At 38.0% G+C, this 57,671-nt stretch carries 43 protein-coding genes (2 of these 43 cut by a window edge); 34 read left to right on the forward strand and 9 right to left on the reverse strand.

What is annotated here, in order from left to right; translation table 11 throughout:
- From tilS to Q1K34_RS03760, 5 genes are all read left to right on the forward strand, one after another.
- Nucleotides 1–603 carry the 3' portion of a tRNA lysidine(34) synthetase TilS gene (gene tilS / locus Q1K34_RS03740; protein WP_300434686.1) on the forward strand. The gene continues 711 nt to the left of window position 1, outside the view, so the window shows 603 of its 1,314 coding nt (coding positions 712–1,314); the start codon falls outside the window, past its left edge; it ends in the stop codon at nt 601–603.
- A 489-nt stretch (nt 604–1,092) separates the two neighbouring features.
- Nucleotides 1,093–2,946, forward strand: a complete 1,854-nt coding sequence (locus Q1K34_RS03745) for a CocE/NonD family hydrolase (RefSeq protein ID WP_300434689.1) — start codon at nt 1,093–1,095, stop codon at nt 2,944–2,946.
- A 4-nt stretch (nt 2,947–2,950) separates the two neighbouring features.
- A complete protein-coding gene (locus Q1K34_RS03750) occupies nt 2,951–4,771 on the forward strand; it encodes a DUF885 domain-containing protein (protein WP_300434692.1) in 1,821 nt (606 codons plus the stop codon).
- Nucleotides 4,772–4,775: 4 nt separating this feature from the next.
- Nucleotides 4,776–5,771 carry an aldose epimerase family protein gene (locus Q1K34_RS03755; protein ID WP_300434695.1) on the forward strand — a complete coding sequence of 332 codons (996 nt, stop codon included), beginning with the start codon at nt 4,776–4,778 and terminating at the stop codon, nt 5,769–5,771.
- Between the two features lie 36 nt (nt 5,772–5,807).
- On the forward strand, nt 5,808–7,457 hold the full coding sequence (locus Q1K34_RS03760) for a solute:sodium symporter family transporter (RefSeq protein ID WP_300434698.1): 1,650 nt from the start codon (nt 5,808–5,810) through the stop codon (nt 7,455–7,457).
- A gap of 119 nt (nt 7,458–7,576) precedes the next feature.
- Here the strand turns inward: Q1K34_RS03760 and Q1K34_RS03765 are convergent, their stop codons facing one another.
- Genes Q1K34_RS03765 through galK form a run of 3 tightly spaced genes read right to left on the reverse strand, consistent with a single transcriptional unit; the run spans nt 7,577 to nt 10,799 of the window.
- Complete coding sequence (locus Q1K34_RS03765; protein WP_300434701.1) at nt 7,577–8,590, reverse strand: LacI family DNA-binding transcriptional regulator; 1,014 nt, start codon at nt 8,588–8,590, stop codon at nt 7,577–7,579.
- Nucleotide 8,591: 1 nt separating this feature from the next.
- The gene (locus Q1K34_RS03770; protein ID WP_300434704.1) at nt 8,592–9,632 is read right to left on the reverse strand and encodes a UDP-glucose--hexose-1-phosphate uridylyltransferase; all 1,041 of its coding nucleotides are present in this window, start codon (nt 9,630–9,632) and stop codon (nt 8,592–8,594) included.
- 3 nt (nt 9,633–9,635) lie between these two features.
- Nucleotides 9,636–10,799, reverse strand: a complete 1,164-nt coding sequence (galK, locus tag Q1K34_RS03775) for a galactokinase (RefSeq protein WP_300434706.1) — start codon at nt 10,797–10,799, stop codon at nt 9,636–9,638.
- A 110-nt stretch (nt 10,800–10,909) separates the two neighbouring features.
- Here galK and Q1K34_RS03780 point away from each other — a divergent pair, with 110 nt between their 5' ends.
- The 3 genes from Q1K34_RS03780 to Q1K34_RS03790 all read left to right on the forward strand — a co-directional run bounded on the left by Q1K34_RS03780 (nt 10,910) and on the right by Q1K34_RS03790 (nt 15,194).
- Complete coding sequence (locus tag Q1K34_RS03780; protein ID WP_300434709.1) at nt 10,910–11,614, forward strand: NUDIX domain-containing protein; 705 nt, start codon at nt 10,910–10,912, stop codon at nt 11,612–11,614.
- 103 nt (nt 11,615–11,717) lie between these two features.
- Nucleotides 11,718–12,590, forward strand: coding sequence for a TIM barrel protein (locus tag Q1K34_RS03785; RefSeq protein ID WP_300434711.1), 873 nt, complete (start codon nt 11,718–11,720; stop codon nt 12,588–12,590).
- 18 nt (nt 12,591–12,608) lie between these two features.
- A complete protein-coding gene (locus tag Q1K34_RS03790; RefSeq protein WP_300434713.1) occupies nt 12,609–15,194 on the forward strand; it encodes a cellulase family glycosylhydrolase in 2,586 nt (861 codons plus the stop codon).
- A gap of 810 nt (nt 15,195–16,004) precedes the next feature.
- Here the strand turns inward: Q1K34_RS03790 and Q1K34_RS03795 are convergent.
- The 5 genes from Q1K34_RS03795 to Q1K34_RS03815 all read right to left on the reverse strand — a co-directional run bounded on the left by Q1K34_RS03795 (nt 16,005) and on the right by Q1K34_RS03815 (nt 26,151).
- Nucleotides 16,005–18,560, reverse strand: coding sequence for an adenosylcobalamin-dependent ribonucleoside-diphosphate reductase (locus tag Q1K34_RS03795; protein ID WP_300434716.1), 2,556 nt, complete (start codon nt 18,558–18,560; stop codon nt 16,005–16,007).
- A gap of 364 nt (nt 18,561–18,924) precedes the next feature.
- Entirely contained in the window at nt 18,925–20,367 is a 1,443-nt protein-coding gene (locus Q1K34_RS03800) for an alpha-amylase (protein ID WP_300434719.1), read from the reverse strand.
- Between the two features lie 58 nt (nt 20,368–20,425).
- Nucleotides 20,426–21,571 carry a SusF/SusE family outer membrane protein gene (locus tag Q1K34_RS03805; protein ID WP_300434722.1) on the reverse strand — a complete coding sequence of 382 codons (1,146 nt, stop codon included), beginning with the start codon at nt 21,569–21,571 and terminating at the stop codon, nt 20,426–20,428.
- A gap of 18 nt (nt 21,572–21,589) precedes the next feature.
- Nucleotides 21,590–23,197 (reverse strand): RagB/SusD family nutrient uptake outer membrane protein, encoded by a 1,608-nt coding sequence (locus Q1K34_RS03810; RefSeq protein ID WP_300434725.1) that lies wholly within the window; start codon nt 23,195–23,197, stop codon nt 21,590–21,592.
- 26 nt (nt 23,198–23,223) lie between these two features.
- Nucleotides 23,224–26,151: a SusC/RagA family TonB-linked outer membrane protein gene (locus tag Q1K34_RS03815; protein WP_300434728.1), complete on the reverse strand. Its 2,928-nt coding sequence runs from the start codon at nt 26,149–26,151 to the stop codon at nt 23,224–23,226.
- Nucleotides 26,152–26,373: 222 nt separating this feature from the next.
- Here Q1K34_RS03815 and Q1K34_RS03820 point away from each other — a divergent pair, with 222 nt between their 5' ends.
- The 21 genes from Q1K34_RS03820 to Q1K34_RS03920 all read left to right on the forward strand — a co-directional run bounded on the left by Q1K34_RS03820 (nt 26,374) and on the right by Q1K34_RS03920 (nt 50,299).
- Nucleotides 26,374–27,402 (forward strand): LacI family DNA-binding transcriptional regulator, encoded by a 1,029-nt coding sequence (locus Q1K34_RS03820; RefSeq protein WP_300434731.1) that lies wholly within the window; start codon nt 26,374–26,376, stop codon nt 27,400–27,402.
- Nucleotides 27,403–27,529: 127 nt separating this feature from the next.
- Nucleotides 27,530–29,050 carry an MFS transporter gene (locus Q1K34_RS03825; protein ID WP_300434733.1) on the forward strand — a complete coding sequence of 507 codons (1,521 nt, stop codon included), beginning with the start codon at nt 27,530–27,532 and terminating at the stop codon, nt 29,048–29,050.
- Complete coding sequence (gene pgmB / locus Q1K34_RS03830; RefSeq protein ID WP_300434735.1) at nt 29,037–29,702, forward strand: beta-phosphoglucomutase; 666 nt, start codon at nt 29,037–29,039, stop codon at nt 29,700–29,702. The genes Q1K34_RS03825 and pgmB overlap by 14 nt, the downstream gene beginning before the upstream one ends.
- Complete coding sequence (locus tag Q1K34_RS03835) at nt 29,702–32,008, forward strand: glycoside hydrolase family 65 protein (RefSeq protein WP_300434737.1); 2,307 nt, start codon at nt 29,702–29,704, stop codon at nt 32,006–32,008. The genes pgmB and Q1K34_RS03835 overlap by 1 nt, the downstream gene beginning before the upstream one ends.
- A gap of 52 nt (nt 32,009–32,060) precedes the next feature.
- Nucleotides 32,061–33,923, forward strand: a complete 1,863-nt coding sequence (locus tag Q1K34_RS03840; RefSeq protein ID WP_300434739.1) for a glycoside hydrolase family 13 protein — start codon at nt 32,061–32,063, stop codon at nt 33,921–33,923.
- Nucleotides 33,924–33,946: 23 nt separating this feature from the next.
- Nucleotides 33,947–35,392 carry an alpha-amylase family glycosyl hydrolase gene (locus Q1K34_RS03845; protein ID WP_300434741.1) on the forward strand — a complete coding sequence of 482 codons (1,446 nt, stop codon included), beginning with the start codon at nt 33,947–33,949 and terminating at the stop codon, nt 35,390–35,392.
- A gap of 126 nt (nt 35,393–35,518) precedes the next feature.
- Entirely contained in the window at nt 35,519–36,505 is a 987-nt protein-coding gene (gene pfkA / locus Q1K34_RS03850; protein ID WP_300434743.1) for a 6-phosphofructokinase, read from the forward strand.
- 16 nt (nt 36,506–36,521) lie between these two features.
- The gene (gap, locus tag Q1K34_RS03855) at nt 36,522–37,520 is read left to right on the forward strand and encodes a type I glyceraldehyde-3-phosphate dehydrogenase (protein ID WP_300434745.1); all 999 of its coding nucleotides are present in this window, start codon (nt 36,522–36,524) and stop codon (nt 37,518–37,520) included.
- A 98-nt stretch (nt 37,521–37,618) separates the two neighbouring features.
- The gene (locus tag Q1K34_RS03860; RefSeq protein ID WP_300434747.1) at nt 37,619–38,479 is read left to right on the forward strand and encodes an N-acetylglucosamine kinase; all 861 of its coding nucleotides are present in this window, start codon (nt 37,619–37,621) and stop codon (nt 38,477–38,479) included.
- A 137-nt stretch (nt 38,480–38,616) separates the two neighbouring features.
- Nucleotides 38,617–39,759 carry a HAMP domain-containing sensor histidine kinase gene (locus Q1K34_RS03865; protein ID WP_300434750.1) on the forward strand — a complete coding sequence of 381 codons (1,143 nt, stop codon included), beginning with the start codon at nt 38,617–38,619 and terminating at the stop codon, nt 39,757–39,759.
- 245 nt (nt 39,760–40,004) lie between these two features.
- Complete coding sequence (locus Q1K34_RS03870) at nt 40,005–41,543, forward strand: YifB family Mg chelatase-like AAA ATPase (protein WP_300434754.1); 1,539 nt, start codon at nt 40,005–40,007, stop codon at nt 41,541–41,543.
- Nucleotides 41,544–41,870: 327 nt separating this feature from the next.
- The gene (locus tag Q1K34_RS03875; RefSeq protein ID WP_300434757.1) at nt 41,871–43,034 is read left to right on the forward strand and encodes a DUF2891 domain-containing protein; all 1,164 of its coding nucleotides are present in this window, start codon (nt 41,871–41,873) and stop codon (nt 43,032–43,034) included.
- Nucleotides 43,031–44,251: an Nramp family divalent metal transporter gene (locus Q1K34_RS03880; protein ID WP_300434760.1), complete on the forward strand. Its 1,221-nt coding sequence runs from the start codon at nt 43,031–43,033 to the stop codon at nt 44,249–44,251. The genes Q1K34_RS03875 and Q1K34_RS03880 overlap by 4 nt, the downstream gene beginning before the upstream one ends.
- Nucleotides 44,252–44,992: a 5-oxoprolinase subunit PxpA gene (gene pxpA, locus Q1K34_RS03885; RefSeq protein WP_300434762.1), complete on the forward strand. Its 741-nt coding sequence runs from the start codon at nt 44,252–44,254 to the stop codon at nt 44,990–44,992. It begins immediately after the preceding gene.
- On the forward strand, nt 44,992–45,723 hold the full coding sequence (pxpB, locus tag Q1K34_RS03890) for a 5-oxoprolinase subunit PxpB (protein ID WP_300434764.1): 732 nt from the start codon (nt 44,992–44,994) through the stop codon (nt 45,721–45,723). Before pxpA ends, pxpB begins: the two co-directional genes overlap by 1 nt.
- The gene (locus Q1K34_RS03895) at nt 45,713–46,582 is read left to right on the forward strand and encodes a biotin-dependent carboxyltransferase family protein (RefSeq protein ID WP_300434767.1); all 870 of its coding nucleotides are present in this window, start codon (nt 45,713–45,715) and stop codon (nt 46,580–46,582) included. Before pxpB ends, Q1K34_RS03895 begins: the two co-directional genes overlap by 11 nt.
- Before the next feature lie 259 nt (nt 46,583–46,841).
- Entirely contained in the window at nt 46,842–47,240 is a 399-nt protein-coding gene (locus tag Q1K34_RS03900) for a hypothetical protein (protein WP_300434769.1), read from the forward strand.
- Between the two features lie 180 nt (nt 47,241–47,420).
- Nucleotides 47,421–48,041: a hypothetical protein gene (locus Q1K34_RS03905; protein ID WP_300434771.1), complete on the forward strand. Its 621-nt coding sequence runs from the start codon at nt 47,421–47,423 to the stop codon at nt 48,039–48,041.
- Between the two features lie 35 nt (nt 48,042–48,076).
- On the forward strand, nt 48,077–48,829 hold the full coding sequence (locus Q1K34_RS03910) for a hypothetical protein (protein ID WP_300434776.1): 753 nt from the start codon (nt 48,077–48,079) through the stop codon (nt 48,827–48,829).
- 56 nt (nt 48,830–48,885) lie between these two features.
- Complete coding sequence (locus tag Q1K34_RS03915; RefSeq protein WP_300434779.1) at nt 48,886–49,674, forward strand: histidine kinase; 789 nt, start codon at nt 48,886–48,888, stop codon at nt 49,672–49,674.
- Entirely contained in the window at nt 49,667–50,299 is a 633-nt protein-coding gene (locus Q1K34_RS03920; RefSeq protein ID WP_300434781.1) for a response regulator transcription factor, read from the forward strand. Before Q1K34_RS03915 ends, Q1K34_RS03920 begins: the two co-directional genes overlap by 8 nt.
- Before the next feature lie 55 nt (nt 50,300–50,354).
- On the opposite strand, the gene Q1K34_RS03925 is transcribed toward Q1K34_RS03920, so the two are convergent.
- Complete coding sequence (locus tag Q1K34_RS03925; RefSeq protein ID WP_300434784.1) at nt 50,355–51,188, reverse strand: head GIN domain-containing protein; 834 nt, start codon at nt 51,186–51,188, stop codon at nt 50,355–50,357.
- Between the two features lie 275 nt (nt 51,189–51,463).
- Between Q1K34_RS03925 and Q1K34_RS03930 the strand changes: the two genes are divergently transcribed.
- The 5 genes from Q1K34_RS03930 to ilvC form a co-directional block, all read left to right on the forward strand.
- Nucleotides 51,464–52,987 carry a bifunctional GNAT family N-acetyltransferase/carbon-nitrogen hydrolase family protein gene (locus Q1K34_RS03930; protein WP_300434787.1) on the forward strand — a complete coding sequence of 508 codons (1,524 nt, stop codon included), beginning with the start codon at nt 51,464–51,466 and terminating at the stop codon, nt 52,985–52,987.
- 533 nt (nt 52,988–53,520) lie between these two features.
- Entirely contained in the window at nt 53,521–55,194 is a 1,674-nt protein-coding gene (ilvD, locus tag Q1K34_RS03935; RefSeq protein WP_300434789.1) for a dihydroxy-acid dehydratase, read from the forward strand.
- A gap of 11 nt (nt 55,195–55,205) precedes the next feature.
- Complete coding sequence (gene ilvB, locus Q1K34_RS03940) at nt 55,206–56,939, forward strand: biosynthetic-type acetolactate synthase large subunit (RefSeq protein ID WP_300434791.1); 1,734 nt, start codon at nt 55,206–55,208, stop codon at nt 56,937–56,939.
- Nucleotides 56,939–57,478 (forward strand): acetolactate synthase small subunit, encoded by a 540-nt coding sequence (ilvN, locus tag Q1K34_RS03945; protein ID WP_300434793.1) that lies wholly within the window; start codon nt 56,939–56,941, stop codon nt 57,476–57,478. Before ilvB ends, ilvN begins: the two co-directional genes overlap by 1 nt.
- On the forward strand, nt 57,475–57,671 hold the start of the coding sequence (ilvC, locus tag Q1K34_RS03950) for a ketol-acid reductoisomerase (protein ID WP_300434796.1). The gene runs 1,279 nt beyond the window's last position; only the first 197 of its 1,476 coding nucleotides appear in the window; its start codon is at nt 57,475–57,477; the stop codon falls past the right edge of the window. Before ilvN ends, ilvC begins: the two co-directional genes overlap by 4 nt.

The following is a 57,671-nucleotide window of genomic DNA, read 5'->3' on the forward strand; positions in this document are numbered from 1 at the left end:
TTGGTTAAGAAAGATAAATACGGCTATGCTGTAGATATTCCATTTCTGAAGAAAGTACCAAATCAAAAACAGATCTTATATCAGCTATTAAAATCTTTTGGTTTTACCGAGTGGGATGATGTTTATAATCTTATGGATGCTCAAACAGGAAAGATGGTTTTATCTAATTCTCACCGCTTAATTAAAGACAGGAATTCATTGTTATTAACTGAGCGTCTGGAAAAGGCTGTGAATAAAGAATATACGCTCAGTAAAGGAGAAGATCTGGTAATGATCCCGGAAATGGGAACTTTCCATATAGATGAGGTGGATAAAATTGAACAGGGATCACAAAGTTGTATTTATGTGCCAGAGCAAAAACTGAAATTTCCTTTAGTGATCAGAAAATGGAAAAAAGGTGATTTCTTTTACCCATTTGGGATGAAGGGCAAAAAAAAATTAAGTGATTTTTTTAAAGATGAGAAGTTTTCCCTACCGGAAAAAGAACATACCTGGATACTATGTTCCGATGATGAAATAGTCTGGATCATAAATCACCGTGCCGATAATCGCTTTGCTGTGGAAGATTCAGATACAAAGATCCTTAAAATCTGTATTACCTAGAAACTCAATAAATACTATACTTAAGCTTAGTGTTTAGTGTGTGGTTGTCATTTCGACGAAGCACGGCGAAGGAAAATCCCTTGCTGTGATCTCAAATCTAAATGAGATCTCTCTTTGGTGGTGATGACAGAGTGTTATTTTTAATCTTTTAAGATTTATTAGCCACGAATGCACGAATCCTTTATCATTAGTGCGTTCGTGGCCTTCAATAGATATTTGTTTTTTCGAAAATTACGATAGTGAAAAAATCTCTTTTCAGCAGCTTCGCTACGTATATAACGAATGGTTATTTTTTGTCATCTCGACCAAAGGAAGTAATCTTTAATATATGTTTTCTATAGATTTCTCCTTTTGCTGCACTGCGTGTTGAAAAATCCAGAGTTTTTAGGTTATTCTATACTGTCAAAGCAGGTGAAGGATAAAATCATTTTTCTTTTAGGTTTAAAGGGCTAATTTCTATCTTTAGGAACTTTTAAAAATTTCCACTAAATGAAAATATTCAAATACCCCCTGTTTACAATTCTTTTCGTGTTTGTGATCAACCCGGTTTTCGCACAATCTGAAACCGAATACGATGTAAAAGCAAATTATGATAAAATGGAAGTAGCTATTCCCATGAGGGATGGTGTTAAACTTCATACCACCATTTATACTCCTAAAGATACTTCTCAGGAATATCCAATCATAATGCAACGTACACCTTATAGTTCGCGGCCTTATGGTAAAGATCAGTTTCGATCTAAAATAGGCCCTAATGAAATTATGATGAAAGAGGGAAATATCATCGTGTACCAGGATGTTCGTGGTAGATGGATGAGTGAAGGGAAATATGATAATATGCGTGCCTATATTCCGAATAAAAAAGGAAAAGAGGTGGATGAAGCCAGCGATACTTACGATACCATAGAATGGCTTATTAATAATGTTGAAAATAATAATGGACGTGTTGGTACCTGGGGGATTTCTTATCCTGGATTCTATGCGACTTATTCCTTGCTGAGTGGTCATCCGGCTTTAAAAGCAGCTTCACCACAAGCGAGTATTGGTGATTTCTTTTTTGATGATTTTCATCATAATGGTGCTTATCTTTTAAGTTACTGGAGAGCAACGGCGGTATTTGGATACCAGCATGATAAACCAACAGACACAGCCTGGTATGATTTTCCAGAACTGGGAACAGAAGATCAATATCAGTTCTTTTTGGACCAGGGGCCATTGAGCAATCTTGACGAATATTATAAAGAAGACAATGAATTCTGGCAACAATTAAAAGAACATCCCAATTATGATGAATTTTGGCAAAAGCGGGGCATCGTTCAGCATTTAAAAGATATCAAAGCAGCAGTAATGGTCGTTGGGGGATTATTTGATGCCGAAGATCTTTACGGGCCATTTGCCATTTATAAAACTATAGAAGAAAATAGCGATAATTATAATAGCATAGTTTTTGGACCATGGAGCCACGGTGACTGGGCACGAGAGTCAGGAAGACAGGGGGTAGGAAATGTTTATTTTGGGGATAGTATTTCATCTCATTTTCAAAGGGATTATGAAACTGAATTTTTCAATCATTTTCTGAAGAAAAAAACAAAGGATAAGCTTAGGCTTCCTGAAGCTCATATCTATGATACAGGTCTTAGACAATGGAATGATTATGCTGAATGGCCTCCTAATAATACTTCAGCAAAAACTTTTTATTTGGGAGATGACCAGAAATTAACTGACGCGCCCACCAATAATGAGGAAGAATTTATAAGTGATCCCGAGAAACCTGTTTCCTACAATAATGAGATCAAAATGGTGTTTACGCCGCGGGAATATATGACGGGAGATCAGCGTTTTGCTGCGAGAAGGCCAGATGTGCTGGTTTTCGAGACCCAAGTTCTGGAGGAAGATATGAAAGTTGCCGGTCCTATCGAAGCCATGTTAAAAGTTGCCACTACAGGAACTGCAGCAGACTGGGTAGTGAAAGTAATAGATGTATATCCTCCCGATGCTGAAAATTATGAAGAAACCATGCCTCATTTAAAAATGAGCAATTACCATATGATGGTGAGAAGTGAGGTAATGCGCGGTAGGTTTAGAAATAGTTTTGAGGATCCGGAAGCTTTTGAACCCAATAAAAAAACCGATGTGAATATTACGTTACAGGGTATAAACCATACCTTCAAGAAAGGGCATAAACTTCAGATTCAAATTCAAAGTACCTGGTTCCCCTTAATAGATAGAAACCCGCAGACTTATGTAGAGAATATTTTTGAAGCGGAGGAAGAGGATTTTCAGAAGCAAACGCATACGGTTTATGGAGATTCCGCAATTAAATTTTCGGTATTAGAAGAGTAGAAATATGAAAATTAAAAATAGCTTTTTTTTAATCTTATTCAGTGCCACTGTTATTTCCTGCGGAGAGAATACTGAGAGTGGTAATTATTCCGAAGAAGAAATTAAAAAAACTTCTGCGGAATTAAATGATTACTTCGAGAGAGAGTTTCAAAAGGAGCTCGAAGAATCGCCAATGATGAAAACCCGGATGGGCATAAAAACCGATTATGGAAAATGGGATGATTTTTCAAATCTAAAGTATGCCGAAGATCTTGAGCAGGCCAAACAACGTTTGGATCACTTAGATAAAGTAGATACAGCGTCACTGAATGAGGAGACAAAATTGAGTTTTGCTCTTTACAAAAGACAGGTGAAAAATGAGATAGAAGATTATGATTTTCGTTTTTACAATTATCCTGTAAATCAAATGCATGGGTATCATGCAGAATTGCCGGCATTTTTAATAAATATGCATCAGATAGATTCTGTGCCAGATGCAAAAGCATACATATCGCGGCTTGTTGGTTTAGAAAAAGTAATGAATGATATCATTGAACAGCTTAAAATAAGAGAGCAGAATGGGATTATACCACCAAAATTTGTTTTTGACAGAACACTGGACGCTTCCAGAAATATTATAAAGGGAAAACCTTTTACCAATTCTGCGGAAGCCAGTACCTTAATGGAAGATTTCAGTTCTAAGATAGAAAAGCTAAATATTTCTAAAGAACAAAAAACCGGGCTTATCAACGAAGCGGAAACGGCCCTGGTAGATCATGTGCAACCTGCGTATAAAAGCCTGGTGGAGTTTCTGGAAAACCAGCAAAAAAGGGCTACCGATGAAGCTGGAGTTTGGAAATTTCCAAAAGGAGAAGAATTCTATAGTAATGCTTTGGCCAGAGTTACTACCACCAATCTTTCCGCAGATGAGATCCATGAGATAGGCTTAAATGAAGTAGCCAGGATTCATGGTGAAATGGAAAAGATCATGGAAGAAGTTGGTTTTGAAGGAACTTTACAGGATTTCTTTGAATTCATGAAGACAGATGAGCAATTCTACTATGAAAATACTGATGCGGGAAAAGCTGCTTATCTAAAAGAGGCTAAAAACATTATAAATGCAATGAAAACCAGGCTGCCACAGCTTTTTAATACCAGACCAGAGGCAGATATCGTGGTGAAAGCGGTAGAACCTTTCCGTGAAAAAAGTGCCGGGAAAGCTTTTTATCAACAACCAGCCATAGACGGTTCCAGACCCGGGACGTATTACGCGAATTTATACGATATGCAGGCGATGCCGAAATATGAGATGGAAGCCCTTGCTTATCATGAAGGTATTCCCGGGCATCATATGCAAATTGCCATCGCCCAGGAACTGGATAGTATCCCAGATTTTAGGAAGTTCAGTTTCTTTACTGCCTATGTAGAAGGCTGGGGACTTTACAGTGAATATATTCCAAAGGAAATTGGGTTCTATAAAGATCCTTATTCAGATTTTGGAAGGTTGGCGATGGAACTTTGGCGATCCTGCAGGCTTGTGGTAGATACCGGGATCCATTCTAAAAAATGGACGAGACAGGAAGCTATAGATTATTATAAAAAGAATACTCCTGCCGCCGAAAGTGCCTGCGTGAAGATGGTGGAAAGACATATTGTAATGCCGGGACAGGCAACTGCTTATAAAATTGGTATGAATAAAATCCTCGATCTAAGAGAAAGGGCTAAAAAGGAACTGGGGGATAATTTTGATATCAAAGAATTTCATGATGTAGTGTTAACAGATGGGGCCTTGCCACTTACCATTCTTGAATCCAGAGTAGATTCCTGGGTGAGATCAAAAAAATAAAAACTTGAGCGCTATCCAACCAACAGATCTTAAGATCATAGACCTAGTGAATTCGAATAAAAGTCGGTTACAAATCCTGAACTACGGTGCAAGCATCTTTAGTTTTAAGATGCACAATAAAAATGATAAGCTCATAGACCTGGTGGTGGGACCTAAGCAAGCTGAGGATTACTTAAAGCAGGAATATCATGACGAAAATAAATGTTTTGGGGCGACGATAGGTAGGTTTGCAGGTCGTATTGCTAAGGGGGAATTTAAAATAGGCGATGAGGAATATCAATTATACCACGATGATGGCGTTCATTTACATGGCGGCGAATCTGGTTTTCAGTATAAACTCTGGAACATAGATAAAATAGAAGAAGGGGAAAATCCTTCAGTAACTCTTTCCTATACCAGTAAGCATATGGAAGAAGGATATCCGGGAAGTTTACAGGTAAAGGCTAAATATACACTTACTGAAGAAGATGAGCTGAAGATCTCTTATACGGCGAAGACAGATAAAAATACCATTGTAAATATTACCAATCATTCCTATTTTAATCTGAATGGGGGCGGGAGTGTAAGCGATCATTTTATGCAGATAAATGCATCCAAAATCTTAGAGCTCGACGAAAACAAATTACCCACCGGGAATCTCACTAAATTAAAGAAGAAGCCTAAAGATTACCGTGAGAACAAAATCCTTGGAAATAGGGAACTTGATGATGTCTACGTGCTGGATGTGGTAGATGATGAAATACAGGCACAGTTATTCTCTCCTTTAAGTGGTATCAAGATGAAATTGACTAGCAATCAGTCGGTTGTGGTAGTGTATTCACCTGAAACTTTACCCGGTTCATGGGTTTATCTTAGTGAAATAGATGAAAAATATCCGGCAGTGGCGCTGGAGGCACAGAATTATCCCGATGCCCCCAATTTTAGAAATTTTCCATCAAGTTTATTAAAGCCTGGTGAATTGTATGAAAACAACATCGCTTTTGCTTTTTCTGTAAAATAATAATTCTATATTTAAACGAAATTTTAAGAAAAAGTTATGATTGGAATTCTATCCTTCGTGGGTTTTACTGCCCTGGTAGCTATAATAGCTTATTTTGCAACCAGAAAAACTGATGAATCTACCAGCGATGGTTATTTTCTAGGGGGAAGAAGTCTTACCGCAGGGGTGATAGCCGGATCTTTATTACTTACCAATTTATCTACTGAACAGATAGTTGGGTTGAATGGAAGTTCTTATGCAAATGGTCTTTCTGTAATGGCGTGGGAAACATTAGCTGCAATAGCTATAGTAGTCACCGCCATATTCCTTTTGCCCAGATATTTAAAAGGTGGGCTTACCACCGTTCCTCAATTTTTGGCTGAACGATACGATGTTACCACTAAAACCTTAACTTCTGCCTTGTTTTTAACGGGCTATGTTGTAGTCCTTCTTCCAATTATTCTGTACTCCGGTTCCGTAGCTATAAGTGGAATGTTTGATGTTCCTGCTTTACTTGATGTTTCAGATGATGCTGCTATAAAGATATGTGTTTGGGGAATAGGGATTGTAGGATCTATTTATGCTGTATTTGGAGGCTTAAAAGCAGTTGCTGTTTCAGATAGTATTAATGCAATTGGTCTTCTTATTGGTGGGGTTCTAGTGCCGGTTTTTGGTTTGATTATCATTGGAGATGGTAATTTCTTTGAAGGTGTTTCTACTTTGATGGATTCAAATCCTGAAAAGTTCCAATCTATGGGTTCTGAAACCAGTCCTGTGCCATTTCATACATTATTTACAGGAATGATGTTAGTACAATTATTCTATTGGGGCACTAATCAACAAATTATACAGCGTGCCCTGGCAGCAAAAAATCTAAAAGAAGGTCAGAAAGGTTTAATGTTGGCCTCCTTTATAAAAATTTTAGGGCCTTTAATTGTGGTGCTTCCCGGGATCATTGCTTTCCATATTTTTGGAGCAGATCTTGAAAATGCCGATGAAGCTTATCCTTTACTGGTCAATCGGGTTTTACCAAGTACATTAATAGGATTCTTTGCGGCTGTAATTTTTGGAGCAATTTTAAGTTCTTTCAATAGTGTGCTTAACAGTTCGGTTACTTTATTCGGAATTGATATCTATAAACAACACATTAATAAAGACGCCAACGAAAAAACCGTTGTGAAATACGGTAAAATTTTTGGAACCTTTTTAGCTATAGCCGCTATGTTTATAGCTCCTTTTATTGCGGATGCCGGGAGTTTATTTGCTTACCTACAGGAGGTTAATGGTATTTACAGTATTCCAATCCTAACCATCATTGTAGTGGGTTATCTCACTAAATATGTGCCGGCTATTGCCGCTAAAATCGGAGTTATTTCCGGGTCTGTTTTATATATAATTAGCCAGTTCGTTTTACAACCATATTATCAGGCAGAGGCTGTCTCAGATGCAGAAATGAATGGTGTAACCGAGGTTGCCGAGTTGGCGGCTATTGAAGCAAGTGCCTATCCTCACTTCCTGGATGTTATGGCAATACTTTTCACATTAAATGTTGCGATTATGCTCATAATTGGAAAAATATGGCCAAGAAAACAGCCATACCTTCAGGAGCATACCAAACAGGTAGATATTACACCATGGAAATATGTAAAGCCTGTAGGAGTTGCTATTATAGTTGTTGTTATAGGCATCTACGCTTATTTTGCATAAACCTGTATTTCAGAGAGATGCTCTAGATCACCTTTGACTATGAAAAGCTAGATTAGCTCCGTTATAGTGAGTTTTAATATACTGTAGTAAAATACGAGATTATATCTTCGCTTTTCTCATTAAGAATAATTTCGAGTAGATTCGCGGTGAATAATGGAAGTCTTAAGCTTGTAATGAACCGGGGTTTCAGGGAGTTTCCCCTGAATTCGTGCTATTATAGTTTCCATCGCTAAACATCCTTGCTTTTCTTCATGTTGATCTACTGTGCTGAGTGAAGGCAGAAAATTCTCTCCCATTATTCCATTGGTAAATCCTATTATTGAAATATCATCAGGAATTATGAAACCTGATTGGATTACACTTTTCATTATTAAGATTGCTGAAAGTTCATCTGCTGCTATGGCTGCATCAATTTTATTTTGCTGAAGAAGATCCTTAAGAATAGCATGGGGAAAATTCTTTTGGTCAAACTTTATTACTTGCTTAGGAAGACCAAATTTTTTTACCGCGTTGAGGTATCCCTGTTTTCTTTGATCATCCACACTGGTGTTTGGAATACCTGTCATATAGGTTATTTTGTTGCATCCTGCATCTATCAGTTCCATGGTGGCCTGTTCAGCCTGAGTAAAATCATTTATACTGATTTTGTCGCAGGGGATTATGGAGAGTACCCGGTCAAAAAGAACCAGAGGGATTTGATGATCCAGTACATCTTTTAGATGTTCGATCTCCATTTTAGCCTGGGTTTCCTGGGATAGAGACATAATAATTCCGTCTACACTACCCGAAATAAGGGTTTGTATGCTATCACGTTCCTTATTAAGAGAATCGTTGGATATTGCAATGATAATCTTATAACCTAGTTCGCTCGCCATTAATTCCATACCGTATAAGGCTTTTGCAAAAAAGTGAGATAAGATATCTGGGATAATTACTCCAATAGTTTTTGTTTGACTGAATTTTAAATTTCTTCCAAGGCTATTAGGAACATAATTTAATGTTTTGGCAAGAGTCTGAACTCTTTCTTTTGTTTCAAGACTTATTTCTGGGCTTCCACTTAAAGCTTTTGATACAGTGCTTATCGAAACATTTAGCAATTTTGCAAGCTCTTTAAGTGTCAGATTTTTATCCATATCAATGCTTAAGGTAATGCAATTCCGGAAGTTCATTTAATCTTTTTGCCGCTTGTTCTGCAGTAATATCCCGCTGTGGTCCTGCAAACATTTCATAACCTACCATAAATTTCTTTACAGTTGCTGAACGCAATAACGGCGGATAAAAACTCATATGAAAATGCCATTCTGGATATTCCTTCCCGTCTGTAGGGCTCTGATGTATTCCTGAAGAATATGGGAACGATGTCTCAAAAAGATTGTCATATTTAACGGTAAGCCTTTTCAGAATTTCAGCAAAGGCTTTTTCTTCGGCTTCGCTCAATTGGCCAATATGCTGAAGATGTCTTTTCGGAACAATCATCGCTTCAAATGGCCAAACCGCCCAATAAGGGATAAGGGCTACAAAATGCTCATTTTCTTCAAGTATCCTTTCTCCGGCTTCCAGTTCCTGTTTTATATAATCAGATAGCAGGCTTCGTTTATTTTCTTTCCAGTATTCTTTTAATTTTACCGACTTTTTCAAAACTTCGGTAGGCACGGAGGATTGCGACCATATCTGCCCGTGTGGATGCGGATTACTGCATCCCATGATAGCGCCTTTGTTTTCAAAAATCTGGACATAATTAATATCTTCACCAGAACCTAAATCCAGATATTCTTTTTTCCACATCCGGATCACTTTGGTAATATCTTCTTCCTCCATAAGCGGCAGAGTTAGCGAATGATCTGGTGAGAAGCATACCACTTTACAGATACCTTTTTCACTTTCAGCCTTTAAAAGACCATTTTGAAAATTGATTTCCGGAGTATCCGGAAGCAGTGAAGAGAAATCGTTTACAAATGAATATGGCTCCTTATAATGGGGATTTGTATCTCCGCTAGCACGGGTATTTCCCGGGCATAAATAGCAGGAGGGATCATAGGTCTCTTTTTTTATAGATTTATTTTCTTCGGTCTTTCCCTGCCAGGGACGCTTGGTTCTGTGTGGTGAGACCAGGATCCATTCTCCTGTTAAAATATTGTAGCGTCTATGTGGCTTATTATTTAGTTCATTATTCATTGTCTAAGTTTTGAAGATTTTAGTGCCTTCATCGGGATGTACACTAATGGCATCCAGCTTTATTTTAAATTTTTTGTAATATGCTGAAGTAACTTCACGAACATATTTATCAATTTTATCCTCTTCAATAAGATTAATGGTACAGCCTCCAAACCCGCCGCCCATCATTCGAGACCCGTAAATAAATTCATGGTCCCTGGAATAATCAACCAGAAAATCCAGTTCCGGGCAGCTCACTTCATAATTGTGTTGCAAACCTTCGTGGGAGGCATACATCAATTTTCCGAAGTCTTTAAGGTTTCTGGATTTTAATGTTTTAGCGGCTTTTAAAACCCTTTCATTTTCTTTTAAAACATACAGGCATCTCTCATACATTTTGCCCTGAAGTTTATTTTTAAATTTTTCCAGCATTTCAAAACTTACATCCCTAAGTGATTGTACGTCTGGCTTCTCCTTCTGAATAATAGCAACCGCGGCTTCACATTCTTTCCGCCTGGAATTATAATCACTATCGGCCAGGTTATGTGACACATTGGTGTTGAGTAGTAGTAATTTGCAGTTTTTAAAATCGGCTTTAATAAATTCAGCTTCCAGACTTCTGCAGTCCAGCATAATTATTTTACCCTTGATACTCATTACAGAGGAGAATTGATCCATGATGCCACAATTAGAACCTACAAAATCATTTTCAGCTTTCTGGGATAATTTTACAATTTCCACATCTTTCAAGCCAAGTTCAAAAAGTTCATTTAATCCGCTAGCAATCCCGCATTCTAAAGCTGCGGAAGAACTAATGCCGGCACCCACAGGAAGTTGACTATGTATGAGACAGTCAAACCCACTAAGTTCGGCACCCTTATCAAGAAGTTCCTTTACTACTCCTAAAATATAGTCTTCCCAACCCGAGGCTTTTTTTAATTCTTTATCTAAATGGAATTCAAAACCTTTTTCAAAAGTTTCACTATAGATACGGCAAAAATTCTCAGTGTGATTCTTCTGGAACTTTAAGATTATTTTTTTATCGATGGCCGTGGGCATCACAAACCCATTATTATAGTCGGTATGTTCTCCAATGAGGTTTATACGGCCTGGGGACTCTATGATTACCTCTGGTTTTAAATTTTCAAAGATGTGTGGCTTGGATCTAAAAGATCTGATATTGGTCAAAACAAATTATTTTAGGATAACATTCAAATATAATAAATGTAAAATATACATTCATTTTTTATTTCAATAAAATTTCAGATTATCTATCTTTATCAAAATTTACATCGAATATGAGCCAAAATACCAGTGATCTCTATCAAGTCAAAGAAAAGATGTATGTGGCAACAGACTGTATTATTTTCGGATTTCAAGATGGAAAATTAAAATTATTAGTTTTTAGAAGGAAGCTAGCGCCGTTAGAAGGTGAGTGGTCTTTAATAGGAAGTTTTGTTAGGTTAGACGAAGATCTGGAGATAGCAGGACAAAGGGTATTGAGAGAGGCTACAGGCCTGGAAAATGTTTTTATGCAACAATTGAAGAGCTATGGTAAAAAGGATCGTGATCCCGGCTATCGTTGTATCTCAGTAGCTCAGTATGCGTTAATAAGAATTGACCAGTATGATGAAAAATTAGTAGAAGAACATGGGGCTAAATGGTATGAAATAGATCATTTACCCTTATTAATTTTGGACCATAATGAAATGGTTCATGACGCATTATTACAGCTTAAACATAATGCCAGGTACAAACCTATTGGATTTGAGTTGTTACCAGAGAAATTTACCATTCCGCAATTACAGAGTCTTTATGAAGCTATTTATCAGCGGGAGCTCGATGCCAGAAATTTTAGAAAAAAGGTACTGTCTTTAAATGTTCTTGAAAAGCTGGATGAAAAAGATAAGACTGGTAGTAAAAGAGGGGCTTTTTTGTATAAATTCAATTACGAAAATTATCAGAAACTTTTAAAGTCAGGTTATATTTTTGAAATAGCATAGTTCAGCCTGATATTTTTTTTCTGATTAATAACTGTAATATGTACATTTATTGTTATTTTTAAGAAATTTATTAATTATGGCTGATAAACTAAATCGACGAATTATGCTTAAAAATCTGGGCCTGGGGGCGGGAATTTTAAGTATTAGCAGCTTTTCCGGAGTGATCGCTTCAGAATTAAGCACCTCGCAAACATCTTCCGAACATTCTTCCCTTTCCGGAAAAATAAAGCATTCCGTGTGCCGGTGGTGCTATCAGGATATTCCCTTAGATAGATTTGCTAAAGCCTGTGCTAAAATGGGTATTGTGGCCATAGATCTTTTAAAGCCTTCAGAATGGGAAACCGTTGAAAAAGAAGGCCTGGTTTGTTCTATGGCGACTGATGATTTTGCCAGTATCACAGAAGGTTTTAACGATCCTTCAAACCATCAAAAACTACAGGAGCAGTATAAAGGACTTATTAAAAAAGCTTCAGAGCATAAGATTAAAAATGTTATTTGCTTTTCCGGGAACCGAAATGGGATGGATGAAGAAACCGGAATTAAAAATTGTGTTTCTGGCTTAAGTCCGCTTTTGGATTATGCTGAAAAGCACCAGGTGAATCTCGTCATGGAACTGCTTAATAGCAAGGTAGATCATCCAGATTATATGTGCGATCATACAGCATGGGGTGTAAAGCTGGCAGAATCACTAAATAAATCTAATTTTAAACTTCTCTACGACATATACCATATGCAAATTATGGAAGGTGACGTAATAAGGACGATTCGTGAAAACCACCAATTTATTAACCATTATCACACCGGCGGCGTTCCCGGCCGGCACGAAATTAACGATTCCCAGGAGTTAAATTATCCTGCTATTATACAAGCCATTTATGATACAGGATTCAATGGCTATGTAGCCCAGGAATTTATTCCTACCTATGAAGATAAGCTGGCTGCCTTAAAAGAGGGAATTGAGATCTGTGATATTTAATTTTTTTAAAAATATTTAATGATGAATTACCTAAAATTCAATTTTAGACTGATTTTTATTGCCTTTACTTTTCTTTCCTCCGGAATGATCGCCCAAAATAATTCCAAGTCTGATGTTTATGTAGATAAAGAAGGGGTAATGCGATGGGGGGGATCCAATGAGGAAGTTCATGGTTTCGGGGTGAATTATTCTGCGCCTTTTGCCCATGCGTACAGATCTGCTGAGAAGAAAGGATTGGATATCAAAGCGGAAATAGATAAAGATATTTATCATTTCACCCGATTGGGTTTCGACCTTTACCGACTTCATGTTTGGGATACCGAGATTAGTGATGAAAAAGGAAATCTTATTGAAAATGAGCATTTAGAAACTTTTGATTATTTGCTTAGTGAATTAAAGAAACGAAACATCAATTTTGTGATCACTCCCATTGCTTACTGGGGAAATGGCTGGCCGGAACCTGATGAAGACACCCCGGGATTTTCTAATAAATATGGGAAAGAAGGAAGTTTAACCCATCCTCAAGCGATCAAAGCGCAGCAGAATTACTTATCACAATTTCTGGATCATGTGAATCCATATACCGGGATTGCCTATAAAAATGAACCAAATTTAATCGCTTTTGAGGTTAGCAATGAACCACACCACCGGGGGACTCCTCAGGAAGTAAAAAGCTTTATCAATAAGATGGTTTCAGCAATGCGAAAAACGGGTACTGAAAAGCCAATTTTCTATAATGTGAGTCATAGTGTGCAACTGGCAGAGACTTATTTTACTTCTAATATCCAGGGAGGAACTTTTCAATGGTATCCCACGGGTTTAGGATTTCAGAAGGAACTGGAAGGAAATCTTCTGCCGAATGTTAATGATTATAATATCCCTTTTAACGAGGTTATTGAAGCAAATAATAAGGCTAAACTCGTGTATGAATTTGATGCGGCAGATGTGAACAAGTCTTATATGTATCCTGCCATGGCAGGGAGTTTCCGGGAAGCCGGAATCCAAATAGCTACCCATTTTGCTTATGATCCCACATTTTTGGCCTATGCAAATACCGAGTATAATACACATTATATGAACCTTAATTATACTCCGCATAAAGCTTTAGCACTCATGATTGCTTCAAAAGTATTTCATGAAGTGCCTATGAATAGTGATTTGGGAACTTATCCTGAAAACCTCGAGTTTGGTGATTTTAAGATCAGCTATAAGGGGGATATCGCTAGTTATAATTCAGGAGCGTCTTTTATTTATACAAATACCAACGATATTGCTCCCAGAAATCTATCTGAATTAAAGCAAATTGCGGGACATGGGAATTCCAGACTCATAAAATATAATGGCAAGGGAGCTTATTTTCTCGATAAACTGGAAGATGGTGTATGGAGACTGGAAGTAATGCCAGATCCTATTCTTATCCAAAATCCCTTCGGAAGCAATAGTCTGGATAAAACAGTTTCGGTAATTAGTTGGAAGGAGAATATCATGGAACTAAAACTAAATGATCTGGGAGAAGATTTTCAAATTTCAGGTTTGAATCAGGGTAATGATTTGAAGATGACTGCTGAAGGGAAAACTTTTAAAATTCCTCCCGGAACCTATATGGTGAAATCTGCAGGTAAAGATTTTAATATTTCTGAAGCTGAGAATCTTTTAAATTTTCCTTTTAATGGATTTGAAGCCAGGGAAAGTACAGTAGATAAAACCTATTTAATTCATGAGCCCGTTCAGGTCTCAACAACTACTGAAGATCTTAATATTGAAGCTACCATAGTTTCAAATAAAGAGATTAAAAAAGTAGAGGCATGGTTTCAGAATGGTAATGTTTATGAATCTACAGAATTAAAGCCGACCAATAATTACGATTTTACGGCTAAAGTTCCTGAGAAACTTCTCAAAAACGGTTTTCTAAAATATCGAATCATTGTTTCCACAGCCGAAGATACTATTACGTTCCCCGGTAGAGCAAAGGGCAATCCTTCAGATTGGGATTTTCATTTAGAGGCTACCTATCAAACCAGAATTTTAAAGAAAGATGCTCCAATTTCGCTTTTTAATGCTGCTACAGATTCAGAAAATATGGTCATTGGCTGGTCTCCGGAAAATAACCTGGTTCCGTTGAATGAAAATGAAGCTGAATTCCAGGTGAAGATTGATAGTTTATTTAAAGAGGATGTCGAGAATACCAATGCAAAACCAGTTTACGATTATTCATTTAGATATAATTTTCAGAAAAAAACAGCTAACCGGGATCTTTCAGGAAAAGATAAACTGATTTTTACCGGCAGGGCTCTCGGGGACGATCAGGAAAAATTGATGATCGCTTTGGTGATGAATAACGGAGCATCATTTGGAAAAATAATTGAACTGAATAATGAAGTTGAGGAGATCGAGATCAAACTGGAAGATCTAAAACCAGTAAAGACGGTAACACTTCCAAGACCTTACCCAGGCTTTTTACCTTATTATTTTGATCATTCTTATACCGGTGATTTAAAGATGGAAGATATAGAAAGCATTCAGTTTTCTATTGGACCTGGCATTGAAAATGAGAATCTCCAAAAACCTCATTCAGTTGGAATTCGAAGTATAAGATTGGAGTAATATCAGTTATCAATAAATTATTATCAATAAAGATTTCTCACTTCGCTGCGCTACGTATCGAAATGACAAAGTTGGAATGTCATTTGGAGGGACGAAGTAATTTAAATGATTTCTTATTTCACTTAAATAAACTTTCTTATTGTCATATCGACCAAAGGGAGAGATCTCTTTTAAGTTAGTATTATTTAAAAGATTTCTCACTCCGTTGTGCTTTGTATCGAAAATGATCTTTGGAAGCCAATTGTTATTAGGAGTATTATGCACTTGGATGTGGGTGTCACTGCGAGCGAAACGCAGTGTAGCGCGGCAGTCCCATATTTGCTATATCTTGTCCTAAGTTTGCTTCACTCCGATATCACTCCGCTCGCAAAGACATGTTTTTATATGTTTGAGCTAATAAAAGTCATCTCGACCAAAGGGAGAGATCTCTTTAAGTTGGTATTATTTAAAAGATTTCTCACTCCGTTGTGCTTCGTATCGAAAATGATCTTTGGAAGCCAATTGTTATTAGGAGTATTATGCACTTGGATGTGGGTGTCACTGCGAGCGAAACGCAGTGTAGCGCGGCAGTCCCATATTTGCTATATCTTGTCCTAAGTTTGCTTCACTCCGATATCACTCCGCTCGCAAAGACATGTTTTTATATGTTTGAGCTAATAAAAGTCATCTCGACCAAAGGGAGAGATCTCTTTAAGTTGGTATTTTTTAAAAGATTTCTCACTCCGTTACGTTGCGTATCGGAATGACAAGTTTCTTAGTAACAAAAAAGGCTTCCAAAATGGGAAGCCTTTTTACAATTAACACAGAATATTAACCACATTTCGAAGAACCACAGTCCTTACAGGTCAAGCATCCTTCCTGGTAAATTAAATTGGAAGAATTACAGTTTGCACATTTTTCCTTTTTGGCCACAGTTCCGTCGGCGATGTAGCGTTTAAGCGCTCTTACCACACCATTTTTCCAGGTATTGATAGATTCACTGTTCAACTGTAAACTGTTAATGAGGTCTACCACATTATCTATAGACATTCCATGCCTTAGCGTACTGGAAATCAATTTTGCGTAATTCCAGAATTCAGGATTGAATTTATGCGAAAGCCCTTCAATGGTAGTTTTGTAGCCTCTTTTATTTTGATACTGAAAATCGTAGCGTGAGGTTCCGTCTTCATTTCTGTTTTTAATGATTAGGCCTTCATTTACCCAACGCGGAATTAAAATTCCTTCTTCATCATCTGCAAAACCTGTAAAGATCTCATAAGGACGACCATCCACCAGTCCGATAAAAGCGATCCATTTATCCTTATTATTCTGGAAGCGTACCACATCAGCGGTTAAGGTTTGAGGACGTTTTAGCGGGAATCCTCCTGAATTCTCCTCTGTTTCCTCTTCTTTTTTCTCTTCATTAGAGATTAGTACACCAGATCTTGAACCGTCACGATAAACAGTAACTCCTTTACATCCGGCTTCCCATGCTTCCAGGTAAAGTTTCCCTACCAGGTCTTCATCTACATTATTCGGCAGGTTGATGGTTACACTTATAGAATGATCTATCCACTTTTGTACGGCTCCCTGCATTTTCACTTTACTTAGCCAATCCACGTCGTTAGAAGTAGCCTGATAATAAGGAGATAACTTCACCAGTTTGTCAAGTTCTTCCTGAGAGTAATTCTTATTGATATCATGCCCATTAGCCGTCATCCACTCTTTGAATCGATGGTGAAAAACTACATATTCTTCCCAGGAATCCCCAACTTCGTCTACAAAATCTACCCGTGAATTTTTATCGTTAGGATTTACTTTTCTTCGTCTTTTATAAACAGGAAGAAAAACCGGCTCAATTCCAGAAGTAGTCTGCGTCATTAAACTGGTAGTACCGGTAGGAGCAATGGTAAGAAGGGCAATATTTCTTCTCCCGTATTCCAGCATATCATAATAAAGCTTTTCATCAGCTTCCTTCAGTCTTAAAATAAAGGGATTCTCTTTTTCCCTTTCAGAATCGAAGATTGAAAAAGCGCCTCGTTCCTTGGCGGTATCTACGGAAGCACGGTAAGCGGCAAGTGCGATCTTTTTATGAATATCTACTGAAAAATCGATTCCTTCCTTACTACCATATTTAATTCCAAGGCCAGCAAGCATATCTCCTTCCGCAGTGATACCAATTCCGGTTCTTCTGCCTTCATAGGCTTTTTTACGAATGTTCAGCCAGAGATTTTTTTCTACTGCTTTGATTTCCTCATTTTCGGGATCGGCATCAATTTTAGACAAAATATTGTCGATCTTTTCCAGTTCCAGATCAATAATATCATCCATGATCCTTTGTGCAGCACCCACGTGTTTTTTAAATAAATCGAAGTTGAAATGCGCTTTATCTGTAAACGGCTCTTCTACATAAGAAAACAGGTTAATTGCCAGTAAACGGCAGGAGTCGTATGGACACAAAGGGATTTCACCACATGGGTTTGTAGATACTGTTTTATACCCTAGATCTGCATAGCAATCTGGCACTGATTCATTAATCACGGTATCCCAGAATAAAATCCCCGGTTCAGCCGATTTCCATGCGTTATGAACAATTTTCTTCCAAAGCTTTTCAGCTTCAATATCTTTTGAGAATTTTGGCTCTTTGCTGAAAACAGGATACTTCTGCGTATAATTTCCGTTGTTTTTAACCGCTTTCATAAAGTCATCATCAATCCTTACAGAAACATTGGCGCCTGTGACTTTTCCCTGTTCCATTTTAGCATCGATAAAATCTTCCGCATCTGGATGATTTATAGAAACAGATAGCATAAGTGCTCCACGACGACCGTCCTGAGCTACTTCCCTGGTCGAATTAGAGTAACGCTCCATAAACGGAACAATACCAGTAGATGTAAGGGCTGAGTTCTTAACCGCCGATCCTTTTGGGCGTATATGGGAAAGGTCATGCCCAACTCCACCGCGGCGTTTCATCAATTGTACCTGCTCCTGGTCAATTTTCATAATACCACCATAAGAATCTGAAACACCATCATTCCCTATTACAAAACAGTTGGAAAGCGAACCAACCTGGTAAGGATTCCCAATTCCTGCCATAGGGCTTCCCTGTGGTACGATATATTTGAAATTTTTAATTAGATCGAAAACTTCATCCTCACTCATCGGGTTGGGATACTTCTTTTCAACGCGCGCAATTTCTTTTGCGATACGCCTGTGCATATCATCAGGGGTAAGTTCATAAATGTTTCCTTCAGAATCTTTAAGGGCATATTTGTTAACCCAAACCCTGGCAGCCAGGTCATCTCCTTTGAAGTATTCCAGAGATGCTTCATAAGCCTGTTCCTGTGTATATGTATTTGGAACGACTGGTTTTTCTTGTACAGGCATATAAATGAGATTTTTAAGTTAGAATTTCGTTATTCGAGTGGTATAAAACTAAACAAAGAATTCATATAATTTACAAGTGGTCCAAAAAAAGTTATCAAGAAAAATATGTTAGTAGGCTGAAAATCAATTAATTGAAAATTTACTAACAATAAAAAGTTGACAAATAATGAAAATAATTATTTAGAGGTTTGAATTTTTGTCCTTTCTAATTATTGTGGATAAGAATTGAAATTCCAAACGAAAACTTCGAAAATTTATATGGATAATTATAGGGAAGATAGGAATATTCCAAAAAAAAGAAGCCCCGTCAGTTACGACGGGGCCTTCATTGAATTAACACCTATGAAAATTCAAAATAAAAGGTTTATTCAGTGATTGAATAAATGGCATATCCATTTGCCGGTACTTCAATCTGAACCATCCCATTTTCATCGGAGGTAGGGTTGTATGTTGTGTTACCACTGTAATCCATGAGGGTAACATTATTCCAATTAGAACTTACTGTTCGTCTTTTTGTATTATTATTGAGGCTAATATACAGAATTAATCCAGGATTTGAACCCGTACCGCTTCTTTTCATTATATACTCGTCTTTATCTGAATAAAGAATTTCTGTATCTCCGGTGGCGATACTGTTATGAATGATGATCATTCTTTTTATTTCTTCCTGAAAATCAGCATTTTCATAATCTAGATAAAAAATAGTTGGATAACCTGGATGCGTTAGAATATATGCATAGGCTTTTAATTTATTTTCTGAAGCAATATAATTATCTACATTTTCATCTTTCTCTGTATCGTGATTTGCGGTAAAAGTCACAGCTTTTTCAGGATGTGTCTTCCATAACATATCCTTTTCCAGATTGGAAAGGTCTTCAAAACGATCCAGGCTTTCTTCTAATTTGTAAAAAGTTGAAAAATCGAATGCCGGAGAACCTGAAGCTTCTATCCAATCCCTAAGAACATCCGGGTTTCCGTCAAAATTCTCACCTACTGAAAATCCTCCAACTTCATCCAGCCATTCTGTTACTACCCATGGTTCAAAACCTTTTACATAATCAAAACGCCAGCCATCAAAGCCCATGGTATTTTTGTAATATTTCGCGACAGAATTATCCTTCTCCCAGAACCATTCCTGAACATAAGGTACATCATGATCTACATCCTGCTCTGAAAAGAAAAGGTTACCTGGATCACTTTGGCTAATATCGTTAGGATGAAAATGATTAAAATTTCTATTGAACATTCCCGAAGCATTTCCATGTTCTTCATCAAATAAGGTATAAGTTTCCTTATCGCGGAAAGGATTGTACTGAAGTCCGCCACCAGAATTATGATTAAGCACGATATCTGCAATCACCTCAAGTTTGTTATCGTGTGCGACAGAAATAAGATTTTCTAATTCCTCACGGGAACCAAACCTGGTTTCTACCGTACCATGTTGTTCAAAATTACCAAAGTCGAAATAATCTGAAGGGTCATATCCCATGGAATATCCACCGGACTGGCCTTTGGACGCAGGGGGGAGCCATATGCGATCTACACCGGCATCTGCCCAACCAGGAACTTTATCAGAAAGATTGTTCCACCATTCAAAACGTGGTTCCACATCCCAGTAAAATGCCTGCATCATCACTCTGCTGCCATTGTCATAAGCAGAAAGGTCTATAGCTTTAGGTTCCGGGTTCTCCGGAATTTCGGTAACATCATCTGTAGGATCAACTACCTGGTTATCATCATCTTCAGAACAGGAAGATAAGATAACTGAGAAGATGAGTACTAAAACCGATTTATATATAGTTTTCATAAGTTGTATTTTTTAATAAAAAGGCTGCACTTCAGGCAGCCTTTTTATTTTTCTGGTTTTATTCCTCTCCAACAGGAATAAGAATATACCTGCCATCAAGATCATTGAACCAAATCTCATAAGTTCCTTCACTTACTGGAATATTAGGACCATTCATTGTGCTTTTTCCACTTATTTCGGTGTCGCCACCCCAATTTACATCCCAGGCATCATTTGCCCTGAACTTCATTTCTCCGTCAAATAATTGCATTTCTGTGCTATACCAGATATGCGGATTAAAAGAGGATTGAGTAAGGTCCATATCAGCGTTCCATCCTTCATCGGTGCCGGTAGTTGCCGTACCAATTACACCAATACTTCCATAAGTATCAGCACTGCTTGCGTCAATAGATTCCTTAGTGAAGGTCATGTCATCTGTATTAAAAGTATAACTGTAATATCCTTCAGAATCAATGGCAAAAACTCCCGGATCTGTTCCATCTCCAGGGTTTACGGCCAGAGTTGTTCCATCATCGGTTCCCCATTGTGGCTGCCACATTCCTCTTATTTCCAGTAATTTAAATTCACCCGCAGTAAAATTACCCTGGAAATAATATAGATTATCATTTTCTGAATCTCTGAAAAGCGGTGTATTGTTATTATTATTATCCCAACCTGCGGCGGTAGCACTACCTACCAGGAACAATTCTGTTTTGGTTTCCTCTTCTTCTTCCCCAATTTCAGGCAATGTAACACTAAGCGATTTTACCTGCGAGGTTTCTACCAATCCATTGCTGCCATCTGTGCCGGCATAGGCTCGAACCCTGAAGAATATTTGTCCTGAATTTGGCAATTCTGCGGTAGTAGGATCATTGTCAAGACCAGCATCTTCGGCAAGATCCATCATTTGGCCTACGGTAACGCCCATGTTAGTTTCAGAAGTAGTACCTATAACTACAAGATCACTAAAATCTGAAGTCGTAGAAGCCTGTAATTCATAGGTTACTGTAGTTGGTGCATCAAAATTCACTTCGTTCCATACAAACCTTTCTGCCAGGTTGTTAGACGCTGCAGAAATTAACGTATAATTTTCTGCAAAAGAATTAGTAAACGCCACGCCTTCCGGATCTGGTTGTGCTACAAAAACAACATCGTCATCATGCTCACAGGAGGTAAATCCTCCAAAGGCAATTATTGTTAGAAATAAAATTAAAAACTTTTTCATTTTGAATCTTTTATAATATTAATATCCTGGATTTTGTACTAAGTTGGTGTTTACCCCTAAATCTGAAGCCGGTATTGGCATGAGGTCCCTAAAAGCTTCTGTAGTGGCACCTTGTGGCACTCCGCCTTTATATGGCCAGATACCTCTTTCAGAGAATAGGTTAAAACGTATTAAATCTGTTCTGCGATGTGCTTCCCAGTAGAGTTCCCGGGCTCTTTCATCAATGATAAAATCAAGATCAAGGTCAGTAGCGCTTATATTGTTATCATCTCCAAGAGCACGTTGCCTCAATTGGTTTATATAGCCAATAGCAGTCTGCTGACTACCGCCACCACCTCTTAACACAGCTTCTGCGTACATTAAATAGGCATCTGCAAGACGGAACATTGGAAAATCGGTATCCGGAAAGTCTCCTGTAGGATCTGATCCTGGATTTCCATTAACATCTACATTTTTAAATTTTGTTACAGCATAACCATCTGTGAAACTGGAAATGTCTTCAATTTCTTTTGTTTGGCCTTCAGTAAAGAAAAGTGCACGTTCGTCCTCAACCTCTTCAATAGGATTATCATTATCATCCAAAAATTTGTTTACCAGTGCAGAAGTGGTTCTAAGTCCAGCCCATCCGCCATTGATTCCAAAATCATCAGGATTCATTTCCCCACCAACCGAGGCATGGATAACGAAAGTTAAACCGCCGTAGGCCTGAGTATTAAGACCGTCAAAAGTAATAGGGAATATAACTTCCTCTTGCGCACCGTTCGTATTATTATCAGCAAGAAATAACTTCTGGTAATCGTCTACCAGGCCATAACCGGCATTGATAACTTTTTCTGTATAGGTAATTACATCAGCATATCGTGTTTCGCCAGAATATTTTTCAGCATTAAGATAAAGCTTAGATAAAAGCATCCAGGCCGCGGCCTTGTCTGCACGTCCATATTCATGTTGCCTGGCTGCTACCAAAGTGCTTTCTATTGCCAGTAATTCACTTTCTATATAATCGAAAAGTTCAGCACTTTGAATTTGCTCTGGTAAAAAAGCACCCACAGGACTTTCTTCAGTCACAAAAGGTGGATTACCAAAAAGATCCAGTGCGTGCCAGTAACTCAAAGCTCTAAGAAACCTGGCTTCAGCTCTATAAATATCTATTTCTTGCCTCAAATTATCGTCTACCCCTCTGGAATCGAGTGCTCCGGGTTCAGTTTGTCTCAGGAATTCATTGCTTTGAGCAATTTGGTACATGATCCTGGAGTACATAGTTCTAATGAATTCGTTTCCAGAAGTCCAGGTTTGTGAGTGGAGATCTTTTATGGTTCCATCATTCCATCCAATTACTGCCTCATCTGTTGTTAATTCCTGCATTTTCCAGTACAAACGCATATACTGAGAAAATCCTTCATCTAATCCTGAAAGGTCAGGGTCTCCAGCGGGTCCATCCTGACCGCTAACAGCAAAGCCAGCATAGAGTTTTGCTAAAAACTGCCTATAAGCTTCAGGGTCTTCAAAAGCTGAAGCCGCAGTTTGCCTGTTATCTTCCGGCTTAAGATCTAATTCACTCTCGCAAGACCATAATATGGCCAAACCAAAGAAAACCAGTAGCGTGTATTTAAATTTATTACCCATTGTTTTATATATTTTTCTGTTCATTCTTAAAAAGTAATACTTAATCCAAGTACATATCTTCTTGATCTTGGATAGAAATTATTGTCTATCCCTCCAAATACTTCAGGATCCAATCCTTCATAGTTAGTTATGGTCAACACATTAGAAGCTGTAACTGAAGCTCTAAAATCTACCTCTTCTCCTGCTACGGTATATCCAATACTTAGGTTATCTAATTTTACAAAATCTGCACTTCTTATATAATAGTCTGAAAAAAACTGACTATTCTCAAAGCCTGTTTCCAATACATTTGCATTCAGATTAGAATAATAATCGGAAGGAGTATTAGTCCCTGCTTCAATAAATCCATTGGCAGACTGAGTATTATTATAGATATAATTTCCAAAATTTCCCCTGAAGGTAAAATTCAGGTCGAAATTTTTATAATTCATAGTATTGGTAAGTCCCATAAAATAATCTGGCGTGGCTTTTTTATAAGCCTGTCTGTCAGCTTCAGTAATTTGGTTGTCGCCATTTACATCTACGTAAGCGCCTTCGATTGGGTTTCCTTCTTGATCATAAACCTGACGGAATACGAAAAATGTCGTAGGGTCAAAACCTTCTTTCCATAATTGGACAGTATTACCAACTCCACCGCTTATACCTCCTTGTGGGATAAAGAAGTTTGGGTTTTCTCCCAGACTCAGTTCCGTAATTTCACGTTCCTGAAAGGTGATATTGTAGTTGAGGGTCCAGTTAAAGTTTTCACTACGGGCGATATCCCCAGTAAGGCCTATTTCAATCCCTTTACTCACCGTAGCTCCCACATTAGTTAATAATTGATCTGAAAGGTTTGCACCAGCAGGAACGGGAACAGTAGCAATTAGATCTTTAGTTTCCCGATAATATCCATCTATAGATCCACTCAACCTATTGTCAAAAAATCCAAAATCTATACCAGCATTATAATTAATCAATGTTTCCCATCTCAAATTTTCATCGAATTCTTCTGGTCTTAAAGTTGGTACAAATTCATTGCCAAATTGGTACCTCGCTCCACCTATACTTGGAGTGTAAAGACCTAGGTATCCATAATTTCTTCCAATTTCATAATTTCCTGTTTCTCCATATCCGGCCCTTAATTTAAGTTGTGTTAAAAAATTAGAATTCTCCAGAAATGCTTCGTTATGAACTTTCCAGCCTACAGAAGCGGCAGGGAAATATCCCCACCTGTTTTGTGGTGCCACCCTTGAAGAACCATCTGCACGGAAGCTTCCTGAAATTAAATATCGATTATTAATATCAAAACTTGCCCTCGCGAAGTAAGATTCCAGCGCATTACGGTTAATGCTTTCTGGAAAATCTATGATCTGATCCTGTTCAGTTCCAACACTGTTAGAATAACTGTAAAATTCCTGGAAAGAATGTCCTGCAGTAAGATCTATATCAGTGTCAAAGAAGTCTATCTGTTTCTTATAATTTAAGTAGGTATCCAATAAAAGGTTACGGTTTATATTATCGTAATTACTAAACTGTTCTATATTGGTTGTATTTGCTGCGGAAGTTAAAGGAGTAAAAGTACTTCCGTCTGCTTCGGCATAATCAAATCCTGCATTTACCACTGCCTTTAGTTCTGGCAGAAAATGAAATCTATATTCTGTATTTAAATTGGTAATAGATCTTCTTACCTGGTTAGAGTCATCTGTTAGCTGCAGAAGGGCAAGAGGGTTTTTCGTCGCCAGGTTTTGTTGAGTGATTCCATCATCGGTTTGTCTGGTAAATTCAAAATAGCCGCCAAAAGGACTGCCCGGGTCAAATATTGGCTGGGTAGGGTCAAAAGCTACCGCAGCTCCAATTGCTCCCCGATTGGCAAATCTATTTTGATCAAGACTGTTTTTCGAAGTTAGAGTGAACTTAAGTTTATTGTCAAATAAATCCTGATTCAGAGCTATATTTAGTGCATTCCTTTCATAATAATCCCTTTTGAGTACTCCTTTTTCCTCTGTATGGTTAAAATTGACACGATAATAAAAATTACCGAATCCCTGAGAAGCAGTGAGGTTATGTATCACACCTTCTGCAGTTTGATAGATTTGGTCTTGCCAATCTGTACTGGTATCTCCTAATAAATCAGGATTGGTACCTGGTGTGTTTTGGATAAGCTCTCTAAATTGATCAGCATTTAGCACATCTACCTTATCCATAATTTTTCCTGCGGAAATTTTCACGTCATAGGTAAATTGAAACGGGGAATCTTTTTTTCCTGTCTTGGTAGTGATAAGGATTACCCCATTAGAAGCCCTGGAACCGTAAATGGAAGTGGCGGCTGCATCCTTTAAAATCACAAAGTTTTCGATTTCATTAGGATTAATGGAGTTGAGTGCATTCCTTGATCCCTGTACTCCTCGTTGATCTAATGGAACACCGTCTACAACAATTAATGGATCATTGGAAGCTGAAAGTGATGCACCTCCACGAATACGAATAGTTCCACCTTCGCCTGGCGCACCACCACTTGGAGTAATTTGAACCCCGGCAGATTTACCTGCGATAAGCTCCTGAGGGGATACCACGGCTCCCTGGTTGAATGATTCCGGTGAAATTTTATCTACGGCACCGGTTGCATCCTGTTCGGTAGTTGCACCATAACCTATTAATACAACTTCATCAAGGGAAGCTGCATCTTCGTCTAGCGAAACGTCTAAAGTAGCCTGTCCCTCATAAGGAATCTCCTGAGTAGCAAAGCCTAAAAAGGAGAAGGTAAGAATATCGTCATTGGCAACATTTTCAATCGTATAATTACCGTCAAAATCTGTTGTAGTACCATTTGAAGTACCCTGAACAATTACATTTACACCTGGAATTGGTAAACCTGTGGCGCTTTCTATCACAGTACCGCTAACGGTGTTTTGGGCAAAAAAGCTCATTGGTAGCAGAAACAGCATAAACAATGCACTTTTAATTAAAGTTTTCATAAATTTTCTATTGGTTTTACTAAAAATTAACCTTATATCTTTACTTCCTGAGGTTAAATGTATGTAAATTCTTTACCAATACTCGGTGAGATAGCGTTATTACTGCGACGAAAACGTTTTCGTGTTGAAAACTTTTTGTTCTTAAGACTTTGCCAATTAAAATATGGTTAATTTGCTGACTCGAAAATTTAAGCCTTACATTTTTAAGAATATACAACCTAAATGAAGCCAAAACTTACCCTTAAAAAAATTGCGAAAGAATTAGAAGTATCAATTTCTACCGTTTCAAAAGCCCTTAGGGATAGTCCTGAAATTGGGGAAGAAACCCGGGAGAAGATAAAGGCTTTTGCAAAACACTATAATTATAAGCCCAATAATATAGCTTTAAGTCTTAAAAATCGAAAGACCAAAACTATAGGAATAATCATTCCGGAGATTGTACACCATTTCTTCACTACAGTTATTAGTGGAGTAGAAAAGGTTGCCAATGAAATGGGATATAACGTTTTTGTTTGTCTTTCAGATAATTCATTTGATAAGGAAGTCCTGAATATGGAAATGCTTGCCAATGGAAGCACCGATGGTTTTATTCTTTCCCTTGCCAAGGAAACCATGCAAAAAGGAGATTATCACCACCTAAAGGAGGCGATTAACCAGGGAATGCCATTGGTGTTATTTGACAGGGTGGTAGACGATATAGCCTGTGATAAGGTAATTATAGATGATGTTACCGGCGGAAAAAAAGCCGTTCAGTATCTAATAGACTGTGGATGTAAAAACATTGCTTTAATATCTACGGTAGATTATGTGAGTGTGGGAAAACTGCGTACTCACGGGTATAAACAGGCTTTGGTTGAAAATAATATCGAAATAAATGAAGATTTAATCCTGAAGATTGAGGAAATGGAGAATAGTGAGGCTGAAATTGAGGAATTTCTGAAGAATAAAAAAGTAGATGGCGTTTTTGCTGTCAACGAACATTTTGCTATTTCTGCCATAAAGACAATTCAGGAACAGGGAAAAAAGGTGCCCGAAGATGTTTCAGTTATTGGTTTCACCGATGGTGAATTATCAAAGAGGTTTATTCCGAGCTTAACAACGGTAAGTCAGCATGGGATGAAGATGGGAGAAGAATCTGCCCGACTTTTGATCGAGAAATTAGAACGTACGCCAAGCGAAGATGATTACTATAAAACCATTATTGTGGAGACCGAACTTGTAACGCGAAATTCAACAAAATCGAAGAAATAAGGCGTTCGTTTTAAAAAATACATATATTTGCCCTCGTTGAAATTTATCAAAACTTATATTTTTACTTCCTACCTTTATTAAGTTTTGATAAGTCTTAGTGCTTATCGTAGACGATAAAAAATACGATATGCGTAAACGTACCTTAAGCTTCTGGGAGATCTGGAATATGAGTTTCGGATTTCTGGGAATTCAATTCGGTTTTGCCTTACAAAATGCCAACACTTCAAGGATTTTTGAAACTCTTGGAGCAAGCGTAGAGGATATTCCAATCCTCTGGATTGCAGCACCTGTGACCGGTCTTGTAGTTCAGCCAATCATTGGGTATTTCAGTGATAAAACGTGGACGAGATTGGGAAGACGAAGACCTTATTTTCTCATTGGCGCAATTCTTTCTTCAATAGCCTTATTTATAATGCCGAATTCCCCAACTCTTTGGGTTGCGGCCGGAACATTATGGATGATGGATGCTTCCATTAATATTTCGATGGAACCTTTCAGGGCATTTGTTGGGGATAATTTACCCGATAGGCAGAGAACACTGGGCTTTGCCATGCAAAGCTTTTTTATTGGAGTAGGAGCCGTAGTTGGGTCAATGCTTCCTTATATGTTCACCAACTGGTTCGGGATAAGCAATACAGCTCCTGAAGGTATTATACCAGATTCGGTTAAATGGTCTTTTTATGTTGGAGGGGTAGTTTTCTTCCTGGCCGTTATCTGGACGGTGATCAAATCTAAAGAATATTCTCCTGAAGAATTAGAAGCATTTGAGAAGGAAAAGCTTAAAGATAAACCGGCACGTGTTGAGGTAGTAGATAAATCTAAGAATATTCGTAACCAGTTCATTACCGGTTTGGTAATGACAATTATTGGGGTGGTCATTTCATTTCTTATTTTTCAGAATGGGCTCACCAAAGAGCTATATATTCTATTCATAGGTTTAATCATCGCGGGTTTACTCTTTATGGTAGTTTCCAGCTTACGAAAAAATAAGGTTCGTAATGGCTTCACCATCATTATTACCGATATGTTGAATATGCCTCCGGCCATGAAGCAATTGGCGTGGGTGCAGTTCTTTTCCTGGTTCGCTTTATTTTCCATGTGGATCTATACCACTCCCGCAGTAACAGGCCACGTTTTTGGAACTACAGATACCACTTCAGAATCATATAATGATGCTGCTGATTGGGTGACAGTGATGTTCACCGTATACAATGGGGTAGCGGCGGCGGTAGCATTTTTGTTGCCGGTCTTAGCCAGGAGAACAAGTAATAAAATAACCCATCTACTTGCCCTGACCATGGGAGGTCTTGGTCTAATTTCAGTTTATTTTTTAGGTGATAAAGTTGGGTTATTATTAGCAATGGTAGGAGTTGGTGTGGCCTGGGCCAGTATTTTATCTATTCCTTACGCGATGTTATCTGGTGCTTTACCATCTTCAAAAATGGGTTATTATATGGGAGTTTTCAACTTCTTTATTGTGATCCCTCAAATTGTAGCGGCGACCATTCTTGGTTTCCTTGTTAAAGAATTATTTAATGGAGAACCTATCTACGCTTTAATGGTGGGAGGTGGTTCCATGATCTTATCGGGGCTTTTAACCCTCAGAGTTCAAACAAATAAAAGAATAAATATAGATGAGCAATCATAAAGCATTCATATTCGATCTGGATGGAGTGATAGTAGATACCGCCAAATTTCATTTTTTGGCGTGGAGAAAACTGGCTAATGATCTCGGTTTCGATTTTACCGAAGCACAGAATGAGCAGTTAAAAGGAGTAAGCCGAATAGAATCCTTAAAGAAAATTCTTAAATGGGGAGAGATGGAACTCTCTGAAGAAGACTTCCATAGGCAGATGGCTCTTAAAAATGAAAATTATCTCTCTTATGTGGATGAAATGGATAAGTCTGAAATTCTACCAGGAGTTCCTAAGATTTTAAGTTATCTAATGGAACATAAGATTCCTTTTGCGCTTGGTTCTGCCAGTAAGAACGCCAGAACTATCTTGAAAAAGATTGATCTCTATGATAAATTTGATGCTATCGTGGATGGTACAGATGTAACTAAAGCAAAACCAGATCCCGAAGTATTTCTTATCGCAGCTGAAAAATTAAATACAACTGCACAAAACTGTGTGGTCTTTGAAGATTCGGTTGCAGGAGTACATGCCGCCAATATCGGGAAGATGAAAAGTATTGGAATTGGCAATGAAAAAGTGCTTCATGAAGCAGATTATGTTTTCGCCGATTTCACTGAAATTGAAATAGAATTTATTGAAAAATTATTGAGAAACGAGAAGTAATGAATCAGGATTATATAAAACCGGACGAGTGGTCCATTATTGAAGAAGAATTCGATGCAGGAAGAGTAAAATCTTCAGAGAGCTTATTCAGCATTGGCAATGGGGCGATGGGCCAAAGGGCCAATTTTGAAGAACAATATTCAGGACCCAGTTTTCAGGGAAGTTATATTGGAGGTGTTTATTATCCAGATAAGACTAAAGTAGGCTGGTGGAAAAATGGTTACCCGGAATATTTTGCAAAGGTATTAAATGCTCCAAACTGGATTGGGATCAATGTTTTTGTGAATGATGAAGCCTTAGATCTTTATACCTGTAAGAATGTAAAGAATTTCCGCAGGGAATTAAATATGAAAGAAGGTTATCTGGCTCGGACTTTTGAAGCAACGCTACCTAACGGAGTGGAAATAGAGGTAAAAGCAATTCGTTTTCTTTCTATTGTAGAAGATGAATTAGGCGTTATAAAATTTGAAGTAACTCCTTTAAATATGGATGCTGAAGTCCGTTTTGACCCCTATTTAGATGGAAGTATCACCAATACCGATGCTAACTGGGAAGAACGTTTCTGGGAAACTCTGGAAGTAAAGCATGAAGAGGAGCGCGGATTTATAGTATCTAAAACCCTGAAGACTGAATTTCATGTAGGCACCTATATGCAATCTGAAATTCTTCTGAATGGAGAAAAAGAAACTCAAATTCCTGAAGTGAGAACAGGGGAAGACAGACTTTCTTTTTCTTATTCGGTAGCTGCAAATAAAGGTGAAACAGCCGGGATCATAAAATATGCCGGTTATGTTACCGATATGAACCATAAAAAAGCTGATTTAATTTCGGCTGCGGCATTAGTTTTAGAGGAAGCTTTGGATAAGAATTTTGATCAGCTAAAGAATGAACAAAAAGAAGCCTGGGTAGCGATCTGGGAAATGGCAGATATTACCATTTCTGGAGATGTAAAAGCGCAACAGGGAATCCGTTTCAATATTTTTCAGCTGAATCAGACTTATTTAGGTAAAGATGAAAGACTGAATATTGGTCCAAAAGGTTTTACCGGGGAGAAATATGGTGGTAGTACCTATTGGGATACCGAAGCATATTGTATCCCGTTTTATATGGCGACAAAAGATCAGGAAGTTGCCAGAAAACTACTTACCTACAGACATCATCATTTAGAAAAAGCAAAGGAAAATGCCAGTAAACTTGGTTTTATAAACGGTGCTGCTTTATACCCTATGGTGACTATGAATGGGGAGGAAAGTCATAATGAATGGGAGATCACGTTTGAGGAAATTCATCGTAACGGTGCCATGGTTTTTGCCATTTATAACTATGTTCGTTTTACCGGCGACTTCAGTTATATTCCTGAAAAAGGACTGGAAGTTATGATCGCTATTGCCAGGTTCTGGCATCAAAGGGCAAACTTCAGCAAACAAAAGAACAAGTATGTGATTCTTGGTGTTACCGGTCCTAATGAATATGAAAACAACGTTCATAATAACTGGTATACCAATTATATAGCTAAATGGTGTATTGAATACTGTCTGTTAATGATAGACAAAGTAAAGGATGGGTATGAAGATGATTACAAGCGTGTAATGGGGTTAACAGCCCTTAATGAAGGAGAATTATCTAAGTGGAAAGAAGTAGCCGAAGAAATGTATTTTCCATATTCCGAGGAATATGAAGTGTATCTTCAGCAGGATGGATTTCTGGACAAGGAGATCATTCCCGTGGCCGAATTGGATAAAAAACAGCGCCCCATCAACCAGAAATGGAGCTGGGATAGAATTTTGAGATCCTGCTATATCAAGCAGGCAGATGTGTTACAGGGATTCTATTTCTTTGAAGATCATTTCAGCAAAGAAGAACTTGAAAAGCATTTTGATTTCTATGAGCCGTTAACCGTTCATGAATCTTCGTTGTCTCCCTGTGTACATAGTATTCAGGCGGCGGTTCTTGGTAGGATGGAACAGGCTTACGATTTTTATGTAAGAACTTCAAGGCTGGATCTGGATGATTATAACAAGGAAGTGGAGCAAGGTTGCCACATCACCAGTATGGCTGGAACATGGATGAGCATTGTAGAAGGTTTTGGTGGAATGCGGGTAGAGAACGATCAACTTTCTTTTAAACCTCAAATTCCGGAACAATGGAAAGCCTATTCTTTCAAAGTGAATTTTAGAGATCGAATCCTGAAGGTGGATGTGTCTGCAGATAAGACAGAATTTACCCTGGAAGGAAATGATTCTTTGGATATTCTTGTAAATGGAGAGCCGGTTGCGGTAATGCCAAATACACCGGTGAGTGCTTAAAATTTTAGAGGCTTCCTGAGTACTGAGGAAGCCTTTTTCAAATATTTATGATATGAAAAATTTATTTTTAATTGCTTTTCTAGTAACAGGATTTAATGCCCTGGCTCAAATTGAAAGAGTAGAGCCACCAAACTGGTGGCTTGGATTTGAAGATGCTGAACTTCAGCTAATGGTCTATGGTGAAAATATTGGAAAAGCGACCCTCGAATTAGATTATCCGGGAGTGAGCCTGGAACAGGTCCATCGTGCCGATAGTCCGAATTACCTCTTTTTGGATCTTAAAATTTCAGAAACAGCTAAACCGGGAAATTTCGACCTCATTTTCAAAATGCCTGATGGAAAGAATGAAACTTATAATTATCAACTAAAATCCCGTACAAAACCTGCGGAAGATTATGTGGGTTTTGATAATACCGATGCGGTATATCTAATCACTCCAGATCGTTTCGCAAATGGAGATCCTTCCAACGATATCGATAAAACTTTAAATGAAAAAAGCATAGATCGAAGTGATGATTATGCCCGTCATGGTGGTGATATTCGTGGAATTATAGAGCACCTGGATTATATAGATGAAATGGGTTTTACGGCGCTTTGGTCTTCTCCGCTACTTATTAATGATATGAAATCTGGTTCTTATCACGGGTATGCCATGACCGATTTCTATAAAGTAGATCCGCGTTTTGGAACACTGGAGGAGTATAAAGAACTGGCTCAGAAAGCAGATGAAAGAGGAATAAAGCTAATCATGGACCAGGTAGCGAACCACGCCGGCGTAGAACACTGGTGGATGGACGATCTTCCGTTTAACAACTGGATTAATTATCAGGAGTTATATGAAAACGGAGAAAAAATGATTCATTCTAACCATAAGAGAACTGCCAATATGGATTTGTATGCTTCAGAAGTTGATAAAAAGAAATTAAGTGAAGGCTGGTTTGTAGATACCATGCCAGATCTAAATCAGCGAAATCCTTTTATGGCTAAATATCTAATTCAGAATAGCATCTGGTGGATAGAAACTTTAGGCCTTGGTGGCATTCGCCAGGACACCTATCCTTATCCCGATAAAGCTTTTATGAGCGACTGGGCCGGAGCGATCATGACCGAATACCCTAACTTTAATATTGTTGGCGAGGAGTGGAGCAATAATCCGCTTCTAATAAGATACTGGCAGGATGGCGTAGATAATGGCTATGATTCCAATCTGCCAAGTACCATGGACTTTGCCATGCAATCTAAGATCGTTGAAGGCCTCAATGAAGATCAGGGCTGGGAACGCGGGCTGGATAAATTGTATACCGGACTGGCTAACGATTTTGCCTATGAGTCTCCCGAAAATATTATGATATTTCCGGACAACCATGATATGAGTAGAATTTTTACTCAGCTTAAAGAAGATATTCCGAATACGAAAATGGCTTTAAGTTATATTTTGATGCTTCCCAGAATTCCTCAAATTTATTACGGAACTGAAATTTTAATGGACGATTCTGAAAATCCGGGCGATCATGGCTTGATACGAACAGAATTTCCGGGGGGTTGGGAAGACAGCGAAGTCAATGCTTTTACGGGGGAAGGCTTAACTGAAGATCAGGAAGATATGCAGTCTTTTTTGAAAACTATTCTTAATTACCGTAAGGATAGTAAAGCGATTCAGAATGGGCAAACTATTCATTTCGCTCCGGAAAATGGAGTTTATCTGATTTCGAGAATTTCAGATGATGAGAAAGTGATATTGATCTTAAACCGAAATGAAGATTCGGTAAACCTGGATTTAAAAAGATTTGAAGAACTGGGATTTGACGGACTTGAGTTTAAAAATTTGATTTCAGGAGAAAAGATGCAATGGAATAATACTCTTACACTTCCTAAGCGCGGAGCCTATTTTTTTACCACTAAATTCAACGACTAATTCAATCGATAAAATTGTATAAAATGAAAAAACTAATATTGCTTTTAATGGTAGTCAGTTTTCTGATATCATGCAAAAATGAATCTAATCAGGAAAATTCTTCTGTAGAAGAAACAAAAAAAGACAGCCTTGCGCCAGTTAGTGATGAGATGATGGAAACTGCGGTGATCTATGAGGCAAATATTCGGCAATATTCTCCGGAAGGTACTTTTGATGCTTTCACCAAAGATATTCCACAGTTAAAAGAATTAGGAGTGAAAGTGATCTGGCTAATGCCGATGTATCCAATTTCTGAAAAGAATAGAAAAGCGACCGGAGGTAAAGATGTGGAGGATATAGAAGATCCTGAAGAGCGTAAGAAATATTTAGGCAGTTATTATTCAATTTCAGATTATTCCGCCGTAAACCCGGAACATGGAAATATGCAGGATTTTGATGAGCTGGTGCAAACTGCTCATGATAATGGCATGTATGTTATCCTGGATTGGGTAGCCAATCATACAGGTTGGGATCATGCCTGGATTACCGAGCATCCAGAATATTATACAAAAGGAAAAGATGGCGAGATTACAGATCCTATAAATGATGCCACCGGTGAACCCTGGGGCTGGACAGATGTCGCAGATCTGAACTTTGATAATGAGGAGTTGCGTCAGAAAATGATTGAAGAGATGTTGTTTTGGGTAAAAGAGCATGATATTGATGGTTTTCGAGCAGATGCGGCACACTCGGTTCCTACAGATTTCTGGGAGTCGGCAGCCAAAACCTTAAATGAGGAAAAACCATTAATTATGCTGGCAGAAGCCCAGGATCCTAAAGAACTTTTCCATAATGCTTTTGAAATGGGCTATAACTGGGAAGGCCATCATTTAATGAACGAGATCGCCCAGGGTAAGAAAAATGCCAAAGACTGGGATAATTATATGAAAAAGATCGATACCACTTTTCAGGAAGACGATTTTCTAATGAATTTTGTGACCAATCATGATGAGAACTCCTGGGCGGGAACGGTAAGAGAGCGCATGGGAGATGCATCAGAAGCAATGCTGGCCATGACTTATACCATTCCCGGTATGCCGTTGATCTATAGCGGACAGGAATATGATATGGATAAAAGGTTATTGTTTTTTGAAAAAGATACCATCCCGAAAACCAAAGGTAAAATATACCCAATTCTTGAAAAACTTGGAGAGCTAAAAAATACAAATCCCGCATTGAATGGTGGAAAGAATAAAGCTTCCTATACGGCAGTAAAGAATTCAGCGGAAGAAAAAGTACTGCTTTTCAAAAGAGAAAAAGAGGGAGAGACTTTGTATTTTATTGCGAATATGAGCAAAGAGCCTGTTTCATTCACAACCGAAATGCAAGGTAATTTTAAAGACTATATGGGTGGAACTGAATTCTCTGTTTCGAAAGAGCAGGAACTAAAATTTAACCCCTGGGAGTACAAAATTTTGATAAATAAGTAGTTAAAGTCATAAATATTTGAAAAAAGCCGCTTAACTGCGGCTTTTTTTTATTAGTTATTAACCGAAAACGTTTTAGTTTTTTCCGAAATTAGGTTATCGGTTTGAAAGAGATTAGCTTTGGACTAAATGGTTGAAAATATTAGAAACATCGCAGTTCTAACCTCCGGAGGTGATGCTCCTGGAATGAACGCTGCCATTCGAGCAGTGGTTCGTGCCTGTTCATTCTATAAACTTGAATGCACTGGCGTTTTTAGAGGTTACCAGGGACTTATAGAAGCCGATTTTGAGCCATTGGATGCTCGCTCGGTTAGAAATATCATTAATAAAGGAGGAACATTTTTAAAGTCTACCCGCTCCAAAGAATTTCAAACTAAAGAAGGAAGGAAAAAAGCTTTTGAAAACCTTCAAACTAATAAAGTGGATGCCTTAATAGTGATTGGGGGAGACGGAACCTTTACGGGAGCCCAGCTTTTCAGCAATGAATTTGGTTTTCCTACCGTGGGTATTCCTGCTACCATAGATAATGACATCAATGGAACAGATTTTACGCTGGGATATGACACTGCGTTGAACACGGTGGTGGAAGCCATCGATAAGATTCGCGATACGGCAAGTTCCCATAACAGGCTTTTTCTTATAGAGGTAATGGGGCGTGATGCCGGTGATATTGCTTTAAATAGTGGAATTGGTGCCGGAGCTGAAGAAATCCTTATACCGGAAGAGAATTTAGGTGTTGAACGGCTTATTGATTCCCTGCGGAAAAGTAAGAAATCTGGAAAGACTTCCAGTATTATCGTTGTTGCCGAGGGGGAAAAAAGTGGAAAGAACATCTTTGAGCTGGCTTCATATATTGAAGAGAACATGGACGAATATGAAATAAGGGTTTCAGTTCTGGGGCATATACAACGCGGCGGTTCGCCAAGCTGTTTTGACCGCGTGTTGGCCAGTAAAATGGGTGTTGGAGCAGTAGAAGCTCTTATGAAAGGTAAATCTGAAATTATGATTGGAATACATCATCAAAAAGTAGTTCATGTAGACCTGTTAACTGCAATTAAAGGTGATGCAAAAATAGATAAAGAATTACGGAGGGTGGCAGACATCACTTCGGTATAATTAAAAACCAAAGAAAATGAGTACAAAAATTGGAATTAACGGATTTGGGCGTATTGGAAGAATAGCCTTTCGAATTGCTGCCCAAAATGAAAACGTAGAAGTTGTAGCTATTAACGATTTACTGGATGTAGATCATTTGGCTTACCTGCTTAAATATGATTCAGTACACGGAAAATATAAAGGTTCTGTTGAAGTAAAAGACGGAAGCCTTTTTGTTGATGGAAATAAGATAAGGGTAACTTCAGAAAAAAATCCTGCAGATCTTAAGTGGGGTGATGCCGGAGTTGAGGTAGTAATGGATTGTACCGGAATCTTTACAGATCTTGACAATGCAAAAGCTCACCTTGATGCCGGAGCAAGAAAAGTGGTGATTTCAGCACCTTCTAAAACCGCTCCTATGTTTGTAATGGGGGTAAACCACCAGGATGTTAAAGCAGATCAGAATATCGTTTCTAATGCTTCCTGTACTACAAACTGTCTCGCACCACTTGCAAAAGTGATCGATGACGAATTTGGTTTGGTTGAAGGATTAATGACTACGGTACATGCCTCTACTTCTACTCAGTTTACAGTTGATTCACCGTCGAAGAAAAACTTTAGACTGGGAAGAAGCGCGATGGCGAATATCATCCCAAGTTCAACCGGAGCTGCAGTTGCAGTAACAAAAGTGATCCCTTCCTTAAAAGGAAAGCTTACGGGAATGGCATTTAGAGTGCCAACTACAGATGTTTCTGTCGTAGACCTTACCGTAAAAACTGAAAAGTCTACGAGTTATGACGAAATCAAGGCTGCTTTCAAGAAAGCTGCAGATGGAGATTACAAAGGGGTAATTTCTTATACAGAGGAAGAAGTGGTAAGCCAGGATTATGTTTCAGATCCGCATACCTGTAATTTTGATGCCGGAGCCGGGATTGAGCTGAACGATAAATTCTTCAAATTGATCGCCTGGTATGATAACGAGTACGGGTATTCTTCAAAATTAGTAGACCTGGCTGCTCACGTGGCTACTTTATAGAACATTTTTAACCAGGAAAAAATAGAGCTTAGGATTATAAAATTTAATTTTTTATCCTCTCTATTTTTTCCTGATGTTTATTTTAATCATATAAGAAGATGATATTAATTGCTGATGGTGGGTCTACGAAGTGTGACTGGATACTTTTGAACAATGAAGGGGGACAGGTTTTTAAAACCCGTAGTAAAGGTCTGAACCCGGCTGTTTTTAAGGAAGCCATATTAGAGGAAAGATTGGCTGAGAATCCTGAGCTTGCCGAAGTAAGGGACACTATAGAAAAAGTACATTTTTACGGTGCCGGTTGTGGTACTCCAACGCCAAGAGAATTATTAAAAAGTATCATAGCCAATTATTTTACGAATGCAGATGAAGTGCTGGTGATGGAAGATACGGTAGCAGCGGTACATGCTGCTACTACTGAACCCGGGATCGTTTGTATTTTAGGAACCGGCTCCAATTCTTGCTATTTTGATGGTGAAAAGATTCATCAGGCAGTAGATTCCCTGGGCTATATCCTTATGGATGAGGCGAGCGGTAATTACTTCGGAAAAAGGCTTATAAGAGATTATTATTATAAAAGAATGCCCCCGGAAATCGCTGAAAAATTCAAAAAGGATTTCGACCTGAATTCAGATACCATAAAGGCCAATTTGTACCGCAAGGAAAATCCAAACACTTATCTGGCCCATTTTGCAGAATTTATCTTTAAGAATGAACGAAACGGGTATTTTTATAAGCTTCTTCATGAAGGTCTTACAGACTTTGTGCACTCCAGGGTTATGAGTTATCCACAGGTAAATTCAGTTCCTGTCCATTTTATTGGGACTATAGCATTTTTCAGTGAAGATATAATTCGTGCGGTCTTACAACCCTATGGAATTGAGCTAGGCAATATTGTGAGAAGACCTATAGATGCTCTAATAGAGCATTATAGAAAAAACGTGCTTAAAAAGTCTTAAATAATTTTTTTTAACCCATATGCTAAACCTGTCATGGAAAGTGACAGGTTTTTTTATTTTTTAACTTAAATTTGGCAAATCTGGTTTTCGTATTATAAATCAGGGATTTATATGTTTAAAAGGGGGGCATCAAGAAAATGACACGGGCATCTGAAATTTTAAAAAAGAATAGTTCCAGGATTATCGAAATCTGGGAAAGACGGGTAAAAAAGGAAATCCCGGCCGCAAAAAGCTCAAGCAATCTTGCTTTAAGAAATCAATTACCAAATGTACTGGAAGATATTGCACATATTATCGATCGATATGATGATTTGAGTGAAATTGAAAAATTTGAGCAGTTTGAGGAAATTATACAAAATAGCCTGGAACATGGAAGACACCGGGCAACCTCCTCTCATTATACTGTAAAACAAATATTACAGGAATATATTATTTTTCACAGGGTACTTACTGAAACATTGATAGACGAAGAGGCTTACACGGAGGATGTGGGAATTGTACTTAAATATACTCTGGAAACTGCAATGTTGAATTCTGCTAGCTCGTTTAGTGATTCACTACAGGAAATGCGGGAAAAACTTATCGGGACCTTAGCCCATGACATTAGAAACCCAATTTCCACCGCCTATTTTGCTTTTGATATTTTAAAGGTAACCAGTGATAAAGACCGCCAGGAAAAACTTGTCGCGATGGGGATGAGGAGTTTAAAAAAGTCATTGGAACTGGTTGAAGGTTTGCTGGATGCGATCAGCGTGAAAGCTGGTGAAGGCATCATGTTGAATTTTGCTGATACAGATATTGTAAAGGAAATTAAGTGGGTAGCCGATGAAGCTTCAGAAATTTATACAAAAGAGATTTCCTTTAACACCGAGGCAAACAGTATGAAGGGAATTTTTGATGGTACCGCTATTAGGCGGGTGGTTGAAAATTTGGTAACGAATGCCGTTAAATACGGAGCTCCAGATACCACAATCAAAATTCAACTTGAAGAAGTGGAGAATTCTGTAGTTATTAAAGTGCATAATTATGGTAAGGCCATTGATAAGGCAAATCAATCAGAAATTTTTGATTTTCTAAATCGAGGAAATGGTTCTCATGATTCCGGATTGGAAAGTTGGGGAATGGGGCTAACTTTAGTGAAAAGTGTCGCTAATGCTCATGGAGGTAGTGTGGACCTGCACAGTACCGATGAAGAGGGTACTACATTTTCTATAACTTTACAAAAAGATTTTAACGAACCAGGTAAGGTGCGTACAGAATTAAATTACTCGGAAAACTGAATTCTGTAATAAGTTTATAAATTCACCGGCCAAACTGGTTTTTTGCAGTTGCGGTTGAAGGGGAATAAAAAAAATCGATTTTTCGCCGGCGAGCCTCAAAATGCTACCGATACTATTAACACACTGAAATACCTGTTAAGATTACAAGAGGGATAGACGGTTTTAATAATTTTTTTATTGTTTTAAAATACTTACCTTCAACAGCATACTTCCAAATCCCTACTTTTGGAGAATTTTAAAAATATATGCTGGTAAAAGTATATGGGAGCGCTGTATTTGGCGTGGAGGCAACAACTATTACCGTAGAGGTTAATATAGCTTCGGGGATTGGGTATCATCTGGTAGGACTTCCAGATAATGCTGTAAAAGAATCCAGTTACAGGATTGCTGCAGCACTTCAGAACAATAATTATAAACTGCCGGGTAAAAAGATCATTATCAATATGGCTCCGGCCGACCTTAGAAAAGAAGGTTCTGCCTATGATCTAACTTTCGCGCTGGGAATCCTCGCAGCTTCCAATCAGATAAAAGCAGGGAATATTGCTGAATATCTTATTATGGGGGAATTATCCCTGGATGGTAGTCTTCAGCCTATTAAGGGAGCTTTACCTATTGCTATTCAGGCTAAGAAAGAAGGCTTTAAGGGCTTTATTCTTCCGGAGCAAAATGCCCGTGAAGCAGCAATTGTATCGGGTTTGGAAGTTTATGGTATTAACAATATTAAACAGGTTATAGATTTTTTTAATGCTGAACTTGAACTGGAAAGGACAGTGGTGAATACCCGTGAAATATTTTTTGAGAATTTAAATAATTTTGAGACCGATTTCGCCGATGTAAAAGGGCAGGAATCAATTAAAAGATGTATGGAGATCGCTGCGGCCGGTGGCCATAATATTATTCTTATAGGTCCGCCTGGAGCCGGGAAAACCATGCTGGCCAAAAGGCTGCCAAGTATCCTGCCACCGATGACCTTGCAGGAAGCGCTGGAAACTACTAAAATTCATAGCGTAGCGGGAAGAATAAAGGATAATGTGGGTCTAATGGCCCAGAGGCCGTTTAGGAGTCCGCATCATACTATTTCAGATGTTGCACTTGTTGGCGGGGGAACTTATCCTCAACCGGGTGAAATATCACTTTCTCATAATGGAGTGTTGTTTTTGGATGAGCTTCCTGAGTTTAAACGCGGAGTTTTGGAAGTGATGAGGCAACCTTTGGAAGATAGGGAAGTGACCATTTCGCGCGCCAGGTTTACCGTAACCTATCCTTCGAGTTTTATGCTGGTGGCCAGCATGAATCCAAGTCCGTCAGGCTATTTTAACGATCCCGGAGCGCCGGTTACTTCTTCTCCATTAGAAATGCAGCGATATTTAGGTAAGATCAGTGGCCCTTTGTTAGATCGTATCGATATTCATATTGAAGTGACACCCGTTCCCTTTGATAAATTAAGTGAAGAACGAAAGGGGGAATCCAGTATTGCTATTAGAGAAAGGGTAACGCGGGCGAGGGAAATACAACATGAGCGGTTTAAGGAAATTGAAAATATTCATTATAATGCCCAAATGGGCCCCCGGCAAATTAGGGAATTTTGCGGATTGGAAGATTCTTCAAAGCAGCTTCTTAAAGCTGCCATGGAAAAACTTAATCTTTCAGCAAGGGCTTATGACCGTATCTTGAAAGTTTCCCGAACCATAGCAGACCTTGGAAAAAGCAATTCGATCAAGGCAGATCATTTAAGTGAAGCAATTCAGTACAGAAGTCTGGATAGAGAAGGATGGTTAGGCTAAATATTTTGAGCTTTAACCTTACAAATTCCACGATGGCTCTGCCTCGGGGTTTTCGCTTCACCTCTCCCTTGGAGAGGTCAGAACAGCTAAAAAGAAGTTCCGGGTGAAGGAAAATAAAAAAAATAGGGTTTAGCCGCAGCGATCAATGATACAGATAACTATCGGTACTGCGAACTAGACCTACGGCTTGCCGCCGGAATAGCCGATTTCAAGATTTTTTTTTATTTAACTAAACCTACGTTGGTTTTTTATATTTTTGGAAAGACCGTAAAAAGCCAATCTACAATTTCTGAAATTACCATATTCAGGAATTAATAACCTAAACCAATGAAAAGAATTTTTCTAATTTTTTTGTGCTTCGGGATATTTTCCTGTAAAGGAGATCGATCTCCGGATAATAATTCCAAAAAAACTTCCACCGACAGTCTAAATACAGAAGATTTAATTCCTGATGCCCTTACAAATAGTACCCCGGTGGTGTTAAACCTGCAGGAAGCGAATAAATTGGCGGAGCTGCCACTAAATTGTATAGATACTGAGTATCCTAATAAACTAGGCCAAACCTTAGAAAATAAAGAAGCTATGGGAGAGCCTCATGAACTGCATCCGGCTTTTTATGGTTGTTTTGATTGGCATTCTTCCGTTCATGCCCATTGGTCCCTTGTGAGTTTGCTAAAGCGATTTCCAGATCTTGAAAAAAAGGAAGCGATACGGGAAAGTTTAAAAAGATCATTAAGTTCAGAAAATATTCAGGCAGAAATAGATTATTTTAAAAGGGAAGAAAGTGGTTCTTACGAACGTACGTATGGATGGGCCTGGCTCTTAAAACTTGCTGAAGAATTAAAAACCTGGGAAGACCCATTAGGAGAGGAACTATCTCAAAATCTCCAGCCACTCACAGATTTGATCGTAAATAAATATATAGAGTTTCTGCCAAAACTCAATTATCCTATCAGAGTAGGGGAACATACCAATACTGCATTTGGACTAGCCTTTGCTTATGATTATGCCGAGGCCACCAAAAATGAAAAGCTTATGGAGGTAGTGAAAAAACGTGCCCAGGATTTTTATTTAGAAGATGATGACTGTCCTGTTTCCTGGGAACCCAGTGGCTATGATTTCCTTTCTCCCTGTCTTTCTGAAATTGATATTATGAGAAGGGTGCTTCCGAAGAATGCCTTTAGCCTTTGGGTTGACGATTTTATGCCGCAACTTAAAAATGAAGATTTTGAAATGGAAGTTGGAGAAGTTTCAGATAGAACAGATGGGAAACTGGTTCACCTGGACGGTCTTAATTTTAGCCGCGCCTGGGTTTTCTATGCCCTTGCAAATCAATATCCGGAAACTTTCGGACACCTAAAATCGCTCGCAAATGAGCATGTTTCTTATTCTTTTCCAAATGTGGTAGGTGATAGTTATGAAGGTGGTCACTGGTTGGGTACTTTTGCCATTTATGCGCTAAAAGAATCAGGGAATAGACCTAAAGCTTGAGAAATTTCTTTAAAAATCTTGGTCCCGGAATATTAGTTTCGGCAGCTTTTATTGGTCCCGGTACGGTAACCGTTTGCAGTCTAGCCGGAGTGAATTTTGGATATTCTTTACTCTGGGCTTTGCTTATTTCTATTTTTGCCTGCATTGTTTTACAGGAAATGTCTGCCCGGCTCGGGCTTATTTCAGGAAAAGGTCTTAGTGATTGTATTCGGGAAGAGATGAAACATCCTGTTATAAGGGTATTTACACTTTTCCTGATCTTTTCAGCCATAGTTATCGGGAATGCAGCCTATGAAGCAGGAAATATTTCAGGAGCTGTATTGGGAATGGAAGCTGTGTTTACTTCAATGAGTTATAATCTGGGAGCATTCAGTATCAATTTATGGAGTTTACTAATAGGCGGGATCGCCTTTTTCCTGCTATTCCTGGGTAGTTACAAAAAGCTTGAAAAAATTTTTATAGCCCTGGTGTTGCTTATGAGTGTTGCGTTTATACTTACCGCATTCCTGACCAAACCCGATATTACCGAAATTTTTAAAGGATTTATTCCCGGCTCTTTTGATGCCGGGCTTCTTACTATTATTGCCCTGGTGGGAACCACGGTGGTTCCTTACAACCTCTTCTTACATGCCTCTCTGGTTAGTGAAAAGTGGAACGGACCAAAATATCTTGGAGCAGTGAGAAAGGAACTGGTTTTTTCCATTGTTTTGGGAGGCCTGGTTTCTATGGCGATCGTTATTTGTGCGGCTGCTTCTAATATTACTAATATAGAAAGCGCAGGAGACCTTGCAGTAGGTCTGGAACCACTCTTTGGGAATTCAGCTACGGTATTCCTCGCTATAGGGTTACTGGCGGCCGGGATCACCTCTTCAATAACGGCACCGCTGGCGGCTGCTTATGTGGTGAAGGGATGTATGGGATGGAAAGGCGGAATGCAGTCTACAAAGTTTAAAATGGTCTGGATGGGGATCATTATTCTTGGTGTTTTCTTTTCTTCTTTGGGAATAAAACCGGTGGAAATAATACAATTTGCCCAAATTGCTAACGGACTGGTGCTGCCAATCATCGCAATTTTCTTATTTTGGATAGTGAACCAACATGCTGTTCTTGGAGAATATAAGAATAATATTCTTCAGAATATCATTGGTTTTATAGTGATTGCGCTTGCAGTGTTTTTGGGAGCAAAGTCCATTTTTAGTGTAATTCAGAATATATAGATGAAAAAGACCATACATATAAATTGCGATCTGGGGGAAGGTGGAAAGTTTGATGAAGAGCTAATGCCGTTAATATCTGCCTGTAATATTGCCTGCGGAGGCCATGCAGGAAATTTAGAAACGATGCACCGAACGGTTAGGCTCGCTATGGAACACGGCGTTGAAATTGGAGCGCATCCTTCTTATCCCGATAGGCAAAACTTCGGAAGGAATCATATAGAAATGTCTGAAGAAGATCTAAAATTATCTATAGAGGGACAGGTATTGAGCCTGAAACAAATCGCCGAATCTGAAGGTGGGAAACTTACCCATGTAAAGCTTCACGGTGCCCTTTATAATGATGCCGCAAAAGATGAAAATATTGCCAGGATTATTCTTGAATGCCTTGAAGATCTGGATGCACATTTCAACCTATATGTACCGGTAAATTCAAAAATTTCGAAACTTGGAATGGGGAAATTCGATCTGTTTTTTGAAGCATTTGGAGACCGGAATTATAACAAAAATTACAGTCTTGTTTCCCGCTCCAAAAGCAACGCGTTAATCACTCAAAAAGAAGAGGTTTTTAAGCTTGTTTTTTCAGTATTCCAGGAGCATGAAATTCTAACAATCTCAGGGGATAAAATATCGGCTGATGCAGATACTTTTTGTTTGCATAGTGACACTCCTTCTTCAGTAGAAATTATCGAATTTTTACATAAAAAATTTGCCGAAAAAGGAATAGGAGTAAAGAATACTTAATGGCAGATTATCCTCAAATATTACCCCTGGGAGATCGCTCCATTTTGATAAATTTTAAAAAAGAAATTAGTCTTGAAACACTTGACAAGGTCCTTTTCTTTAAGAAAAGAATAGAAAATTTTAAATTTAAAGAAAAGGTTGAGGTAACAAATACATATAACTCGTTATTAGTAAGTTACATGTTCACTATAGAAGATGTCTATAGTGAGGTTTTAAGGTTAAAAAGCCTTTTAAGTGAGGCTAATATACCAAAAATATCGAACTACAAAATTTTTCAGATTCCCGTATGTTACGATAGAAAATTTGGATTGGATCTGGAGTATATTTCTAAAGAGAAGGATCTGGAAATTGATGAAATAATTCAATGGCATACGGCGCCATTATACCAGGTTTATTTTATAGGTTTCCTGCCCGGGTTTTTATACCTGGGAGGGCTTGATGAAAGGCTTTATATTTCCAGAAAAAAAACACCTCGCAGAGCAGTCGAAAAAGGCGCTGTTGGAATAGGTGAAAAACAAACTGGAATTTACCCGAAATCCAGCCCCGGTGGATGGCAGATTTTAGGCAAAACTCCGGTAGATCTTTTCGATAAAAACCGGAAGCCTCCCTGTCCTTTTTCTGCCGGAGATAAAATTAAATTCAATGCTGTTTCCAAAACTGAATTTCTCGAAATTGAAAAGGAAATTACAGATGGAAACTACACCTTGAAATTTGAAAATCATGAAAGCTGAAATTGAAGTTTTACAACCTGGGTTATTTTCATCTATTCAGGACCTGGGTAGGTTTGGATTTCAAAAATATGGTGTTCCGCAAAGTGGAGTGATGGATAGATATGCCATGCGAATTTGCAACATGGTGTTAGGAAACTATGAAAATGCATCGGTCTTGGAAATAACCATGCAGGGACCACATTTCAAATTCTATAAAACAACCTCGATTGCAATTAGTGGCGCAGATTTTTCGGCAAAAATAAACGGGAAGACAATACCGCTTAATGAGAGGATAAAGGTAAGTGCCGGGGATGAATTGAAATTTGGCTCGCCAGCATCAGGTTTTCGCGCCTATCTGGGAATTCATGACGGATTTATTTCTGAAGAGCTAATGGATAGTAAAAGCTGGTATGAAGGTTTGACTGAATATTCCAAATTAAAAAAAGGAATGACTTTGTACTATTCTCCAGAGAAATCAAAGGAAAGAGATACCTTTTCTTCTCTTAAAATTGATTCTGATTATATAAGGTCAAAAAAAATAGAAGTTTTTCCGGGTCCGGAATTTGACAAATTACCTGAAGAACTGCAAAAAACACTCTTTGATTCTGATTTCACTATCGAGGAAACCAGTAACCGGATGGCCGTTCAGTTTCGCGAGGATTTTGAAAATGATCTCGAGGCTATTATCACAGGTCCGGTAATGCCAGGAACGGTTCAATTAACGCCTTCAGGAAAAATGATCTTGCTAATGAGGGATTGCCAGACTACCGGTGGTTATCCCAGGATACTGCAGCTTTCAGAATACGGGATACAGGTATTGGCTCAAAAAATTCCAGGAGAAAAGGTTTATCTTGATAAGAAGGAATATCCAGATTTCTAGACTGTATATAAATAAAAAAGTGCCACCGTAGTTTAGCGCTATAGAAAAGACCCTACTCAGAACTATAACAAACCTTGGTTAGCACTTTTTTGCCCCAAAACACTTTAGCTTTACTAAAATGACTTCAACAAATATAGGTTAGAACTTCATTGGTGAAAAGGGGAATTTTCCCCTTTATTAAATATGAAAGCAGATTTAAGTCTAAATAATTCTATTTTTAACTCTGAACTAACCAATTTTTTAATTAAATCTGAAAATTATGGGAAAAAGAATTCCACAATCTGATGCAGAAAAACTTTGTCAAAACTGGACAGGTTCTAATCAGCCGAATAATGCTAAAAGTCCCGGAAAAGCAATTAAGGGAGCCGGCTTTAAAGACACTTACGAAACCTGGTTTAGTGTTGAAGAACTGGAGACGTATCTGGAATATGTGAAGCAAAATATTTCTGACAATCCGGGGATCCGCATATATTTTGGTAACTACGGTAAGAATGTAGGCCCGGGGAATAACGCCAGTACCATTTTCCTGGCTCCAACCAGTGGAGGAGGTGGTAGTACGGAATTTGATGGTTCCGAAATTGAAAATGATTACAATACTGAACCATATAATTCAGGTGGGAACAAAATCCCTCCAATGGCTTACGACCCAAATCCTTAAAATTTTATTTTTTTATTATTGCCTCTGAAGTTCTATTTCAGAGGCTACTTTTTTTTCTACATGGCAGAATGGTTTAATTATCTTTTAGAAAGCAAAATTTATATCAATTATCTAATGGAGTTAGTTGCTGCGTTGGCAGGCAGTATATATCTTCTTAGGTCAAATTCAAATCAAAAAGATTTGAAACTTTTTGTAAAATTCCTTTGGTCTGTTTTAATAATTGATTTGATAGGTAATTATGCAGGGCTGGCATATTTCAGTAATTATGAGATCTTACCATTTATTGAAGGATCACCAATTGCTCGTAACTTTTGGTATTATAATATTATGGAGGTGTATTTTATTTGTTTTTACACCAATTTATTCCGTAGACAATTAGCAAATACGAAGATGAAAAGAATTTTAAAATGGCTTATATTCTTTTACATCTTTTTTGCTGTGTCTAATATGATACTTAGTGGCGAATTTTTTGAAGGAGATCTTATTATCAATGATATGATGGGAGCCTTTATGATCATTTTATCCATATTTGCTTACTTTTTTGAGATGATGATGAGTGATAAGGTATTATACTTTTACAAGAGCCTGTTTTTTTATATGGCAATTGGCATTTCTATTTCTTATTTGACAATTATCCCAATTAACATTTACGACGCTTTCATTACAATTCAGAATACAGAATTTCTTGAGGTATTTTATGCGGTGATCAGGTACGCAAATATCTTCATGTATTCTATGTTTGCTTTAGGATTTTTTATGGAATATAGAAGCCGCCAAAGCCTAATACTGCAAAGATCCTGATATCTTTATGCTGAACCGTTAAATCATGACCTTACTTGAAGCTTGTAGAATTTCTTCTGGATACAAAATTATATGTCGGGAATATTTTCGAGATCATCGCGGCGATAGCGGGAATTTGGTATTTAAGGAAATCTCGTAATGTAGCTTCCGAAATCAAATATTTTGTATACTACCTTGTCCTTATTATATTTCTAGAGATTTATGCCTATTTACCCATCTGGGCCTATCTTGAAGATTACGAAAAATTATCATTTTATAAGAATTCACCTTTCCGAAGAAATGTCTGGTGGGGCAATATCCTCAAAATTATTACTACGCTATGTGTTTCCTGGATATTTATTAAAGCGTTGAGAAACCCTCAAATAAAAAGGAAACTTATTTACCTGATAGTCATCTACCCCATATTAAGTATTATTAGTTTTTTTACCATTGGAGAATTTTTTAATGCATATGATCCCTATGTAAATATTATTGGAACCTTACTTATGCTTACAAGTGTGGGCATTTTTTATATAGAAACTTTGAGGTCAGATCGAATTCTTACTTTTTATGGTGATATAAGATTCTATATATCTCTAGGAATGGTTATCTGGAACTTGTGTATGGTTCCTCTTAGTATTTATAGTAGCTTTTTCAGTTTACAAAATCCATTATATATGGAGCTGGATACTTTGGTTCACCGCTATGCCAACATTTTTTTATATTCCGTATTCACGATTGGGTTTTATATGGATTATAGAATGAATGGGAAAAAGGAAGGTAAAACTGCAAATTATAACAAATTCTGACTTTTCTCTCTTTTTAGTTATTTTGTGTATACTTGCTAAGCTAATCAACCACGAAAATGCTGCGTAAAGAAGAGATCCTTTTAATTATCTACTTTATCCTGGTCATCTTATTTCTGGCAGGATTTACAGTCCTGTTTTTTATTACTTATCAGAGACGTAAGAATAAGATACTTCAGGAGAAGTTTCAGGCAGAACAGAATTTTAAGACAGAACTTGCCAATGCCAGGTTAGAAATCCAGGAAACTACCTTAAAAAATGTTAGTTGGGAACTTCATGATAATATTGGACAATTGCTGGCTGTGGCTAAAATGCAGCTTAATGTTTTAAACCAAAAAGTTTCAATAGAGAACCAAAAATCATTTCATGAGGTGAAAGATCTGGTGGCGAATTCGCTTACAGAAATAAGAGCCTTGTCCAGATCTCTAAATAATGAGGTGATAGAGTATGTAGGTCTGGAAGCTTCAGTAAAAAATGAAATAGAACGATTTAACCGATTGGAAGTGGTAGATGCCAATTTGAAAATAGCAGGTGAAGCCTATACTATTCCCCAGGAACATAGTATAATTCTATTCCGGATCCTTCAGGAATACTTTTCAAATGTCATAAAATACGCTGCGGCTACAAAGCTATGTGTGAAATTTGAATATGCTAAAAATGAAATCATTATTGAGGCAAACGAAGATGGGCGTGGGTTCAATATGGAAGAAAACAAATCTGGGTCAGGCCTTCTAAATATGCGTAGCCGTGCAGAAATGATAAATTCCAGTTTTGCTCTCAATTCTGAGATTGGTAAAGGAACTTCCTTATCTTTACGTTATCCAACCAAGAATTCTAACCATGAATAAAACGATCATAATCGTTGATGATCATAAACTTTTTGCTCAATCCCTTCAAATCCTGGTCAATTCTTTTGAAGGATTTGAGGTAACGCATGTGTTTAAGAACGGTAGGGAACTTGTTGATCATTATGAGAATGGCAAGGCCTCGCCAGATATTATTCTTTTAGATATGCGTATGCCGGTAATGGATGGGATGGAAACCATGAAGTGGTTAAAGAAGTATAACCCAGAGCAAAAAGTGCTTACACTAACCGTAGACCAGGAAGATGAGACGATCATTAAAATGCTTAGGTTTGGGTGTAGGGGCTATCTATTAAAAGACATAGATCCTGAAGAATTTGAATATGCCTTGAACGCAATAGACCGTACCGGTTATTATTCCAATAAAACGATTTCAGAAGCATTAAGTCGGGATGGAAAAAAACTCAAATATGAAGAACTTACCAAAAGAGAACTTGAATTCCTTAATCATGCCTGCAGCGAATTAACCTATAAAGCGATTGCCGGGGAAATGAACCTTAGTCCCAAAACTATAGATAACTACCGGGAAAGTTTATTTAGTAAATTACACGTAAAAAGTAGGGTCGGGCTGGTTATTTTCGCCCTTAGGGAAGGCATCTGTGAAGTTTAAAAATTTCAAAACATCTTGTTCTCAAATAAAACTAGCGATTATATAATACTGCTTTCTATTTTTTAATGATTCTTGATTTATCAGTTAAGCCTATTATTTTCACCTCTGGCTTACCGTACAGAAAAACTTTACTTTTGCCTTCGGCATTAATCTCAATACTTTTAGTGGCATGCACATAAATATCACTAGAGTTTTTGCTATTCAAGACAGCATTTTTTGTTTTTAATTTTTTTGCATCTAAATTAGAACTACATTCCAAAGTGTATATGCTGTTATTTGCTTCGCCATTTATTTTTAATCCTGCAGATTTTTCCAGAGTGACTTTTAATTCTTTACAATCCAAATCCCCTTTAAGATCAGTTCTGTCTTTCATATTGATAAGAATATTATCTGCTTTCAAATCAAGTTTTCCGCCGGAATTATTAAAAAAGGAAAAATCAGCATTCTGTTCTATTTCCAGATCCAGATCTACCTTGCTAGAATTATGAAGGCTAATCCTGATTTCATTTGCCTGAAACTTTCCAGTATTTTTAAGGATAGCGTCATCATTTAGAATGAGTGAATTTATATTTTCAAGCCTTAAGTATAAATCGAGTTTTTTCCTGTTTGTAATCTTATTTTTAGTGAAAATTTTTAAGGTGTTATTTTTCACTATTATTTCAACTTCCTCAATTAAATTTTGATCTGCTGTTAAAATGTAAGAATTCTTTGGGCCATTCTGGATTTCCACACTAATATTATCTGAAATTTCAATATTTTCAAATGGTTCCTTAATTTCCCCGGAGGTGCTGATAACTTCCCGGTCGCCTTTAATTTTTGTCTTTTTCTGGGCTTCTATTGAAGTTGGATGACCTATAAAAAATAGTAAAAGAATGAGAATCGTTTTCATGACTACACATTTAGTGGCCAGGGGGATTTTTCAATCTATCCACTTAAGTTACGATTAAAACTTATAAGATTAAGATTTTTGCTTTTAAAAGTTAAGCTGAGGTTTTTATATGCTGTCCACTTTTTTATTTCAGGTAATAAACCTGAGATTTAGGATACTATTCTCTGTGGATATTTCACGGGTATTCTAAAATATTTTATTTCAATTATTCTTTACCAAATTCTAATTTTGCTAATTCTGCAGTATCTTCGCATATTCTAAAAAAATTAATTGCTGTGATAGATTCTGCAAAAATTGAACTAAGAAATTTAAGGGTCAAAGATTACGAAGAGTTAAAGATCTCCATGGTAAAAAGTTACCAGGCGATGCCAGATGAGTACTGGAGTAAAGGAGAGATCAGGACGCTGGTGAACAAATTTCCCGAAGGTCAGCTTTGTATTGTAATTGATAATCGTATTGCAGGATGTGCGCTTTCAATAATTGTAGATTATGACAAGTTCGATGACACCCATAATTACGAGGAGATCATTGGAGGTGAGAATTTTTCAACGCATACAAAAAATGGGAATATACTATACGGAATAGATGTTTTTATCCATCCTGAATTCCGCGGAATGCGTTTGGGAAGAAGACTCTATGAAGCCAGAAAAGAACTTTGTGAGCATTTAAATTTGAAGGCGATCATTTTTGGGGGGCGTATTCCTAATTATTCAAAATATGCCGAAGAACTTACTCCCAAGAAATATATAGACAAGGTGAAGCTCCAGGAAATTCATGATCCTGTGCTTTCCTTTCAGCTGAACAATGATTTTCATGTTAAAAAAGTGATCAAGGGATATCTTCCCGGAGATCATGAAAGTAAGGAGTTTGCCACCTTAATGGAGTGGAATAATATTTATTATACCAAACCTCAAAAGCTGGTAAACACCACCAAAACAGTTGTTAGACTGGGACTGGTACAATGGCAGATGCGACTTTTTAAGGATTATGATGCCCTGGTTTCCCAGATAGAATTCTTTGTAGATGCGGTAAGTAATTATCAAAGTGATTTTATTCTTTTTCCGGAATTGTTTAATGCGCCGCTTATGGCACAATTCAACCATTTATCTGAACCTGAAGCTATACGCGGACTTTCGGATTATACGGAAAGATTGCTGGAAACATTTAGGGAATTCGCCATCAATTACAATATTAACATTATTACCGGGAGTATGCCGCTGCCAGTGGGTGAGCATATGTATAATGTAGGTTATTTATGCCGAAGGGATGGTAGCTACGAGCGTTATGAAAAACTACATATCACTCCGGCTGAAGAAACAGCCTGGGGAATGAAGGGCGGAAATAAACTGGAAACTTTTGATACCGATTGTGGGAAAATTGGAGTATTGATCTGCTATGATGTAGAATTTCCTGAAGTTTCAAGAATCCTGGCGGAAGAAGGTATGAATATCTTGTTTGTACCTTTTATGACAGATACCCAGAATGGTTATTCTAGAGTGAAGATTTGCGCCCAGGCCAGGGCCGTGGAAAATGAATGTTACGTGGCTATTGCCGGTTCAGTTGGAAACCTTCCTAAAGTAGATAATATGGATATTCAGTATTCACAAAGTGCCGTACTTACACCATCAGATTTTGCCTTTCCGGTAAATGGAATAAAAGCGGAAGCGACCCCGAATACTGAAAGTACATTACTGGTAGATGTTGACCTGGATCTTTTAAAAGAGCTGCATAATTTCGGAAGTGTTCGTAATATGAAAGACCGAAGAAAAGATCTTTATTCCCTGAAGAAGAAAAAATAGATCGTAAAATGTCATTTCGACCGCAGGGAGAAATCTGTTTGAGCAGGGTAAGTCTTTCTTTATTATTCTTACTTCCTCTTTCTTTTGTCATTTCAACTGTAGCCTATTATGTTATTTATTGAGCACTGAGCTTGTGGAAGTGCAATTTTCTTTATCGTCCAATCGACCAGCGGGAGAAATCTCATTTGATGCCGCTAAAAAGAGTTCAGCCTTTTTCATTGATTAAGAAAAATAGTATTTAGTGATAATTCACTAAATAGCTTCTCTAATTATGATAATCTTATTTAATCTTGGTAATCCTTATATTTCAGAAAAAACATTCCTATTTCAAACAGTCTTATTAAACAATTAATATTTCGTAGAATATCCTCTGCAAAATTTTCAGCTATCGTAATCAAAAAATACATAAAATACTGATAATCAGGTAATTGTATATAATGTGGTAAAATTGAAAGTAATTTAAGATTTCTTCGCTATACATCACTGCTGCTCCAAGACATTAATTTTAATAATTAGTTAAGGAGAAAACAGCAATGAACAACAAATATAGTAGTACAATAACCCAAAGTGATTCCCAACCTGCCTCCCAGGCGATGCTTCATGCCATAGGACTAACCAAAGAAGATCTTAAAAAGCCATTTGTAGGAATAGGAAGTACAGGCTATGAAGGAAATCCCTGTAATATGCATCTGAATGACCTGGCTAAAGAGGTTAAAAAAGGAACTCAGAATGCAGGATTAATCGGACTCATTTTCAATACAATTGGTGTAAGTGACGGGATCTCTATGGGGACTCCGGGAATGCGTTTTTCGCTTCCTTCCAGAGATCTTATTGCAGATTCTATGGAAACAGTTGTAGGAGGAATGTCTTACGACGGACTTGTAACTGTGGTAGGTTGCGATAAAAATATGCCTGGCGCTTTAATGGCTATGTTACGATTGAACAGGCCTTCCATATTAGTATATGGCGGCACCATCGCTTCAGGTTGCCATAATGGTAAAAAACTGGACGTGGTATCTGCTTTTGAAGCCTGGGGTTCTAAAGTTTCAGGCGAAATGCAGGAAGAAGAATATCAGCAGGTCATAGAAAAAGCCTGCCCCGGTGCAGGTGCCTGTGGTGGAATGTATACTGCAAATACGATGGCTTCAGCAATAGAAGCTCTTGGAATGAGTCTTCCTTTTAACAGTTCTAATCCTGCTACAGGATCTGAAAAAACTAAGGAAAGTGTAAAAGCAGGAGAGGCAATGAAGCTTTTGCTGGAAAAGGATTTGAAGCCAAAAGATATAGTAACAGCAAAATCATTCGAAAATGCGGTTAGGCTTTTAACGGTACTTGGGGGATCTACAAATGCTGTACTCCACTTTTTAGCGATCGCGAAAGCTGCTGATATTAGTTTTGGGTTAAAAGATTTTGAAAGGATATGTGATGAGACACCTTTCCTGGCAGATTTAAAGCCCAGCGGGAAATATTTAATGGAAGATATTCACAGGATAGGAGGAATCCCGGCTGTGATGAAATATATGCTGGAAAAGGGAATGCTTCATGGCGAATGCATGACTGTTACCGGAAAAACAATTGCTGAAAATCTTGAAGATGTAGAATCTATGCCTTTCGATCAGGATATAATTCATCCTGTGGAAAAGCCTATCAAAGCTACCGGACACATCAGAATATTATACGGGAATCTGGCTTCCGAAGGTTCCGTTGCTAAAATAACGGGAAAAGAAGGTTTGAAATTTACAGGAAAAGCGAGAGTTTTTAATGGCGAATATGAAGCTAACGAAGGTATTTCCTCCGGAAAGGTTAAGAAAGGTGATGTTGTTGTGATTCGCTATGAAGGTCCTAAAGGTGGTCCTGGAATGCCTGAAATGCTAAAACCTACTTCGGCTATTATGGGCGCCGGCCTAGGAAAAGAAGTTGCTTTGATTACCGATGGACGGTTTTCAGGAGGAACCCACGGATTCGTGGTTGGGCATATCACGCCTGAAGCTCAGACAGGTGGGCTTATTGGTTTACTCAAAGATGGAGACGAAATAAGTATCAATGCTGAAAAGAATACGATTGAAGCACATATTTCAGAAGAAGAAATCAAGAAAAGAAAAGAGCAGTGGGAAGCTCCAAAAATAAAAGTTCCGGGCGGTGTGCTTTACAAATATGCAAAAACAGTAGCATCAGCATCAGAAGGTTGTGTTACAGATGAATTTTAATATGGTGAATTATGGAAGTAAAAACAGCGAGTTTTGAAAAGGTAAGCACTAAGGAAACATCAACGGTTTCAGGAGCTGAAGCGGTAATTAAATGTTTGCTTGAGGAGGGTGTAGATACAATTTACGGGTATCCAGGAGGAGCGATTATGCCGGTCTATGACGAATTGTATAAATATCAAAAAGAAATTCACCACGTCCTTACCAGGCATGAACAGGGGGCCACTCATGCTGCCCAGGGATATGCCAGGGTTTCAGGAAAAGTGGGAGTTGCCATTGCAACATCTGGTCCTGGCGCTACAAATCTGGTTACTGGGATTGCTGATGCACAGATAGATTCTACTCCAATGGTTTGTATCACGGGCCAGGTAGGATCACATTTATTAGGAAGCGATGCCTTTCAGGAAACCGATATTGTAGGTATTTCCACTCCTATCACCAAATGGAATTACCAGGTTACCAAAGCAGAAGAGATTCCGGAAGTAATAGCCAAAGCCTTTTATATCGCAAAATCAGGAAGGCCTGGTCCCGTATTAGTGGATATTACCAAAGATGCTCAATTTGCTTCCCTGGAATTCAGTTATAAAAAATGCTCCGGGATACGAAGTTATAAGCCTATTCCTGAACTAAATCTTTTGGAAGTTGAAAGAGCTGCAGAAGTAATCAACAAAGCTAAAAAGCCGATGATCGTCTGGGGCCAGGGTGTTATCCTGGGTGGGGCAGAAGAGCTTTTAAAATCTGTCGTAGAAAAAGCCGGTATTCCTTCCGCATGGACCATTTTAGGCCTTTCGGCATTACCAACAGACCATCCGCTAAATGTTGGTATGGTTGGGATGCATGGCAACTATGGCCCCAATATGCTTACCAATGAATGCGATGTGTTAATTGCTATCGGGATGCGTTTCGATGACCGCGTAACCGGAAATCTTGAGAAATACGCGAAGCAGGCCAAAGTGATCCATTTTGAAATAGACCCTGCGGAAATCAATAAAAATGTAAAAGCAGATTATCCTGTCTTAGGAGATGTAAAAGAAAGCCTGAAAGCATTACTTGAATTATTAGATCCAAATTCTCATAAAGATTGGCACCAGAAATTCAGGGATATGTACAAGACGGAATATGAAAAGGTAATAAAAGGAAACCTTGATGTAACGAAAAAGGATCTTGGAATGGCTGAGGTTATTCAGGAGATCAATATACAATCTAAAGGGGATGCGATCATAGTTTCAGACGTTGGTCAGCATCAAATGGCGGCTTGCCGATATGCTAAATTCAATGGTACCAGGAGTAATGTTACTTCCGGTGGATTAGGAACCATGGGTTTTGCGCTTCCGGCGGCTATCGGAGCAAAAATGGCCAAACCAGATAGAGAAGTTGTAGCTGTAATTGGTGACGGCGGCTACCAGATGACCATTCAGGAATTAGGGACTATTTTTCAGACTAAAGTGCCGGTGAAAATTGTGCTTTTGAACAACGGCTTTTTGGGAATGGTAAGACAGTGGCAGCAATTATTTTTTGACAAAAGATATGCATCTACCACCATGATAAACCCTGATTTTATAACAATTGCTAAAGGATATCATATCAAAGCAAAACAGGTGACAGAGAGGAGTCAGTTAGAAGAAGCGGTTAAGGAAATGATGGAAAGCGATGAGGCTTATTTCCTGGAAGTAAAAGTTGAACAGGAAGAGAATGTGTTCCCAATGATCCCAACGGGAGCAGCAGTTTCAGAAATATTATTAGAGTAATGGAAAAGAAAAATTATACAGTTTCAATTTATACCGAAAATAATCTGGGATTGCTTTCCAGGATTGCCGCTATATTCTTGAAAAGACATATCAATATTGAAAGTATTACCGCTTCACCCAGTGAAGTAAATGAGGTGATGCGGTTTATCATTGTTGTAAATGTTACCGAAGAACAGATAAAAAAGATCGTGGGCCAGATAGAGAAACAGATCGAAGTGATCAAGGCGTTTTATCATACCGACGCTGAAACTATCTATCAGGAAACAGCCCTTTATAAAATCAAATCTGAAGATTTTCTGGACGATCATAACATACAGGATTTTATAAAAGAAACCAATGCCCGTATTGTAACTGTAACCAAGAAATTCTTTGTGATAGAAAAAACAGGAAAACGTACAGAGGTAGATGCGCTCTACGAAAAACTAAAACCTTACGGATTAATGCAATTCGTGAGATCTGGAACTATTGCAGTGACCAAAAATGAAATGCCAATATCAGGAATATTAGAAAAATTTAATACTACAAACTCATTATCATGACCAATTATTTTAACAGCCTTTCTAAAGCTGAAAAACTAAATCAATTAGGCACCTGTAGATTTATGGAGCTGGAAGAATTCAGTAACGAAGCAGATGCACTGACAGATAAAAAGATAGTCATCGTGGGCTGCGGTGCTCAGGGTCTCAACCAGGGACTTAATATGCGCGATAGCGGGCTCGATATTTCCTATGC

It is taken from the genome of Christiangramia sp., assembly GCF_029937855.1.
Classification (GTDB): Bacteria; Bacteroidota; Bacteroidia; order Flavobacteriales; family Flavobacteriaceae; genus Christiangramia.

Excerpts from the sequence above, each read along its gene's own strand:
- Q1K34_RS03745 (WP_300434689.1), top strand. The coding sequence starts at position 1,093 with ATGAAAATATTCAAATACCCCCTGTTTACAATTCTTTTCGTGTTTGTG.
- Q1K34_RS03750 (WP_300434692.1), top strand. The coding sequence starts at position 2,951 with ATGAAAATTAAAAATAGCTTTTTTTTAATCTTATTCAGTGCCACTGTT.
- Q1K34_RS03760 (WP_300434698.1), top strand. The coding sequence starts at position 5,808 with ATGATTGGAATTCTATCCTTCGTGGGTTTTACTGCCCTGGTAGCTATA.
- Q1K34_RS03765 (WP_300434701.1), bottom strand. The coding sequence starts at position 8,590 with ATGGATAAAAATCTGACACTTAAAGAGCTTGCAAAATTGCTAAATGTT.
- Q1K34_RS03770 (WP_300434704.1), bottom strand. The coding sequence starts at position 9,632 with ATGAATAATGAACTAAATAATAAGCCACATAGACGCTACAATATTTTA.
- Q1K34_RS03780 (WP_300434709.1), top strand. The coding sequence starts at position 10,910 with ATGAGCCAAAATACCAGTGATCTCTATCAAGTCAAAGAAAAGATGTAT.
- Q1K34_RS03785 (WP_300434711.1), top strand. The coding sequence starts at position 11,718 with ATGCTTAAAAATCTGGGCCTGGGGGCGGGAATTTTAAGTATTAGCAGC.
- Q1K34_RS03790 (WP_300434713.1), top strand. The coding sequence starts at position 12,609 with ATGATGAATTACCTAAAATTCAATTTTAGACTGATTTTTATTGCCTTT.
- Q1K34_RS03795 (WP_300434716.1), bottom strand. The coding sequence starts at position 18,560 with ATGCCTGTACAAGAAAAACCAGTCGTTCCAAATACATATACACAGGAA.
- Q1K34_RS03800 (WP_300434719.1), bottom strand. The coding sequence starts at position 20,367 with ATGAAAACTATATATAAATCGGTTTTAGTACTCATCTTCTCAGTTATC.
- Q1K34_RS03805 (WP_300434722.1), bottom strand. The coding sequence starts at position 21,571 with ATGAAAAAGTTTTTAATTTTATTTCTAACAATAATTGCCTTTGGAGGA.
- Q1K34_RS03810 (WP_300434725.1), bottom strand. The coding sequence starts at position 23,197 with ATGGGTAATAAATTTAAATACACGCTACTGGTTTTCTTTGGTTTGGCC.
- Q1K34_RS03815 (WP_300434728.1), bottom strand. The coding sequence starts at position 26,151 with ATGAAAACTTTAATTAAAAGTGCATTGTTTATGCTGTTTCTGCTACCA.
- Q1K34_RS03820 (WP_300434731.1), top strand. The coding sequence starts at position 26,374 with ATGAAGCCAAAACTTACCCTTAAAAAAATTGCGAAAGAATTAGAAGTA.
- Q1K34_RS03825 (WP_300434733.1), top strand. The coding sequence starts at position 27,530 with ATGCGTAAACGTACCTTAAGCTTCTGGGAGATCTGGAATATGAGTTTC.
- pgmB (WP_300434735.1), top strand. The coding sequence starts at position 29,037 with ATGAGCAATCATAAAGCATTCATATTCGATCTGGATGGAGTGATAGTA.
- Q1K34_RS03835 (WP_300434737.1), top strand. The coding sequence starts at position 29,702 with ATGAATCAGGATTATATAAAACCGGACGAGTGGTCCATTATTGAAGAA.
- Q1K34_RS03840 (WP_300434739.1), top strand. The coding sequence starts at position 32,061 with ATGAAAAATTTATTTTTAATTGCTTTTCTAGTAACAGGATTTAATGCC.
- Q1K34_RS03845 (WP_300434741.1), top strand. The coding sequence starts at position 33,947 with ATGAAAAAACTAATATTGCTTTTAATGGTAGTCAGTTTTCTGATATCA.
- pfkA (WP_300434743.1), top strand. The coding sequence starts at position 35,519 with ATGGTTGAAAATATTAGAAACATCGCAGTTCTAACCTCCGGAGGTGAT.
- gap (WP_300434745.1), top strand. The coding sequence starts at position 36,522 with ATGAGTACAAAAATTGGAATTAACGGATTTGGGCGTATTGGAAGAATA.
- Q1K34_RS03860 (WP_300434747.1), top strand. The coding sequence starts at position 37,619 with ATGATATTAATTGCTGATGGTGGGTCTACGAAGTGTGACTGGATACTT.
- Q1K34_RS03865 (WP_300434750.1), top strand. The coding sequence starts at position 38,617 with ATGACACGGGCATCTGAAATTTTAAAAAAGAATAGTTCCAGGATTATC.
- Q1K34_RS03870 (WP_300434754.1), top strand. The coding sequence starts at position 40,005 with ATGCTGGTAAAAGTATATGGGAGCGCTGTATTTGGCGTGGAGGCAACA.
- Q1K34_RS03875 (WP_300434757.1), top strand. The coding sequence starts at position 41,871 with ATGAAAAGAATTTTTCTAATTTTTTTGTGCTTCGGGATATTTTCCTGT.
- pxpA (WP_300434762.1), top strand. The coding sequence starts at position 44,252 with ATGAAAAAGACCATACATATAAATTGCGATCTGGGGGAAGGTGGAAAG.
- pxpB (WP_300434764.1), top strand. The coding sequence starts at position 44,992 with ATGGCAGATTATCCTCAAATATTACCCCTGGGAGATCGCTCCATTTTG.
- Q1K34_RS03895 (WP_300434767.1), top strand. The coding sequence starts at position 45,713 with ATGAAAGCTGAAATTGAAGTTTTACAACCTGGGTTATTTTCATCTATT.
- Q1K34_RS03900 (WP_300434769.1), top strand. The coding sequence starts at position 46,842 with ATGGGAAAAAGAATTCCACAATCTGATGCAGAAAAACTTTGTCAAAAC.
- Q1K34_RS03915 (WP_300434779.1), top strand. The coding sequence starts at position 48,886 with ATGCTGCGTAAAGAAGAGATCCTTTTAATTATCTACTTTATCCTGGTC.
- Q1K34_RS03920 (WP_300434781.1), top strand. The coding sequence starts at position 49,667 with ATGAATAAAACGATCATAATCGTTGATGATCATAAACTTTTTGCTCAA.
- Q1K34_RS03925 (WP_300434784.1), bottom strand. The coding sequence starts at position 51,188 with ATGAAAACGATTCTCATTCTTTTACTATTTTTTATAGGTCATCCAACT.
- ilvD (WP_300434789.1), top strand. The coding sequence starts at position 53,521 with ATGAACAACAAATATAGTAGTACAATAACCCAAAGTGATTCCCAACCT.
- ilvB (WP_300434791.1), top strand. The coding sequence starts at position 55,206 with ATGGAAGTAAAAACAGCGAGTTTTGAAAAGGTAAGCACTAAGGAAACA.
- ilvN (WP_300434793.1), top strand. The coding sequence starts at position 56,939 with ATGGAAAAGAAAAATTATACAGTTTCAATTTATACCGAAAATAATCTG.